At 65.6% G+C, this 57,671-nt stretch carries 44 protein-coding genes and 6 pseudogenes (1 of these 50 running past the window's edge); 21 read left to right on the top strand and 29 right to left on the bottom strand.

The features are described from left to right. The 3 genes from MKL11_RS21020 to MKL11_RS21010 form a co-directional block, all read right to left on the bottom strand. Positions 1-840 carry the 5' portion of a DMT family transporter gene (locus MKL11_RS21020; protein WP_243946995.1) on the bottom strand. It extends 111 nt beyond the left edge of the window, so the window shows 840 of its 951 coding nt (coding positions 1-840); its start codon is at positions 838-840; its stop codon lies off the left edge, out of view. 115 nt (positions 841-955) lie between these two features. Next, a complete protein-coding gene (locus MKL11_RS21015; RefSeq protein WP_243946992.1) occupies positions 956-1,300 on the bottom strand; it encodes a hypothetical protein in 345 nt (114 codons plus the stop codon). Positions 1,301-1,718: 418 nt separating this feature from the next. After that, a complete protein-coding gene (locus tag MKL11_RS21010) occupies positions 1,719-2,561 on the bottom strand; it encodes an NAD(P)-dependent oxidoreductase (protein ID WP_243946990.1) in 843 nt (280 codons plus the stop codon). A gap of 85 nt (positions 2,562-2,646) precedes the next feature. Here MKL11_RS21010 and MKL11_RS21005 point away from each other — a divergent pair, with 85 nt between their 5' ends. Together MKL11_RS21005 and MKL11_RS21000 are read left to right on the top strand one after the other, a co-directional pair. Then, the gene (locus MKL11_RS21005; RefSeq protein ID WP_243946988.1) at positions 2,647-2,865 is read left to right on the top strand and encodes an antitoxin MazE-like protein; all 219 of its coding nucleotides are present in this window, start codon (positions 2,647-2,649) and stop codon (positions 2,863-2,865) included. Positions 2,866-2,890: 25 nt separating this feature from the next. Further along, complete coding sequence (locus MKL11_RS21000; RefSeq protein WP_409565889.1) at positions 2,891-3,178, top strand: type II toxin-antitoxin system prevent-host-death family antitoxin; 288 nt, start codon at positions 2,891-2,893, stop codon at positions 3,176-3,178. Positions 3,179-3,289: 111 nt separating this feature from the next. On the opposite strand, the gene MKL11_RS20995 is transcribed toward MKL11_RS21000, so the two are convergent. Continuing rightward, positions 3,290-4,492 carry a pyridoxal phosphate-dependent aminotransferase gene (locus MKL11_RS20995; protein ID WP_243946984.1) on the bottom strand — a complete coding sequence of 401 codons (1,203 nt, stop codon included), beginning with the start codon at positions 4,490-4,492 and terminating at the stop codon, positions 3,290-3,292. A 143-nt stretch (positions 4,493-4,635) separates the two neighbouring features. Here MKL11_RS20995 and MKL11_RS20990 point away from each other — a divergent pair, with 143 nt between their 5' ends. The 3 genes and pseudogenes from MKL11_RS20990 (at position 4,636) to MKL11_RS20980 (ending at position 6,358) form a co-directional block, all read left to right on the top strand. After that, entirely contained in the window at positions 4,636-4,926 is a 291-nt protein-coding gene (locus MKL11_RS20990; protein WP_243946982.1) for a type II toxin-antitoxin system ParD family antitoxin, read from the top strand. Continuing rightward, positions 4,913-5,173, top strand: a pseudogene (locus MKL11_RS20985) (type II toxin-antitoxin system RelE/ParE family toxin); the annotation flags it as partial. The gene MKL11_RS20990 and the pseudogene MKL11_RS20985, both read left to right, overlap by 14 nt. A 159-nt stretch (positions 5,174-5,332) precedes the next feature. Next, entirely contained in the window at positions 5,333-6,358 is a 1,026-nt protein-coding gene (locus MKL11_RS20980) for an LLM class flavin-dependent oxidoreductase (RefSeq protein ID WP_243947102.1), read from the top strand. Positions 6,359-6,496: 138 nt separating this feature from the next. Here the strand turns inward: MKL11_RS20980 and cysN are convergent, their stop codons facing one another. Genes cysN through MKL11_RS20965 form a run of 3 tightly spaced genes read right to left on the bottom strand, consistent with a single transcriptional unit; the run spans position 6,497 to position 9,659 of the window. Next, a complete protein-coding gene (gene cysN, locus MKL11_RS20975; protein WP_243946980.1) occupies positions 6,497-7,903 on the bottom strand; it encodes a sulfate adenylyltransferase subunit CysN in 1,407 nt (468 codons plus the stop codon). Further along, positions 7,903-8,850: a sulfate adenylyltransferase subunit CysD gene (gene cysD, locus MKL11_RS20970; RefSeq protein ID WP_243946978.1), complete on the bottom strand. Its 948-nt coding sequence runs from the start codon at positions 8,848-8,850 to the stop codon at positions 7,903-7,905. Before cysD ends, cysN begins: the two co-directional genes overlap by 1 nt. Continuing rightward, positions 8,847-9,659 (bottom strand): phosphoadenylyl-sulfate reductase, encoded by an 813-nt coding sequence (locus MKL11_RS20965; protein WP_243946976.1) that lies wholly within the window; start codon positions 9,657-9,659, stop codon positions 8,847-8,849. Before MKL11_RS20965 ends, cysD begins: the two co-directional genes overlap by 4 nt. Before the next feature lie 268 nt (positions 9,660-9,927). On the opposite strand from MKL11_RS20965, the gene MKL11_RS20960 reads away from it, so the two are divergent. From MKL11_RS20960 to MKL11_RS20935, 6 genes are all read left to right on the top strand, one after another. After that, entirely contained in the window at positions 9,928-10,443 is a 516-nt protein-coding gene (locus tag MKL11_RS20960; protein WP_147857649.1) for an Lrp/AsnC family transcriptional regulator, read from the top strand. Positions 10,444-10,553: 110 nt separating this feature from the next. Further along, entirely contained in the window at positions 10,554-12,323 is a 1,770-nt protein-coding gene (locus MKL11_RS20955; protein WP_243946975.1) for a sulfite reductase flavoprotein subunit alpha, read from the top strand. Positions 12,324-12,517: 194 nt separating this feature from the next. Beyond that, positions 12,518-14,353 (top strand): NADPH-dependent assimilatory sulfite reductase hemoprotein subunit, encoded by a 1,836-nt coding sequence (locus tag MKL11_RS20950; RefSeq protein WP_243946974.1) that lies wholly within the window; start codon positions 12,518-12,520, stop codon positions 14,351-14,353. 423 nt (positions 14,354-14,776) lie between these two features. Continuing rightward, positions 14,777-15,076: a hypothetical protein gene (locus tag MKL11_RS20945; RefSeq protein ID WP_243946972.1), complete on the top strand. Its 300-nt coding sequence runs from the start codon at positions 14,777-14,779 to the stop codon at positions 15,074-15,076. Further along, positions 15,073-15,711 (top strand): TetR/AcrR family transcriptional regulator, encoded by a 639-nt coding sequence (locus MKL11_RS20940; protein ID WP_243946970.1) that lies wholly within the window; start codon positions 15,073-15,075, stop codon positions 15,709-15,711. The genes MKL11_RS20945 and MKL11_RS20940 overlap by 4 nt, the downstream gene beginning before the upstream one ends. Before the next feature lie 77 nt (positions 15,712-15,788). Then, positions 15,789-16,166: a DUF2147 domain-containing protein gene (locus MKL11_RS20935; RefSeq protein ID WP_243946968.1), complete on the top strand. Its 378-nt coding sequence runs from the start codon at positions 15,789-15,791 to the stop codon at positions 16,164-16,166. Between the two features lie 621 nt (positions 16,167-16,787). Here the strand turns inward: MKL11_RS20935 and MKL11_RS20930 are convergent. Beyond that, a complete protein-coding gene (locus MKL11_RS20930; protein ID WP_243946967.1) occupies positions 16,788-17,699 on the bottom strand; it encodes a LysR family transcriptional regulator in 912 nt (303 codons plus the stop codon). 133 nt (positions 17,700-17,832) lie between these two features. Here MKL11_RS20930 and MKL11_RS20925 point away from each other — a divergent pair, with 133 nt between their 5' ends. From MKL11_RS20925 to MKL11_RS20910, 3 genes and pseudogenes are all read left to right on the top strand, one after another. Beyond that, positions 17,833-18,942 (top strand): pectinacetylesterase family protein, encoded by a 1,110-nt coding sequence (locus MKL11_RS20925; RefSeq protein ID WP_243946966.1) that lies wholly within the window; start codon positions 17,833-17,835, stop codon positions 18,940-18,942. A 9-nt stretch (positions 18,943-18,951) separates the two neighbouring features. Next, positions 18,952-19,376 (top strand): annotated as a pseudogene (locus tag MKL11_RS20920) (transposase); the annotation flags it as partial. A 126-nt stretch (positions 19,377-19,502) separates the two neighbouring features. After that, positions 19,503-20,351 (top strand): annotated as a pseudogene (locus MKL11_RS20910) (IS630 family transposase); the annotation flags it as partial. A 1-nt stretch (position 20,352) separates the two neighbouring features. Here MKL11_RS20910 and MKL11_RS20905 read toward each other — a convergent pair. From MKL11_RS20905 to MKL11_RS20890, 4 genes and pseudogenes are all read right to left on the bottom strand, one after another. Beyond that, the gene (locus MKL11_RS20905) at positions 20,353-20,964 is read right to left on the bottom strand and encodes a hypothetical protein (protein ID WP_243946965.1); all 612 of its coding nucleotides are present in this window, start codon (positions 20,962-20,964) and stop codon (positions 20,353-20,355) included. Between the two features lie 131 nt (positions 20,965-21,095). Beyond that, positions 21,096-21,461 (bottom strand): thiamine pyrophosphate-binding protein, encoded by a 366-nt coding sequence (locus MKL11_RS20900; protein ID WP_243946964.1) that lies wholly within the window; start codon positions 21,459-21,461, stop codon positions 21,096-21,098. 550 nt (positions 21,462-22,011) lie between these two features. Then, positions 22,012-22,806 carry an SDR family NAD(P)-dependent oxidoreductase gene (locus tag MKL11_RS20895; RefSeq protein ID WP_243946963.1) on the bottom strand — a complete coding sequence of 265 codons (795 nt, stop codon included), beginning with the start codon at positions 22,804-22,806 and terminating at the stop codon, positions 22,012-22,014. 194 nt (positions 22,807-23,000) lie between these two features. Next, a pseudogene (locus MKL11_RS20890) lies at positions 23,001-23,528 on the bottom strand (fumarylacetoacetate hydrolase family protein); the annotation flags it as partial. 274 nt (positions 23,529-23,802) lie between these two features. Here MKL11_RS20890 and MKL11_RS20885 point away from each other — a divergent pair. Then, a complete protein-coding gene (locus MKL11_RS20885) occupies positions 23,803-24,234 on the top strand; it encodes an HD-GYP domain-containing protein (RefSeq protein WP_409565888.1) in 432 nt (143 codons plus the stop codon). 889 nt (positions 24,235-25,123) lie between these two features. Here the strand turns inward: MKL11_RS20885 and MKL11_RS20880 are convergent. Together MKL11_RS20880 and MKL11_RS20875 are read right to left on the bottom strand one after the other, a co-directional pair. Further along, the gene (locus MKL11_RS20880; RefSeq protein ID WP_243946961.1) at positions 25,124-25,852 is read right to left on the bottom strand and encodes an SDR family NAD(P)-dependent oxidoreductase; all 729 of its coding nucleotides are present in this window, start codon (positions 25,850-25,852) and stop codon (positions 25,124-25,126) included. Between the two features lie 359 nt (positions 25,853-26,211). Next, positions 26,212-27,238 (bottom strand): annotated as a pseudogene (locus MKL11_RS20875) (IS110 family transposase). A 769-nt stretch (positions 27,239-28,007) separates the two neighbouring features. Here MKL11_RS20875 and MKL11_RS20870 point away from each other — a divergent pair. After that, positions 28,008-28,253 carry a winged helix-turn-helix transcriptional regulator gene (locus tag MKL11_RS20870; RefSeq protein WP_243946959.1) on the top strand — a complete coding sequence of 82 codons (246 nt, stop codon included), beginning with the start codon at positions 28,008-28,010 and terminating at the stop codon, positions 28,251-28,253. A gap of 295 nt (positions 28,254-28,548) precedes the next feature. Here the strand turns inward: MKL11_RS20870 and cls are convergent, their stop codons facing one another. The 4 genes from cls to MKL11_RS20850 form a co-directional block, all read right to left on the bottom strand. After that, entirely contained in the window at positions 28,549-29,982 is a 1,434-nt protein-coding gene (cls, locus tag MKL11_RS20865) for a cardiolipin synthase (protein WP_243946957.1), read from the bottom strand. 752 nt (positions 29,983-30,734) lie between these two features. Then, positions 30,735-32,222, bottom strand: a complete 1,488-nt coding sequence (locus tag MKL11_RS20860; RefSeq protein WP_243946956.1) for a chloride channel protein — start codon at positions 32,220-32,222, stop codon at positions 30,735-30,737. 115 nt (positions 32,223-32,337) lie between these two features. Continuing rightward, positions 32,338-33,624 (bottom strand): NAD(P)/FAD-dependent oxidoreductase, encoded by a 1,287-nt coding sequence (locus tag MKL11_RS20855; RefSeq protein WP_243946954.1) that lies wholly within the window; start codon positions 33,622-33,624, stop codon positions 32,338-32,340. Positions 33,625-33,795: 171 nt separating this feature from the next. Next, positions 33,796-35,439, bottom strand: a complete 1,644-nt coding sequence (locus MKL11_RS20850) for a GMC oxidoreductase (protein WP_243946953.1) — start codon at positions 35,437-35,439, stop codon at positions 33,796-33,798. Positions 35,440-35,624: 185 nt separating this feature from the next. Between MKL11_RS20850 and MKL11_RS20845 the strand changes: the two genes are divergently transcribed. Further along, positions 35,625-36,095 (top strand): DoxX family protein, encoded by a 471-nt coding sequence (locus tag MKL11_RS20845; RefSeq protein ID WP_243947098.1) that lies wholly within the window; start codon positions 35,625-35,627, stop codon positions 36,093-36,095. Positions 36,096-36,297: 202 nt separating this feature from the next. Here the strand turns inward: MKL11_RS20845 and zwf are convergent, their stop codons facing one another. The 9 genes from zwf to MKL11_RS20800 all read right to left on the bottom strand — a co-directional run bounded on the left by zwf (position 36,298) and on the right by MKL11_RS20800 (position 47,654). Continuing rightward, positions 36,298-37,845, bottom strand: a complete 1,548-nt coding sequence (gene zwf, locus MKL11_RS20840) for a glucose-6-phosphate dehydrogenase (RefSeq protein WP_243947096.1) — start codon at positions 37,843-37,845, stop codon at positions 36,298-36,300. 52 nt (positions 37,846-37,897) lie between these two features. Further along, positions 37,898-39,778 (bottom strand): glycoside hydrolase family 15 protein, encoded by a 1,881-nt coding sequence (locus MKL11_RS20835; protein ID WP_243946952.1) that lies wholly within the window; start codon positions 39,776-39,778, stop codon positions 37,898-37,900. A gap of 297 nt (positions 39,779-40,075) precedes the next feature. After that, positions 40,076-40,549 carry a cytochrome o ubiquinol oxidase subunit IV gene (cyoD, locus tag MKL11_RS20830; RefSeq protein ID WP_409565886.1) on the bottom strand — a complete coding sequence of 158 codons (474 nt, stop codon included), beginning with the start codon at positions 40,547-40,549 and terminating at the stop codon, positions 40,076-40,078. A gap of 95 nt (positions 40,550-40,644) precedes the next feature. Then, positions 40,645-41,337 carry a cytochrome (ubi)quinol oxidase subunit III gene (locus MKL11_RS20825; protein ID WP_243946951.1) on the bottom strand — a complete coding sequence of 231 codons (693 nt, stop codon included), beginning with the start codon at positions 41,335-41,337 and terminating at the stop codon, positions 40,645-40,647. Next, positions 41,334-43,337: a cbb3-type cytochrome c oxidase subunit I gene (locus MKL11_RS20820; protein WP_243946950.1), complete on the bottom strand. Its 2,004-nt coding sequence runs from the start codon at positions 43,335-43,337 to the stop codon at positions 41,334-41,336. Before MKL11_RS20820 ends, MKL11_RS20825 begins: the two co-directional genes overlap by 4 nt. Before the next feature lie 2 nt (positions 43,338-43,339). Continuing rightward, complete coding sequence (cyoA, locus tag MKL11_RS20815) at positions 43,340-44,212, bottom strand: ubiquinol oxidase subunit II (protein WP_243946949.1); 873 nt, start codon at positions 44,210-44,212, stop codon at positions 43,340-43,342. A 113-nt stretch (positions 44,213-44,325) separates the two neighbouring features. Next, positions 44,326-45,372, bottom strand: a complete 1,047-nt coding sequence (locus tag MKL11_RS20810; RefSeq protein ID WP_243946947.1) for an HlyD family secretion protein — start codon at positions 45,370-45,372, stop codon at positions 44,326-44,328. Positions 45,373-45,531: 159 nt separating this feature from the next. Continuing rightward, entirely contained in the window at positions 45,532-45,735 is a 204-nt protein-coding gene (locus MKL11_RS20805) for a DUF1656 domain-containing protein (protein ID WP_243946945.1), read from the bottom strand. Next, positions 45,732-47,654 carry an FUSC family protein gene (locus MKL11_RS20800; protein ID WP_243946943.1) on the bottom strand — a complete coding sequence of 641 codons (1,923 nt, stop codon included), beginning with the start codon at positions 47,652-47,654 and terminating at the stop codon, positions 45,732-45,734. The genes MKL11_RS20805 and MKL11_RS20800 overlap by 4 nt, the downstream gene beginning before the upstream one ends. Before the next feature lie 176 nt (positions 47,655-47,830). Here MKL11_RS20800 and MKL11_RS20795 point away from each other — a divergent pair, with 176 nt between their 5' ends. The 4 genes from MKL11_RS20795 (at position 47,831) to MKL11_RS20780 (ending at position 53,212) form a co-directional block, all read left to right on the top strand. Next, positions 47,831-48,751: a LysR family transcriptional regulator gene (locus tag MKL11_RS20795; protein WP_243946941.1), complete on the top strand. Its 921-nt coding sequence runs from the start codon at positions 47,831-47,833 to the stop codon at positions 48,749-48,751. A 660-nt stretch (positions 48,752-49,411) separates the two neighbouring features. Next, complete coding sequence (locus MKL11_RS20790; protein ID WP_409565885.1) at positions 49,412-49,810, top strand: hypothetical protein; 399 nt, start codon at positions 49,412-49,414, stop codon at positions 49,808-49,810. 558 nt (positions 49,811-50,368) lie between these two features. After that, on the top strand, positions 50,369-51,085 hold the full coding sequence (locus MKL11_RS20785) for a histidine phosphatase family protein (RefSeq protein ID WP_243946939.1): 717 nt from the start codon (positions 50,369-50,371) through the stop codon (positions 51,083-51,085). Between the two features lie 1,326 nt (positions 51,086-52,411). Continuing rightward, positions 52,412-53,212, top strand: a complete 801-nt coding sequence (locus MKL11_RS20780) for a class I SAM-dependent methyltransferase (RefSeq protein WP_243946938.1) — start codon at positions 52,412-52,414, stop codon at positions 53,210-53,212. Positions 53,213-53,775: 563 nt separating this feature from the next. Here the strand turns inward: MKL11_RS20780 and MKL11_RS20775 are convergent. Beyond that, a pseudogene (locus tag MKL11_RS20775) lies at positions 53,776-55,248 on the bottom strand (NAD-dependent succinate-semialdehyde dehydrogenase). 138 nt (positions 55,249-55,386) lie between these two features. Continuing rightward, positions 55,387-57,045: an acetolactate synthase large subunit gene (locus MKL11_RS20770; RefSeq protein ID WP_243946937.1), complete on the bottom strand. Its 1,659-nt coding sequence runs from the start codon at positions 57,043-57,045 to the stop codon at positions 55,387-55,389. Positions 57,046-57,671 lie beyond the last annotated feature (626 nt).

Below are 57,671 nucleotides of genomic sequence, written 5' to 3'. Positions count from 1 at the left end.
CAGCAGGAAGCCGAGCGTCACCGACCACAACAGCTGGGTATAGATGAACGGCGCCAGGATGTTGGCCGGCGCGCGGGCATGGGCCAGCACCAGTAGCCAGTGCCCGATCGTCCCGAACAGCGCCACCGCGATCAGCAGCGCCCAATGGGTGAGGTTGGCCGGGCTGGTCCAGATCCAGGGCAGGAGCGGGGCCATCAGCGCCAGGCCCGCGAGCCCAGTGTAGAACATCGTCGTGGCGGTGGAATCGCAGGCCGCGAGCTTGCGCGTGATGATCGCGTAGAAGGCGTAGACCACAACGTTGGCGACGCAGAGCAGGGCGGCCGGATGCATTCCGCCGAGCCCCGGGCGCACGATCACCAGCACGCCCAGGAACCCGACCCCGATCGCCATCATCCTGGCCCGCGACGACCATTCGCCGAGCAACGGCCCGGCCAGCAGCGCCACCGTGAGCGGCGCTGCGAACTGGATCGAGATCGTCTCGGCGAGTTGCAGGTAGCGCAACGCGAGAAAATTCAGGGCCGTGGAGGCGAACAGCAGCAGCGAGCGGACGATCTGCAGGGGCAACCGCCGGCTCTTCACCACCCCAGGGGTGCGCACCGGATTGATGAACAGCGAGATCATCGCGACGCTGGCGGCGTAGCGCATGAAGGTGGTGACCAGCGGGTCAACCCCGGCCCGTGACAGGGTCTTGGCGCTGGCATCGAGGCCCGCGAAGAAGGCGACGGCACCGCACATCAGGGCGATGCCGATGATCCGCCGCCGGCGCGCGAGGTCGGGTGACGGGGCCGCGCAGACGGGAGCCCTGTCGTTGGCGACGGTTGTCGCGACCTGCGTGCTCATGCCTGCCAAATCTCGGTGGAGGCCTGTATTCCTGCCACGCCCTGCGCCATGGCGGCACCCGTCGCGGCGCAGGGGAAGTATGCAGCCGGCACGGTTCGCCAGCGCAGCATCCAGTTCAGCGCTTGGCCGCGACCTTCTCGGCGGCCGCGGTCTTGGTCGCCGCCTTCGCGACCTTCGCCTTCGCCGGGGTCGCGCCCGCGATCAGGGCGGCGAGGTGGCCCTGGTCGAGGCCCGCGGTCGGGGCGGGCACGACAGCGGCCGGTGCGACGGCAGCAACCGCGCTCACGGGCCGGCGCGGCTCGATCGAGCCGGTGGCCGCCGGATCGGGCAGGCCGGCAAAGGCCGCGATCGGACTGGCGGGGGCGGATTCGCGCTGCACGCGCAAGGTCCAATGGGCGGCGGTGGAGAGGGCGGCAATCCCGAGGATCGCCTTGATGCCGCCGGTGAGCAGGGCTCGCATGGTCGTCAGGCCCGAGAGAACGCGGTTACGCCGGACCGGATCCCCGGCCTCGTCGCATCATCGCGCCGGAGCGTGAACGAAGCGCCAAGCCGACCGCATCGGGCTGTCCCGGATCGGGGCAGGAGCGCCGGATCGGCCTCCGCTCTCGGATGAGAAATTCTATGTGGGCCTTGCGCCGAGCCCGCGGTTCCTGTTCCCCGCGCTCCCGACACGCCTGCAGCGACTCGGCCCACTGAGCCTCACAGGATTGGCCCAGAGAACTGGTCCGGACCACCCCGTCACTGCCGGCCCCGCTACCATGCAGGCCCGAGCGGGCTCGCGAAACCTTCAGGCGCATCGGCTGCGGGGACCGTCCGTGTAGAGGGTGGCAGCCGAGCCGGCAACAGAGCGGGCCCCGTTTCGGCGTCCCCCGCGGCGATCAGCGCTCCGCAGCGGCCGCGGCGAAGCGTATCAGCGCGCCGATCTCGTCTTGCCCCGCCTCAGCGGCGAGGCGCGCGTAGAGATCGGCGTAACCGGAAAAGACCTGACGCCCGGCCGCGTCCGGCCCGAGGAAATCGGCGATCTCGCCCATCTCGGGCGCCCAGCGATAGGCCTTCGGCGCCATGTCGGGCAGGGCCTTGGCGAACCGGGCGAGCAGCGCCGGCTCGTTCTCGGCGAGTTCATCCAGCAGCGCCGTACCGGCCCCGGCGCGCTCGGCGGCCAGGATCATGATCGCGGCGAGCGCCGTGAGCCCCTTGTTGAGGCCGGCATAGCTCATCTTGAGGCTGGAGGCCGCGCCGACGGCCCCAGGGCAGACGCGCAGGTCGAGGCCCAGATCGCGCAAGGCCAGCGCCGGGGTGGTGTCGGCCCCCGAGACGTAGACGCGGGGGCCCTTGCTGCCGGGCTTCGGTGGCAGACCCAGGATCGCTCCGTCGAGAAACGGCGTCCCGGTTTCCGCGACGATTTCGGCGATGCGGCCGATCGTGTCCGGGCTGACGGCGTTGGCGTCGACATAGACCGGCTTGCGCGCCGCCGCCGCCAGAGCGGGGGCGAGGCGGCGGGCCAGGGCCTCCGCGTCGGCGGGCGGCACGATCGACAGCAGGATGTCGGCGGCCAGGAGGTCGGCCGTATCGGCATCGACCATGCCGGCCGCCGCGGCCCGGGCCCGGCTCGCCGCCCCGCGCCCTTCGAGGGCGGTCAGCACCCGGGCGCCGTGCTCGACGAGCCGCGCCCCGATGGCGCTGCCCATGGCGCCGGGGGCGATTACCGTGATGGTGGGCATGGGAGGCTCCGAAACTACGCTGCCGGGTCTATGGTATCCAGCGCGCCAGCGGGGTCATAGTGTTTGGCGGGGTCGGATCACCGTCATGAAGCAGCTTCAGCCGAGCGACGCTCTGTCGAGGTCACGGCGTTGCCGCCGCTCGCGGCGACGCTGCGACCTGAAGGCCCCGCTCGTTTGGAGACCCGATCCAGCGAGGCCGGGTTTCAAGGAGGAAGTGGCCCGGCAGGCTTCGCTTCTGGAGGGCGCCAGCGAGGAAATCGAAGCGTTACGCTTCATCGCGGCGACATTCGATTGGCGCGATTGAGAAATCGATGGGTCGCTTGTTCAGCATGACCACCGGCGCAGTCCAACCCTCCAGCCAGTCCGGAGCGTGGTGCTTTCAGGACGCGAAGGCCCGTTTCGGCGAGGTGGTCCAACGCGCCTGCACCGCGGGTCCGCAGTGCGTGATCGGGCCCGGCCAGGAAGCCGTGGTGATCATTTCGGCCGTGGAGTTCCGTCGGCTGACCGGACCGTTGACGGGCCAGTCGCTGATCGATGCGCTACAGGCATCGCCCTTCCGCGATATCGATCTCGAATCCGAGCCCGTGGCGATCCCGGCCCGCGACGCCGGTTTCTGACGCGGCTGCGTGGCACCAACGTCCTACGCGAACCTTACAGGCCGGCAGATCGCTCCCCAACCCCAGGAGCGATCCGGTGGCTTGAGCCCGGCGCGGCCGGCGCTCTGAGCCTTACCGCAGCGAGCCGCAGAACCGCTGGATGCGCCGGCAGGCTTCCTCCAGCACGGCGTTCGAGGTCGCGTAGGAGATGCGCAGGTTCGGGCCCAGCCCGAAGGCCGAGCCGTGCACGGCGGCCACGCCCTCGGCCTGGAGCAGCTCCGTGACGAAATCCTCGTCGGTCTCGATCGTCTTGCCGGCTTCCGTCTTCTTGCCGATCAGCGCCGCGCAGGATGGGTAGACGTAGAAGGCGCCCTCCGGCGTCGGGCAGGTCAGGCCGTTGGTCTGGTTGAGCATCGACACGACCAGGTCTCGCCGGCCCTGGAACGCCGTCCGGAACGTCGCCAGATGGTCCTGCGGCCCGTCGAGGGCGGCCACCGCGGCCCATTGCGCGATGGTGCTCGCCCCGGAGGTCTGCTGGCCCTGGACGAAGTCCATCGCCTTGATCAGCTTCTCCGGCCCGGCCGCGTAGCCGATCCGCCAGCCGGTCATGGCGTAGCCCTTGGAGACGCCGTTCATGGTCAGCGTCCGCTCGGCCAGTCGGGGCTCGACCTGGGCCGGGGTGACGAAGGCGAAGTCGCCGTAGGTCAGGTGCTCGTAGATGTCGTCGGTGAGGATGTGCACGTCGGGATAGCGCAGCAGCACGTCGGTGAGCGCCTTCATCTCGTCGCGCGTGTAGGCGGCCCCGGACGGGTTCGAGGGCGAGTTCAGGACGATCCACTTGGTCTTGGGCGTCAGCACCCGGTCGAGTTCTTCCGGCTGGAGCTTGAAGCCGTGCGCCATGTCGGTGTCGGCGAAGACCGGCGTGCCGCCGCACAGCCCGACCATCTCGGGGTAGGACACCCAGTAGGGGCGGGGGATCACCACCTCGTCGCCGGGGTTCAGGGTCGCCAGGAAGGCGTTGTACAGCACCTGCTTGCCGCCGGTGCCCACGATGGTCTGCGCGACCTTGTAGTCGAGCCCGTTCTCGCGCTTGAACTTGCGCACGATCGCCTCGCGCAGGGGCGCGATGCCGGAGACCGGCGGGTAGCGCGTCTCGTTCCGGTGGATCGCCTCGATCGCGGCCTGCTTGATGTGGTCCGGCGTGTCGAAATCCGGCTCGCCCACCGACAGGCTGATGACGTCGACGCCGGACGCCTTCAAGTCCCGGGCCTTCTGGGTCATCACGATGGTCGCGGACGGCTTCACCCGCGAGAGGACGTCGGCGAGGAGAGCCATGATGTGTCGATCTCCGTGAGAGCGAGGCGACCTCGGGCGCCCGCGCTGCGGCCGGGACCCTAGGCCGACGGTGCGGTGCGGACAAGGCTGCGCGGCCAGCCCGATCTCATGCTAAGATCGTGCCGATCTGAAGAGGGCGATTCATGCCACCGGCCGAGACGATCAGCGTCACGCTGCCCCCCGAGACGGTCCGCGCCCTGCGCGAGCGCGTCGAGGCCGGCGAATACGCCTCGGTCGGAGACGCCCTGGAGGATGCGGTGCGGGCTTGGCAGAGCCGGCGCCGGGAGGATGCCGAGCGCCTCGACGCGATCCGCGCCCGCATCCGCCGGTCTCTGGACGACCCTAGCCCGCCGCTGAGTGTCGAGGGGGTCCGAGCCCACCTCAAAGCCCTTCATGCCGAGACCGTGAAGGCTCATCGGAATGCGACGCCTTGAGGTCGTCTTCCGTACGGAAGCCGAGTTCGATCTGCTGCAGATCTACCGTTGGGTCTACGAGGCCAGCCGCGATCCGGACGTCGCCGACCGGTTTCTGGATCGGCTCGTCAGCCGCTGTGAGCGCATCGGCGACGCGCCCCACGGCGGCCGCCCGCGCGATGATTTGGAGCCCGGGTTGCGGACGGTATCGTTCGAACGTTCGGCGGTGATCGCCTATCGGGTCGACGATGATCAGGTGCAGATCGTCAACGTCTTCTACGGGGGGGCGGAACTTCGAGGCTCTGTTCCCGGATCGGGATCAAGCGGGCGGCACGAACTGAGGTCGACCCGCGCTGTGTGCGGCAGGGTCTCTTCAACCCTACGCCCAGCCCTCGCACCGGCCGGCCCGCACCCCTATCTCCTATTGATGATACCGCTCTCCGTCCTCGACCTCTCCTTCGTCAGCGCCGATTCGACCCCGGCGCAGGCGCTGCACGACACGCTGGCGCTGGCGCGCCACGTCGACGGCCTCGGCTACCGGCGCTACTGGCTGGCCGAGCACCACGCCCTGCCCAACGTGGCGAGCCCGGCCCCCGAGATCATGATCGGCCAGATCGCCGCCGCGACCCGAACGATCCGCGTCGGCTCGGGCGGGATCATGCTGCCGAACCACGCGCCGCTGGCGGTGGCCGAGCGCTTCCGGGTGCTGGAGGCCCTGTTCCCGGGCCGCATCGATCTCGGCCTCGGGCGCGCGCCCGGCACCGACGGGCTCACCGCCCGGGCCCTGCGTCGGCGGGAGGCCCCCGGCGAGGGCGGTAACGACGACTTTTTGGACCGCCTGCAGGAGTTGCTGTTCTGGGACGGCGGCTTCCCGGAGGGGCATCCGTTCGGCAGGATCCAGGCGAGCCCCGCCGGGGTGCCGCTGCCGCCGATCTTCCTCCTCGGCTCGTCCGATTACAGCGCCCAGCTCGCGGGCGAGATCGGCTGCGGCTTCGGCTTCGCGCAGCACTTCTCCGGGATGCCGGCCGAGGCGCCGATGCTGGCCTATCGCCGTCTGTTCCGGCCAACGCGGCTCGGCGAGCGGCCCCACGCCATCCTGGCCGTGGCGGCGATCTGTGCCGCCACCGATGCTGAGGCCGAGCGGCTGGCCGCGAGTGCGCGGCTCTCGACCCTGCGTCGGGAGCGCGGCGAGTACCGGCCGCTGCCGAGCTTGGAGGAAGCGCTGGCCTACCCGTACTCGGATTCCGAGCGCGCCCAGATCGAGCGCGGCCGCGACAAGCTGCATGTGGGTGGGCCGGAGACCCTGCGGGCGACGCTCACGGATCTCGTCGCGCGGACGCAGGCCGACGAGCTGATGATCGTCACGGCGATCCCCGACCAGGCGGCGCGGCAGGAATCCTACACGCAGCTGGCGCAGGCCTGGGGCCTCGGCGCCGTTTCGGAAGCGGCCTAAGGGGATTCCTAAAGGGCTCAGCCCTTTGGCGGGGTATCGGGGCGGAGCCCCAATGCAGCTGGGCTTCGCCCGCCCCCAGGGCTCCGCCCTGGACCCGCACAAGGTCTTGGACCTTGTGGATCCAAGACTTTAAGCCCTTCAGCGCCCGAGCAGGCGGCCGAGGCGACCGAGCAGGCCGGGGGCCTTCTCGTCGGGCGGTGTGGCGGAGGCCGCCGGGGCGGCTTCGCCCTTCGGGGCCAGGACCAGGCCGAGGGCCGCCGTGTCGGTGGTCTCGCGGTCGATCAGGATCAGGCTGCCGGTCTCCCGGTTATCCGCGTAGGCATCCACCGCCACCGGACGGTCGAGGCGCAGGGCCACGTCCGCGATGTCGTTGGCGGCGAGGCGCTCGGCCGGGCCGGGCCTGCCAGTCTCGGGATCGATCCGCGAGACGATCCGCTCCACGGTGGCGTTGACCGTGGCGGTGCCGATCTTGGCGAGCAGGCTCGCCCCCGGCGCCAGCTCGGTCTCGGCGGCCCAGAACAGGCGGGCCTCGAAGGCCTCGGCAATGCGCAGCGGAGCGCCGGAGGCCGCGATCACCTGCCCGCGGGAGGCGTCGATCTGATCGGCCAGCACCAGCGTCACCGATTCGTCCTCGCCGGCCTCATCGAGGTCGCCGTCGGCGGTGTAGATCCGCGCCACCGTCGATGTCCGGCCGGAGGGCTGGATGGTGATCGCGTCGCCGGGGCGGACCCGGCCGCTGGCGATCCGCCCGCTATAGCCGCGGAACTCGGAATTCGGCCGGTTGACCCACTGAATCGCCATGCGGAACGGGGCGTTGAGCGCCTCCGCGTGCACCGGCATGGTCTCCAGATGGTCGAGCAGGGTGCCGCCCGTGTACCAGGGGGCGGCGATGCCGGGCTCCACGACGTTGTCGCCGTTCTTGGCCGAGAGCGGGATCGCCTTGACCTCGGCGAAGTTCAGATCGCGGGCGAACTCGGTGAATCCCGCGCGGATCGCGTCGAACGTGTCCTGCGACCAGCCGACCAGGTCCATCTTGTTCACCGCCAGCACCACCCGGCGGATGCCCAACATCGAGACCAGCAAGGCGTGGCGCCGGGTCTGGCGGATCAGGCCCTGGCGGGCATCCACCAGGATCACCGCCACGTCGGCCGTCGAGGCGCCGGTGGCCATGTTGCGGGTGTACTGCTCGTGGCCGGGTGTGTCGGCGACGATGAACGAGCGCTTGTCGGTGGAGAAGAACCGGTAGGCGACGTCGATGGTGATGCCCTGCTCGCGCTCGGCCTGGAGGCCGTCCACCAGCAGCGCGAGGTCCATCTCCGCGCCCTGCGTGCCGTGCTTGCGCGAGTCGCGCTGGAGCGCCGAGATCTGGTCGTCGAAGATCTGCTTGGTGTCGTGCAGGAGCCGTCCGATCAGGGTCGACTTGCCGTCATCCACGGAGCCGCAGGCGATGAAGCGCAGCACGGCCTTGTTCTGGTGCGCGGCCAGGAACGCCTGGTAGGTGGCGGCACGGTCACCGAACGCGGTGGGAGCCTGGTGCACCGTCATCAGAAATACCCCTCCTGCTTCTTGCGCTCCATGGCGCCCGCGCCGTCCTTGTCGATCACCCGGCCCTGGCGCTCCGAGGTGCGCGCCGCCAGCGTCTCGCCGACGATCTCGGGCAGCGTCGCCGCGTCGCTCTCCACGGCGCCGGTGAGCGGGTAGCAGCCGAGCGTCCGGAACCGGACGAGGCGCTGCTGCGGAACCTCGCCGGGCTCCAGGGGCAGCCGGTCGTCGTCGACCATGATCAGCTGGCCGTCCCGCTCGACCACCGGGCGCTCGGCCGCGAAGTAGAGCGGCACGATCGGGATCTTTTCCTGCTCGATGTAGAGCCAGATATCGAGCTCGGTCCAATTCGAAAGCGGGAACACCCGCAGGGATTCGCCGCGCTTCTTCTTGAGGTTGTAGAGGTGCCAGGGCTCCGCGCGCTGGCGCTTGGGATCCCAGCGGTGCTGCGCGGTGCGGAGCGAGATGATCCGCTCCTTGGCGCGGCTCGCCTCTTCGTCCCGGCGGGCACCGCCGAAGGCCGCGTCGAACTTGTACTTGTCCAGCGCCTGGCGCAGGGCCTGGGTCTTCATCACGTCGGTATGGACTTCCGAGCCGTGGCTCACCGGCCCGATGCCGCGGGCGAGCCCGTCCGGGTTGGTGTGGACCAAGAGGTCGAGGCCGAGTTCCTTCACCCGAGCGTCGCGGAAGGCGATCATCTCCCGGAACTTCCACGTGGTGTCGACGTGGAGCAGCGGGAACGGCAGGGTGCCGGGCGCGAAGGCCTTCAGGGCCAGGTGCAGCAGCACCGAGGAATCCTTGCCGATCGAGTAGAGCATCACCGGGTTCTCGGCCTCGGCGACCGTCTCCCGGAAGATGTGGATGCTCTCCGCCTCCAGCCGCTTGAGGTGGCTGAGGCGGTCGGCGGCGGGAGCGTGCGGCGACACGGCGGCGGCGAGGGCGGCGCTCATCGGGCGAATTCCGGCTGGCGGGTCTTCACGTCTGGATTGCTTTCGAAGATTGCGGGCTCCTGGCCCGGCTGGACCGACGCGGAGGGCTGGCCGACATGCAGGCCGCACTCCTTCTTGTCTTCCTGCTCCCACCACCAGCGGCCGGCGCGCTCCGGCTCGCCGAGCTTCACGGCGCGGGTGCAGGGGGCGCAGCCGATCGACGGAAAGCCGCGATCGTGCAGCACGTTGTAGGGGATGAAATTCTCGCGCACGAAGCTGTCGACCTGCGCCCGGGTCCAGTCGGCCAGGGGGTTGAGCTTGATCAGGCCGCGCTCGGCGTCGAACGCGGCGAGCGGCGTCTCGGCGCGGTTGGCCGATTGGCCGGCGCGCAGACCGGTGAGCCAGCCGCTCGCCCCGTCGAGGGCCCGGCCGAGCGGCTCGACCTTGCGGAACCCGCAGCAGGCCTGCCGGGCCGCCACCGAGCGCCGGAAGCCGTTGATGCCCTCCGCGCGTACGAACGCCTCGACGGCCACGCGCTCGGGCGCGTAGGCGCCGATCCGGATTCCGTAGGCGGATTCGGTCTCGGACCAGGTATCGTAGGCCTCCGGGAACAGCCGGCCGGTATCGAGGGTGACGATCTCGACGCGGCCCTTGGCCAGCCCGGCCATCGCCAGCCCATGGGTCAGCGCCTGATCCTCGACGCCGAGGCTCGTGGTGAACACGAGGCGGCCGGGGATCTCGGCGGCGATCAGGTGGAGCCGGCCTGGCAGGTCGAGCCCGGACAGCCGGTCCGCGAGGGAGTCGGCCATCGTTCGGTCCGGACGGGTCATCGCGACATGTCCTGCGGTTGGATCGTGGGAAAGGATGCGGACGGTGCCGCACCCTGTTGTCGAAGGGCCGAAATGTTCGCTATACCGAACGAAGTCAAGGCGCCCGGGGTTGCTTGTCGGGCATATCCGGGGGGCCTAACGTGCGGTGGCGCACCCGATCCCGCCGTACCCGATACCCCTCACGATAAAAGATTCTTCTCGGCGGCCCTGTGAAACGCCTAAACTCCCCGCGCGCGGCCCAGCGTGGAAGGATCCCACGGAGACGACTTTGGACGCCATCGATCTGAAGATTCTGGCCCTGCTGCAGGCGGACGCGACCCTCTCCATCGCGGCGATCGGTGAGCGCGTCGGCCTGTCTCAGACCCCATGCTGGAAGCGCATCCAGAAGCTGGAGGCGGACGGGGTGATCGACCGGCGGGTGGCGGTGCTCGACCCGGTCAAGCTCGGCCTCGGGCTCACTGTGTTTGTCTCCATCGAGACTGCCGACCACTCCCAGGAATGGCTGCAGCGCTTCGCCGCGACCATTTCGGCCATGCCGGAGGTACTGGAATTCTACCGGATGGCGGGGGATGTGGATTACATGCTGCGCGTCGTCGTGGCCGACATGCAAGCCTATGACAGTTTCTATAAGCAGCTTATCGCGGTGCTGCCGTTGAAGAACGTCACCTCGCGATTCGCCATGGAGAAGGTGAAGTCGACCACTGCCCTGCCGCTGCCGGCACCGCCGAAAACCGGGCGCCATCTGCCCGGGACCGGCCCGGTTCTGGCCGTTGTCGGAGAATGATCTTCTATTTTTCTGCGGCGCAGCGAAAGCAATATCCTAGTTGAGGCGCGTTCTGCAAAAAGAACGTTTTCGATTGACACAGGCCCCGTAGGCCACGACATGGTCCCCTGATGGCACGCCAGAATCTCCTTCCGCGCACCGCCCCGTTCGGCGACGGCGAGCGCGCCAGCCTCGATGCCGTTCTCGGCAGCGCGACCCCCGTGCAGCGCGCGTGGCTGGCCGGCTTTCTGGCGGGCCTCGATGCCGCCGGCGGCCAGCCGGCGGCGGCCCCTGCCGCGCTGCCCAAGGCGGCTGAGCCGCTGACGATCGTCTACGCCAGCGAGTCGGGGAATTCCGAGGCGCTGGCCGGCAACGTCGCCAAGCTGGCGCGCAAGCAGGGGTTCAAGCCGAAGGTCGTGGATTTCTCCGATCTCGACGTGGCGAGCCTGCCCAAGGCCGGCAAGCTCATCGCCATCGCGGCGACCTGGGGCGAGGGCGAGCCGCCGGCCCGGGCCGTGCGGGCCTATGGCGAGTTGATGGGGGAGGGCGCCCCGCGCATCGACGGCGTGGACTTCGCCGTCCTGGCGCTGGGCGACACGTCCTACGTCGAGTTCTGCGCCATCGGTAAGGCGCTCGACGCGCGCTTCGAGGCCCTGGGCGGCAAGCGCGCCGCCGAGCGCGCCGACCTCGACCTCGATTTCGAGAAGCCGGCCGCAGACTGGATCAAGAACACCCTCAAGGCCCTCGCCCCGGCCGAGACGCCCGACAACGTCGTGGCGGTTGATTTCGCCCGCGCCGCCCCGGGCGAGGACGACGATGCCGAGCCGAGCCGCGAGCCGCTGGTGGTCGAGGTCGTCGAGCACGTGAATCTCAACTCCTCGCGCTCGGACAAGGAGACGATCCACCTGGCGCTGGCCTTCGAGGACGGGGCGCCCGCCTACGAGCCCGGCGACTCGCTGGAGATCTTCCCCGAGAACGACCCGCAGCTCGTGGACGAGATCCTGACCGCCGCGGGCCTGTCGGGCGACGAGGCCCTGCGCAAGGCGCTGCTCGCCGAGCGCGACATCACCACCCTGTCGACCGCCACGATCGAGCGCTTCGTCAAGGCGACCGGCCACGCCGACGCGCAGAAGCTGATCGACGGCGGCGAGGCCCGGGCCTGGATCGAGGGGCGGCACCTGATCGATCTGCTCGCGACCTTCCCGGCCACGCTGACCGCCGACCACCTCACCACCATCACCCGGCCGCTGCCGCCCCGGGCCTACTCGATCGCGTCCTCGCGCAAGGAAGTGGGCGACGAGGTCCACCTCGCCATCGTGGCGGTGCGCTACGAGACCCATGGGCGCGCCCGCTCGGGCGTCGCCTCGGTCCACGTCGCAGACCGGATCCGCGACGGCGCCAAGCTGCGGGTGCGGCTGAAGCCGAACCGGCATTTCCGCCTGCCGCAGGATCCGGCCACCGACATCATCATGGTCGGCCCCGGCACCGGCGTCGCGCCGTTCCGCGCCTTCGTGCAGGAGCGCCGCGCCATCGAGGCGCCCGGACGCTCCTGGCTGTTCTTCGGCGATCGGCACTTCCTGCACGACTTCCTGTACCAGCTCGAATGGCAGGAGGCCCTGGAGGACGGGTCGCTGACCAAGATCGACGTGGCCTTCTCCCGCGACCAGCCGGAGAAGATCTACGTGCAGAACCGCATCACCCACAACGCGCAGGAGCTGGTCTCCTGGCTGGAGGGCGGCGCCCATTTCTATGTCTGCGGCGATGCCAAGAACATGGCCAAGGACGTGCGCGCCGCGGTGGTACGGGCCTACGAGATCGCCAGATCCCTGAGCCCGGCCGACGCCGAGGCGCAGGTTGCGGCCCTGGAGCGCAGCCACCGCTACCAGCAGGACGTCTACTAGAGCGCAATGGCTGAACACGGGCCAATCCGGGTTTCCAAAGGGCGTGTCGCCCTTTGGCGGGCCGTCAGGGCGGAGCCCGACAACAGGGCTCCGCCCTGCACCCGCAAAAGGTCCCGGACCTTTTGAATCCAGGATTTGTGACGATCCCGCTCGGATAGGGGCGGGGACGCATTCAAGACTTTGGAAGTGATCCCATGGACGACCACAGCCCCCGCGACGACGCCCCGGCCCTGGCTCCGACCCCGGCTCCCCGCGTCTACGAGACGCCGCCCAAGGACCGGCCGATCACCGATGCCGAGGCGGCCCGCGCCGCCCAGCTCGCCGCGAACGAGCACATCAAGATCGCCAGCGGCTATCTTCGCGGCGGCCTCGCCGACGGCCTGCTGAAGCACGCCACCGGGGCGATCTCCGAGGATGACGGGCAGCTCGTGAAGTTCCACGGGATGTACATGCAGGACGACCGCGACCTGCGCCCGGAGCGGACCAAGAAGAAGCTCGACAAGGCCTACAGCTTCATGATCCGCCTGCGCATCGCCGGCGGCGTGATCAGCCCGCAGCAGTGGCTGGCGCTGGACGACATCGCGGTCACCTATGCGGGCAGCGCCCTGCGGGCGACCACGCGCCAGACCTTCCAGTACCACGGCGTGATCAAGTCGAACCTCAAGCGCACGATGTCGGCCATCGACGCGGCCCTGCTCGACACGATCGCGGCCTGCGGCGACGTGAACCGCAACGTCATGGCGGCGACCAACCCCGCCCAAGTCGGCGCTCACAAGGCCGCCCACACCCTCGCCAAGGACATCTCGGACAGCCTGCTGCCGAAGACCAGCGCCTGGCGCGAGATCTGGCTCGACGGCGAACGCGTGGTCGGCGGCGAGGAGGAGGAGGTCGAACCGGTCTACGGCCGCACCTACCTGCCGCGGAAGTTCAAGATCGTCGTGGCGGTGCCGCCCTCGAACGAGGTCGACATCTTCGCCCACGATCTCGGCTTCATCGCCATCCTGGACAAGACGAACCAGGTCACCGGCTGGAACGTCACGGTGGGCGGCGGCATGGGCATGACCCATGGCGAGCCCGAGACCTTCCCGCGCACGGCCGACGTGATGGGCTTCGTGGCCCCCGAGGACGCCATCAAGGTCGCCGAGGCGGTGATGACCGTCCAGCGCGACTGGGGCAACCGCAAGAACCGCAAGAACGCCCGGCTCAAGTACACGATCGAGCGCTACGGCCTGGCAGCGTTCCGGGCCGAGGTGGAGGCGCGGATCGGCAAGACGCTCGGCGAGCCGAAGCCCTTCACCTTCACCAACAACGGCGACCGCTTCGGCTGGACCGAGGGCGATGACGGCCGCCACCACCTGACGCTCTACGTCCCGTCCGGCCGGATCAAGGATTACGAGGACGGCCCGCAATTCCTCACGGGCCTGCGCAAGATCGCGCAGGTCCACGAGGGCGATTTCCGCCTCACCGCCAACCAGAACGTGATCGTCGCCAACGTGCCGGCGGAGAAGCGCGCCGCGATCGAGGCCCTGGTCGACCAGTACGGCATCACCAAGGGCGCGGGCGCGCTGCGGCGCAACTCCATCGCCTGCGTGGCGCTACCGACCTGCGGCCTGGCGCTCGCCGAGAGCGAGCGCTACCTGCCGGACTTGATGACCGAGCTGGAGGAGAGCCTGGCCACCCACGGGCTCGCCGAGGAGGAGATCACGATCCGCTCCACCGGCTGCCCGAACGGCTGCGCCCGCCCGTTCATCGCCGAGATCGGCCTCGTCGGCCGCGGACCCGAGCGCTACCACCTCTATCTCGGTGCGGCCTTCGATGGTTCGCGCCTGAGCAAGCTCTACAAGGAGGATGTCGCGGCGTCCGACATCCGCGACACCCTGGACCCGCTCTTCGCCGATTTCGCCAAGGGCCGGAACCCGGGCGAGCATTTCGGCGACTACTTGATCCGGGCCGGCCATGTCGCCCGCACGGTGAACGGCCCGGATTTCCACGACCGGACCGGCGCCCTCAAGCCGGCCGGGCACGCCTGAGCCGACGCGATTTCGGGGTCGAGGCAGAGCCCTCGGCCCCGGCGGAACGATTTCTTTTCGGTTCGGCCGAATGGTCCCGCGCCTGCGGGTGGCGGCAGGCCGCCCTTCGACACAAAGTCGGCATCGTCCGCGCAGCAATCTCGCATCGCGCGAGCCCTCACATGGGTTCTGATTGGTCGCTTCGGCCAGCTTCACCCCGCCGTCATCACAAGCGAAGCGACGTGACTCAGGGTGGCGCGACACGATCAAGCGTGGCGCCACGCCGGCTTGCTTCGCTACGCTCGCAATGACGGGACGGCGGCGATGCAATCATCCGGAAACCATACCGGCTCTCGGCCTGTGCTTCCTTCATCCACGAGAACGAACGTTCATTGACACGTGAATGAACGTTCATTATGACGGGAAGGCAAGCAGGAGTGAGCCATGGCTCTGTCGCTCGAAGGCAGCTGGTCCGATCTCGATCGGGATAGTTTCGATCCGTCCGGAACGGGTCCGACGCGGATCCTCACGACGATCCGGGCTTTCTGCACCCCTGCGAACCTCACCTTCGCCGCCGTTCTGGTCCTCGCCTGGATGGCGCTGATCAGCTGGACCGGGGCGGGCCCGAAGGGCTGGCAGGCGCGTCTCTGTGCGGATCTGAGCCAGACCGTCCAGTCTTGCGCGGTCGCCGGTCCCGCGAAGGACCAGAGCCGCGTCGCCGCGATCGCGCAGCGCGCCCCGTGAGCGTGCCGGCGAGCACCGAGGCGCGCGGCGGTCAAGCCGCGCGGCGCGAGCATATCCTCGACGCCGCCGAGGCTTGCTTCGTGCGCAACGGCTTCCACCGCGCCACCATGCAGGACCTCGCCCGCGAGGCCGCGATGAGCCCGGGCAATTTCTACCGCTATTTCGAGTCCAAGGAGGCCCTGGTCGTCGGGCTGGTGGAGCGCGAGCGGGAGCGCGGAGCGCAGCTCGTCGAGGAGATGGAGCGCAGCGGCGATCGCCGCGGAGCGCTCCTGGACATCATCGCGCGCTACTTCGTGTCGATCACCCGCGAAGCCGCGGTGCTGCGCCTGGAGATCTGGTCGGAGGCGACCCGCAACCCGGCCATCGCCGCGCTGACCGCGCGGACGGAAGCCGAAACGCGAGACTGGTTCGTCGCGACCTTCTCGGCGCTGGCCATCAGCCCGGATTGCGATCCGGACCGGCTCTACGCCCTCGTCGCCCCACTGATGAAGGGGATCGTGGTCGGCCGCGCGATCCTGCCCGATTACGACCCGGGCCCCGCGGTGACCCAGCTCCACGCCCTGCTGGAAACCGGGCTCGACGGCCTCCTGCCGCGCGCTGCCCGCGCCGGGCCGCGGATCACCACGCTCGCGTGAGCGCCGCCGCCGAGCCGTTGGCCTCGGCACAGCCTCAACCCCCGCCTCATGCGCACCCACGCGGAGAAGGACCTCGCATGCCCCAGATCCTCGCCCGCCTCGTCACGGTCGCCGTCATCGGCGCAGCCGCGCTGGAGTCCGGGCCGGCCGCCGCGGCCGATCCCACGGGCACCTGGCTCACCGAGGACGGGCGCGCCCGGGTGCGGACCGAGCTCTGCGGATCGGACCACGCGCATCTGTGCGGCTACGTCGTCTGGCGCAATCCGAAGGACGACAAGGCCCAAGGACCGCTCGATAAGGCCAACCCGGATCCGCGCCGGCAGGCCCGTCCGCTGCTCGGCCACCAGATGATCCTCGGCCTGGCGTCGGATTCGGACGGCCGCTACATCGGCAGGATCTACAACGGCGACAATGGCAAGTCTGTAGATAATCGCCGAACCGGGACCGCATTCTAAAGGACGGTAACGTCCTCAACAAACAAACGTTTTTTATCTAGAGGTGGGGTCCCGATCAGCGCCGACCGGGACCCCGAGCCCCCTTCGATTTCGCTAGTAATAACAACGATCTGCATTCACTTTGGTCGAGGGTCCCGCTTCACCGCCGATCCACACCTTCCGGCTACCCATGGGTGCGACCATGCAGTAGCCTCGCAACTGGTCCGGTCCAAAATACCGGTCAGTTCAGAACGCAGCGTCCCTCGGCGACACGCATCGTCAGCCCCTGCGCCTTAAAATATTATAAGATCGGCATCGTGATGTTCCGTGACATACTGGTGCATTCGCGGCACCGTCCTCGCCGCGCTCAACAAAACTAACCTGACCGAACCCGCCAATCCGGGTCTGGCCCGGGAGGAAGTTACCAACCGGATTGGGTGGATTTCCGTCGTGTCGCTTCGGACCGCAGCCTCGACGAAGGGGACATTGCCCTTTCGCCTGCTCCCAACTCAGAGCTGAAATTCAGCACATTTGCTCCAGGACGGTCCTCTTGTAGAAGATGAATGCCCCGACGATGGGGTTTACGTTCGCGGCGACTGTCTCGCCGATAGCGGACACACCTGCACTCATCGTTCCCGGGTTCTACGTTGGCTGCGCCCGCCGACACGCGGCGATGACCGTCTCACGCAGCCAGCGGTGCGCCGGGTCGTTGTCGAGGCGCGGATGCCACATGGCCGCGACCTCAAGCCCGGGCGACGCAACCGGAAGCTCGAAAGGGGTGAGCCCCTCTGTCAGCGGGTCCGCGCTGGCGAAGCAGGAACGCGGGACGAGGGCGATCAGGTCGGAGCGTCGGGCGATAGCGAGGGCATCGGGAAAGCCGGGCACCGTGACGACGATGCGCCGCTTGAGGTCCAGCCGCCGCAGCGCATCGTCAACGGGGCCGACAGACGCCCCTTTCCGCGAACTGACGACATGCAGACAGGCGGCGTAGCGCACCGGCGTCACCGGTCCCGTCAGCAACGGGTGGCCCGTGCGTACCGCGCCTACGAACCGGTCCCGGAAGATCAGTCGGCTGCGGACCTCGGGCGCTGAGGCACCGACTACGCCGATGTCGAGATCGATCCGCCCGTCCCTCAAAGGACCGGCGTCTTTGTCGGGCTTAGGCAGGAACCGCAGGTGCACCTTCGAAGCGGCCGCCGTTACGGCCGCGACGAGGGTTGCCGCGAACAGCGTTGCAAAGCCCTCATTGGTGCGGATCGTGAACGTCCTGTCCAAGCTGGCCGGGTCCATCGCGGCAAGGTTTGGGCTGAGGACCGCCCGGGCTTCCCGGGCGACCTCGCGGACACGGTCGTGCAGCCCTTCTGCATGGGGCGTCGCCACCAGAGAGCGGCCAGCCTGAACGAGCAACGGGTCGCCGGTAGCCGCGCGCAGGCGCGTCAGCGTGCGGCTCATCGCCGATGGGCTGAGGCCCATGCGCTGAGCGGCGCCCGTCACGCTGCCTTCCGCGAGCAAGGCCTCTAGAGCGACCAGAAGGTTGAGATCAATCGACGGCACGCCATGACCCTACCCGGCCGAGCCGCCAACGTCGAGCGTTCGGTGCAATCATACATTGCCATATGTGCGCTTGGCGCATGCCCACCATCTGCGCCAATCTACCCGTCGATAAGAAGCATCCAAGGTCAATTACATGACAGACATTGATGAACGACGCTGGCGGAACGTCTTGCCGGCGGCAGCGCCGGGGTGCTCCCAGGGCACACCGTATTCGTTCTGGGTGAAAGCCGGCGACCCAAACAAGCTCGCCGTCATCCTCTCCGGTGGTGGGGCGTGCTGGAACGGCGAGAACTGTGCCCTGCACGGCCGCCCGTACTACCGCCCATTCGCAGACCTTGAACTTGATCCCACCGGCTTGGGAGGGATCTTCGATACGGATCACCCAGAGAACCCGCTCGCCGACTACACCCTCGTCTATCTCCCCACGGCGAACGGCGACGTCTTCCTGGGCGATGCAGCGACCAGCTATGACGTGCCGTCGATGAGCGGCCACCCTGAGGGGACACTGACGATCCTGCACAAAGGCTTCGACAACGCCATGCTCGCACTGCGCTGGATGTTCGGGGCCTACCCGCGGCCGGACGCCGTTGTGGTCTCGGGCTGGAGCGCCGGCGCTCTTGCCTCCCCCCTCTACACACATATCGTCGCGCGGCAGTATCCGGATGCGAGGGTCACACACTTCGCTGATGGCGGAGGGGCTTACCACCTGTGCGAAAAGCTCGCGCCCCTGTTCAAGGCGTGGGGCACGGAAAACGTCCTGAGGCGCGTCGAAGGCTTCCAGGGCCTCCCGATCGATGGCCTGACGATCGAAGACCTATATATTCGTGCCGCCGAGATGCACCCCACCATCACTTTCCACCAATACAACGAGCGTCACGACGCAGTGCAAGCGATGTTCTTGCGCTTGATGGGTGAGAAGAACCCTGATATCCCGTCGCTGCTCGATCAGGCCCATACTTACATCCGCACGCGCGTTAGCAATTTCCGCACTTATACGAGTTGGGGGTGCGACGAGGGAGTCATCGGCGGGTATTATGATGCGATCCCGGCCTTGAACGCCTTAGATAACCGTGGGCGTCCATATGCGCTGGATCGTCTCTATACCCGGAAAACCAACGGCATCCGGTTCCTCGATTGGTTCAGGGCGGCCGTCACCGGAAACGCGGTCGAGGATGTCGCTTGCAGAGACTGCCAAACGCCCGAGCATCATTGGGTGCGACCGGACTTTCAGGGGCGGGCGTAAGACCGGATCGACGACAAGATCGTGTCGATGTACGCCCGCGGCATGAGCACCCGGGAGATCGTCGGGCACCTGCGCGAACTCTACGGCATCGAGGTCTCGCCCGACCTGGTCAGCACAGTGACCGACGCGGTTCTGGAGGAGGTCGCCGCCTGGCAGGCCCGGCCGCTGGAGCCGGTCTACCCGATCGTGTTTTTCGACGCCCTGCGGATCAAGGTGCGCGACGAGGGGGGCCCCGGAACAAGGCCGTCCACACCGCGCTCGGCGTGCGCGCCGATGGATCGAAGGAGATCCTCGGCCTGTGGCTGGAGCAGAACGAGGGCGCCAAGTGCTGGTTGCGGGTCATGAACGAGCTGAGGAACCGCGGCGTCGAGGACGTGCTCCTGGCCGTGGTCGATGGGCTGAAGGCCTTCCCCGACGCGATCCGGGCGGTGTACAGACCGGTCGAGCCGATCTGGCAACAGACGGCCTCGATGGCCGCTGAGTTGGCGACGAGCGCGTGCAGCCTCTGGGGGTCACGCATCGGCACGAGGGTCTTCACGCGCGAGGTGACGGCGTTGTGTCTGCTGCGCGACAAGACGCGTCCGCCCGGCACGCCGCCCCATTCGACCGAGACGGTGGCCGAAGTGCTGGCGCTGACCTGCTCGGAGCCGCAGGGCAAGGTCACCCATTGGACCGGCCGTGCCGTGGCCCGTGCGGTCGGGATCTCGTTACGCGCCGTGCAGCGGATCTGGGACGCTCACCGCCTCCAACCGCACCGCCTGCGCACGTTCAAGCGCTCGCGCGACCTCGCTTTCGCCGCCAAGGTCGAGGATGTCGTCGACCTCTACATGACCCCACCCGCCCACGCGGTGGTGCTGTCCATCGACGAGAAGAGCCAGATCCAGGGCCTGGAGCGGACCCGCCCCGACCGGCCGCTCGCCCCCGGCCATCCCGCCACCCAGACCCACGACTATACCCGTCACGGCACGACGAACCTGTTTGCCGCCCTCGACGTCCTGGCGGGCACCGTGCTCGGCCGCTGCATGCAGCGCCACCGTAACAGCGAGTTCGTCCGGTTCCTCAACGCTGTCGAAGCCGCTGTCCCGCCCGGCAAGGCGATCCACGCGATCCTCGACAATGTCGCCACTCACAAGCATCCAAAGGTGCGCGCCTGGCTGGCTCGCCACCCACGCTGGACCTTCCACTTCACCCCGACCTCGGCCTCGTGGCTCAACGCGGTCGAGAACTTCTTCTCAGCGCTGACCCGTCGTCGGTTGCGACGCGGTTCCTTCACCGGCGTCGTCGACCTGCAGGCGGCGATCAAACGCTACATCGCCGAGCACAACCGCTGCGCCAGGCCTTTCGTCTGGACCAAGCCCGCCACCGACATCCTCGCCGCCGTCAGCCGATCTCCTGAACTATCCGTCTGAGTCAGTGCACTAGTGAAAGGGTATGTACGAGCGCCTCGTTGGTTATGACCGATGCCGGCTCTGGCGCGGGAGGATGAACTCGGGGCGGCGGTGGCGAGCGATCCGTGGGCGGCACGAGCGCAGCGAGGACACGCATCGCCTCGGCGGAATCGGCAAGGATGCCAGATCCAATGGGCGCTCGCGAGATCTCCGTCACATCGTCAACGACCTGGAAGACGCTCATATGCTTCGGCACGCATTCGCCGTCTGAGTAGGGGCAGTAGCGGAACACCGGCGCGCCAACGACGAGCATTGCATCATACTGCGAGAGCGTCTCGCGGACGGCCGCAATCGATGGCCGCAGGGTGCCTTGATAGAGCGTGTGGTCTTCGGGGAACCCACCTCTGTCAAAGGGCGCGCTGTAGACAGCGCAGCGTAATCTCTCTGCCAGTGCGATCGCGTCGGACCATCCGCCGAACGGCTGACGCCGCCGCCGACCACCATGACGGGCGCTCGCGCCCGTCATGACATCGGCGACGGGCTGCATGACTTTGGACGAGGCGGCGAGCTGGGTCTGTATGGATCTCGCGAGCACCGGCCGGCCCTGCGGCTTGTCCCAGTCGTCAAACGGCACGGAAAGGAAGACTGGCCCGCTGGGGGGCTACATGGCTGCGGCATAGGCATGTGCGAGACCGACCGGCACGCATTCGACCCGAAAGGGTTCAAGCGCGAACTTGACGTATGGTCGCGGCAGAAGCGTCGTGTCTATGTCTGTGAGCATCGTTCCAGCGCGGCCATCGCGCGTACTTGCTGCTCGGCAAGCAGGATCAGAGGAGCCTTATCGTACCAGGCATTGAGGAGATTACCCATGGGATTCCCGACGCCGGCACCGGAGTGCAGGCTCACCAACGCGGGGCGGCGCATGATGCGCGACCAGCCATTAGCCATCCCCAGGACGCTCGCTTCCTGCAGGCCAAGGACATACGTGAAGTCGGAGGGCCAATCCTCGAGAAAGTTCTGTTCGGTCGAGCCAGGATTGCCGAATACCGTCGCAAGGCCAAGGCGGCGCATCAGATCGTGCGTCGCCCGCAGCACCGTGCGCTCGTTTTCAGGGGGCATTCGATGCAGCAAGTTTGCGGATCGGCGTTCCTTCTTCGGTTGATTCGCTCATTTATTCCGAACCTGCCCATTCGACGCACATTTGGCATCCGGTGATACGATTAATGCAGTATCGAAAATCTATTTATTTTATAATAATTGTTCCATGCGATTGCAGGAATGAATACTGATTTAACGATCGCTCAAGGCGGATTCATGAAATTATGAGTCCAAACAAGTACCTAATTGAAGTACAAAGCGACTTATGCTTTCTGCGATGCATTGATATGGCAACATTTGAGTCGGGTTTTACTTAAGAATTGTAGTACTATTTGCGTTGGTCTCACGGCCCATCGATCATGCGGCGGACAAGATCATGGGGCCCGAGCGTTGGGCGTAAGTGGCCGCAAGCAGTGGGCACGTGGCTACAACGGCCATAACCGGAAGCACCCGGTTGTAGGGACGCGAACCGGTCAGGCCCCTGTGGAGATAATCGGCATGCGCACGGGCACATTGCGCACGCGACCCTCGTATCGAGGCAACTGAGCTTGGCTGTGCAGCGGAACGCGATTGAGTGGGGGGGTCATAGGATGGTATCGATCACGCCTCCATCGGCGCGGAACGTCGCTCCCGTCGTTGCCGAGGAGAGCGGGCAGCACAGGTATGCGACGAGATTTGCGACTTCGCCCACGGTATGGATGCGTTTGTCGATGGATGTCGGGTAGCGCTGCACAATAGCGTCCCGCGTCAGATCATCGACCGACCTGCCCGCCTTACCGGCCATACCCTGTAACATCGCAGCTACCCATTCTGTTTTGGTCACCGCTGGGAGTACGGCGTTCACCGTCACGCCGGATGTGCCCGCGAACTTAGCCAGCCCATGGGATAGCGCGAGAACTGCCGCCTTGGTCACCCCGTAGTGCAGGCTGTCGATGGACGCGAGGACTCCATCCACTGAGCTGAGGAAGATTACGCGTCCCCAACCGCTCGACATCATAGCGGGAAGGTAGGCGCGCGAGAGCCTCACACCGCACATCACGTTGATGTCGAATAGGCGCTGCCAGTCCTGGTCCGGGGTCTCCAAAAACGACTTCGGATCGTACACTCCAAGATTATTTACGAGAATATCGCACCGAGGCTGCTCGTTAGTCAGTCGCCCGCATCCCTCCTCCGTCGAGAGGTCGGCCTCGACGGTCCTAACCTCGCCGGATCCGCCGAGCGCCCTGACTTGTATCTCGGCGGCGTGTAGGGCGTCACGACTTCGTGCGACCAAGACCACATCCGCGCCCGCCTTTGCCAAAGCCATGGCGCAGCCAAGTCCTATACCTGCGGACGACCCCGAAACGATGGCAAGCTTTCCGGTCACATCAATCTTCATAGTGCTGCCCCTTATATTAGCGTCCGATACGATTCACGATTTTCAGAAAAATCTAGAGCTTCTATCATGATGTTGCAAAATGATTATTTTTTATGAGGTCTGACTTGAGGATTGATAAAATCAAGAAATTTGTTTTGGCGCCAAGGCCAAATCCGACATTATCCATCAATGATTGAATTGGAAAGCATGCCCAATCACTCGATTTTGACCTCGACCAAGTCACCCGATCTCATGAAGAGACGGGGGTTCCGTTTGTAGCCGATGCCCGACGGCGTGCCCATCATGATGGCATCGCCGGGCTCGAGCGTGATCCCTTGGCTGACGAAAGAGACGCACGTTGCCACGTTGTAGATCATTTCGCTGGTCGACGCTCGCTGGACGACCTCACTGTTGAGGCGGGTCTCGAGGAGTAGGCCCTTATCTCCCGCCGCAACCTCGTCGGCCGTCACCAGAAAGGGGCCGAGGGCGCCGGTACCGTCGAAGTTCTTGCCCATCGTCCATTGCGAGGTATCGAACTGGAAATTCCTCACCGTGCCATCGTTCGCGATGGTGTAGCCCGCGACGTGATCGAGTGCGTTCTCCGCCGGGATGTAGCGCCAACCCTTGCCGATGATGACGGTCAACTCTCCCTCGTAGTCGAGTTCGTGCGAAACCTTGGGGCGCAGCATCGACGCATCGTGCCCGATCAGACTGATCGCGAAGCATGCGAAGAAGGTCGGGTGTGCTGGTACCTCAGCGTTCTTTTTTTAACGTGATCGATAAAATTGGTGCCGATACAGATTACTTTACCTGTTCCCGCAACGGGACAACGACACCGGCGACCATACCTGGCGTGTCGCGCGCTACAGTCAGATCATCGCCGAGGCGATGGGGCTGTCGGAGGATTACTGCTAGCGCCTGTACCTCGCGGCCCCCCCTGCACGACGTGGGTAAGGTCGCCGTGCCCGATGGGATCCTGCTAAAGAAGGGGAGGCTCGATGAGCCGAGTTCGACGATATCCGCACACACCAGATCATCGGTAGGCGGATCCTGGGCGGCATCGGTTCGGAGCTGATCTGCCTGGCCGCTGAGATTGCCGAGGCCTATCATGAGAAATGGGACGGCAGCGGCTACCCGCACGGCTTGGCCGGTGAGGCCATCCCTTTGTCGGCCCGGATCGTCGCCGTGGCGGATGTGTTCGACGCCCTGACCATGGTGCGACCGTACAAGACGGCCATGGCGGTCGAGGAGGCGCTAGGCTGTATCCAAGGCGACAGTGGCTGCTATTTTGACCCAACCTGTGTCAAGGCCTTCGCGTCAGCCTGGGATGCGGTCCTGGCAGTGCGTGAGACGGCGGTCGGGTCGCGCCTCAAAGTGATGGCCCGGACCACTGAGCCTTGGGCGCGCATACCGGAATTGCGCCGCGAGGTGACCAAGAGCGTCGGCTAGCCCACCGTCGGTCCGTTTACCGATTCCTTGAATATTGAGAGGGTGCGCAGGTGACCCATCTCTGGATTGTCGGGACCGTGGATCGGCTCATAGCACCTGCCGAGCCGGAAGCAGGACGTCCGCCGCGTATGATTACCACCCGCTCGAGCGAAACAAAGTTCTCGATGCATTTATTGGCAGTCCGCGCTCGGCCTCTGTCCTCGCTTCATCCCCAACTCCTCTGCACCAGGCTGATCCTCTCAATCAGCCCGGTCCGAAGCCAGCCGGTCAGGTCAATGCTTTACCGCAAGCGTAAAAGCCGATTCCTGGCCAGCAGTGAAACTCACGAGGGAGAGGGACTAGTGCGCAGAAACGCCCGCCGTCACCCTGTTCGCTACCAACCGACTTATGCTGTGAGGCGCATATGAGATGTAACCTATGGCAGTCCGTCGTCGGCAGGCACGAGTGCAGGAGGTACGATCTACCCCGTGGACCTCCTTTCTTGCTCGTGCTTTGGACCGGAACCGCTTTGCGTTGTCACTACGACTAGACATGTTTCCGAATTGCGGAAAGTGATGGACTTGGTTCTTCCAAGGCTGTGCGCTTTGCTACCACGCAGGGATTTCCTGCGAACCAATCCCTACGCCGCCCTTATCGCGACCCCTCTCAACATCTGGGCTCCCGATGCTTCGGCAGGTCACCGGGACCAAACACTTTCGCCCACGGCGATCGGGAACGGCCGACGTAAGAGGCTGGCCGACTTGGTTTAGACATTCTGGCGACCTTCCGCAGGAGCATAGTCTCACGAACGTCAGGACGGCACATCAATCCGGGGATTCGTCCGATGACGGAATTGGCCTCCGGCGTCGGCGAGGCCGTTGAACCTCAACGTAGTTACGATGCCTTGTCGTCAGATTTGAGCCGCGCCGCCATCGACGCAGAGTTCGGAGCCGGTGGTGAAGCTGCTCTCGTCGCTTGCCAGGAAGAGAGCCGCGGCGGCCACCTCGTCCGGTCTCGCGATCCGGCCGAGCGGGATCGTTCTTGTCAGCGCGTCGCGCACGGCCTGAGGCGTGGCCCGGAAAGTCGCGGTGTCGGTTGGGCCAGGGCTGACGACGTTGACACGGATGCCTCTCGGGGCAAGCTCGTTCGCCCACGTGCGCGCGAACGAGCGTACCGCCGCCTTCGAGGCGCTGTAGACGCCGTGGCCCCTGGCACCCGACGTATCAGCGGTGGAACCGACGAGCACGATCGCACCGCCTTCGCGCATGAGTTCGATCGCTCCTTGCACCGCGAAGACCATTGCGCGCACATTCAGTCCGAAGACCTGATCGAAGTAAGCCTGGTTGATCTCGCCGAGGGAGGCCACCCCGCCCGTACCGGCGTTGATCACGAGGCTGTCGAGCCGACCCTCATCGGTACGGACCCTCGCGAAGACCTGTCCAAGATCAGCAAGGTTCCCAGCATCGGCCCGCACGCCGCGTATGCTGCCCCCGTCGTAGTCCGCGGTCGAATTTTCGTAGATGGTTTCACGGCTGGTGGCATAGACGCACGCACCTTCGGCGGCAAATCGGCGAACGATGGCATGGCCGATGCCGCGGCCGCCGACCACGACCGCGATCTTGTTGCTCATCCGGCTCATTGGTGTCCATCCAGGTTTGAGGAGACCGGGTGCCGCATGTATTTCCATGCGCATTGGGCGGACATGGCTACGGCGAAATGGTGCCGCCCGGACCGTACGTCTTGTGTGGACGGCTCCCGCATTGCAAGTGGCGAATTGAGTTTCTGGCGCGTTGGTTGGGTGCAGTCTTGTGTCCGGCCTGTTGATGCAGTCGTGCATGTTGAGTGCTGGCCCTGATGGTATCCGCGAACCGGGTTCCAAGCTGCGTCGCGGGCTATGACGCCCTGGACTGGCGGCGGGGTGTCCCGGCTCCCGGTCTGACTGGTTCGCCATCAACTCTCATCGTACTCGCAGACACAATAAACCTCCTCTCCGTGCTGTCAGGTTACCACGGTCGCCGGTGCGCGGTAGGTGCCGCCGCGAGTCATGATCGCCCAGGCGACCCGCGCCGGCGATTGGCCGCCGCCACGGTTACCGCGCGCCGGCTTGCGCTGGAGCAGTGCCGGCAACCGTGGGTCGACCGAGGTCGGCGTCACCTTCGCGCGGCGGATCAGGGAGGTCATGCCGACCACGAGCAGGCGGCGCAGGTAGCGGTCGCCCATGCGTGAGATCCGGCCCAGGCGCTCCTTTCCGCCACTGCAGTTCTGCAGCGGTGTCAGTCCCAACGAAGCCGCAAACTGCCGACCGGAGCGGAAGCGCTCGGGCTCGCTTACCGAGGCGGCCAGCGCGGTCGCCGAGACGATGCCGACACCAGGGATCGTCGCCAGACGCTGCGACAGGTCGCTGTCACGATGCCAGGCCAGCAACTCCCTCTCCAGCCGGGTGAGCTGTATCTGCAAGGCTCCACAATCTGATCGGCCAGCCCGGTCACCACGCGCTGGGCCGGGGGTGGCACCTCGGCCGCGACTCCGGCCGAGAGGCGCGCCGCCAGTTCGAGCGCGTGGCGCAGCGCCGCGCCATCTCGATCCCAAACTCGACGAGCAGGCCCCGGATCATGTTCACCAGCTGCGTGCGTTGCTGGACCAGTAGGTCGCGCGTCCGGTGCAGCGTCAGCGCCGCCTGCTGCTCGGTCGACTTCACCGGCACGAAGCGCATGCTCGGGCGCATCACCGCCTCGCAGATAGCGGCGGCATCGTTCGCATCGATCTTGCCGCGCTTGACATACGGCTTCACGTAAGCCGGCGGCATTAGCCGGACCTCATGGCCGAGCTTCGTCAGTTCCCGGGCCCAGTGGTGGGACGTGCCGCACGCCTCCTTGTCGATCAGGCATCGCGACAGCATGGGGAAGAACGGCACGACCTGCGCCAGCTTCATCGCCTTGCGAACGACGACGTGCCCAGCTGCATCGACGGCTTGAACATAATAGATGCTCTTGGCCAGATTGATGCCTACGGCGGTGATCTCCATGCGGATGGCTCCTGCATCTGCGTGGCTGCTTCATCAATAGCAACCACATCTTGGCACCTAGATGCCGTCAGTCGGAACGGGAGCCATCCACTCCGTCTGTTCTATTGCGAACGAGGGCAACGTCGAGGGCTTCCATGACCCACCACCCCTGCAGTTCAGCCCGGACTACCGATCCCCGTTTGTCGATCGGATGCGGCACTGTCTAATCGAAGCCGCAAATGCATAGCCTGCCAAACCTTCAGTACATCTATTCGGATTGGGCAAACCCAAACTCAACGAACGGTTTGCCGTAGCCGCTCGGATGGACGGCCGTAGGTTCGCGATCCGCTCGTCTCCCAGATGGCCCTGGTGGCTCATCTCGGTCTCCTCACAGAGTTCGGAAACTGACCGCTCGCCCATCGATCGAAGCTGAACCCAGAATACAAGCTTACCAGCAACGTCGATGGTGGTCGCGGTTATCTAGGGGACCTCGTTCGACGCAATGAACGCTACCACCTCAGCGATGGCCTCGGGGCGACCAATCCGCCCGAGCGGGGTCCGACCGATGAGATGTTTGATCCCAGAATCTGATGGTGCCCTCTTTACGTTGGAGTGGAGCAACGCGCTATAGGCCAAGTTCTTCACGGCAGCACCACAACGACAGAGGTAGTCCGTCGAGCGATCCAACATAGCCAAGCGAGCCTGAGGGCAGGACGCAGATGCGCGCTTCCGCCCCTGCGTCCCGAATAACATCCTAGCACAGCTGGGCAACAAGTGAACGATCCTGGTTATGTCCCACCTCGCGGTCGCCGAAGGCCATCGTCTCCGCTTCTCGGCCGTGACGAAGAGCATCGAAGGGATCACGCAGTGCACTTTGACCTTGACGCTGCGCCACCTCGAACGCGACGGGTTGCTCAACCGCCACTATCTCCCGGAGGTGCCTCCCGCGTGGAGTACGAGTTGCCCGCCATGGGAGCGAGCAGGCTACCCGCCCTGGAAGGCTTCACCTCGTGGATCAAGGATCATTTGCCAATGATCGAGCGATGCCGGGACGTCTACGACCAGGAGCATTCGGGCTGAACTTCGTCAGGGACGTGCCACTGCTAATCCGGGCGCCCCTGGGCAGTGCGCACACCGGTCCTCGAACGGGACCGAACAGTCGGTGGCCGGCGTCGATGGAAGGGGATCGAGTGCGGCGGCAAGGCCATCAAGGGACACGGCGGTCTCCTTATGGCGTGCGGCAACCGCCCGCCGCCACTCAATTGCGGGCGCGACATACCGCCAGGGCTACCGGCGTGGTGCAGGCGCAGGATCGAGGCAACGAGGTCGGATCAGAAGAGCGGCGATACCATCGTCAGTAGATTGTCGACGAACCGTCGCGGCAACGTACGCTCCGTGATCGCCTCGCCATCAAGCTCGATCGCGTCCAACAGCCATCGTTGTTGATGTTCGTGTACCGCCTGGGTGAGCTCGACGGACTCGAACAAGATATTGTTCTCGAAGTTCAGGTCCAAGCTGCGGCGGTCCATGTTCGCCGACCCGACCAACGCGAATCGGTCATCCACGACCACGGTCTTGGCGTGTAGAAGGCCGGCTTGATATTCGTGGATATGGACGCCGGCTCGCACGAGAACGGGATAGTAGGCACGGCTTATAGCGCGCACGATGCGGCTGTCGTTGCGGCGGGGCAAGACGATCGTTACGTCGACGCCGCGCCGTGACGCCGCGACGATCGCGTCGAGCAGCGGCAGGTCGGGTGCAAAGTACGGAGTGGTGATCGTCGCCCACCCGCGCGCACTCGCCAGGAGCGACACGAAGATGTCGGTCATCGTCGCGTGCGGCGACATGGGGCCGGTTCCGACCGCGATCGCGGGGAAGCCCTTTGGGCGGGATGTTGGTGGATCGACTGCGAGTTCCCCTCGCAAGTCCTCGCCAGTCTCCGTCGTCCAGGCCGAGGCGAAGATGATCTCGGCCTGTCGTGCAACGGGACCTTCGTAGCGGATAAGGATATCGACCCACGGCGCGAAGCGATGCTTCGGAAGGAATGCTGGATCGGCGCAGTTCTGACTGCCGCACCAAGTCACGTGGCCGTCGACGACGATGACCTTGCGGTGGTTGCGCAAGTCGGCGCGGTGGCCGGTGAGAAAACCGAGTCCCAGCGCCGGAGGCAGCGACGGGCACAGCCGCGCGCCGGCGTCCCGCATCGACGTCCATAATTCGGAGCGGATGAGCCATCGCGAGCCGACCGCATCGGCCACGATGCGGCAAGTAACTCCGCGGCGCGCGGCGCGGCATACCGCCTCCGCCACCTTGGTACCGTTGCGATCGCTCAACCAGATGTAGAACGACAGATGGACCGAATGGCGGGCGGCGTCGAGGTCTGCCACGATCATGTCGATGGCCATGTCGGAGCTCGGTGCGACCTCGGCCGTGTTGCCTGCGGACACGGGCCAACGAGCCGCGGCCTCGCAGGTGCGGAACGGGATTTCGGCTTTTTGATCCCTCACCTGCGAAACGGCTTGCTGCGCGAAGGGCAGCAGCGCTTCGTAGGCCTCCCCGGAGCGTTTCCGGAAGCCGGTCGAGATCCAAGGCTCACCGAACAGGACGTAGAGAAGGATGCCGACGCCGGGCAGGGCGACCAGCAGGATGAGCCATGCGGCCCGAGCGTAGGGGTCCCGTCCGTCTAGGAGCATGGCGCGGGCAATAACGGCTAGGTGGATCGCCCCCACCGTAAGCCAGACGGCCGTCGTTACTTCGATCGTCACCGGCCCGACATCTCCCTCAGGTCAGAAGGTAGGGGGATCTGTGTTCTTTAGAGACGATTTTGACAATGGGTGGTCTAGGGCCGGGCCGCCGTTGGGATTCCAGACGCGGCGAGGCGACACTCGACGAGGTCGGCAGAGAGCCGGATGCGCGACCGGTGGAATGGGACGCGAAGGGTCCCGCGCCGCGCCGTCGGCTTCAGGCGACCGAAAGTCCAGCCCAGCGGCCATCACCTGGACCCTGTTGTGCACGCTTCGAGGTTTGGCGCCACCACCCCGTTCAATATCGGTTCCACCCGCGCCCTGCCATTCGGGGCTTCCCGGTCGACGCTTCGCGCATAGTTATCGACACGGTCGAATTGTGTACGAACGCTGTAGTTATCGGAAGTATACATCATAATAATATTTGAGTCAAATCTGATTTATAGACTTAAAAGACATGATATTTGGCACAAATTGTGGGCCATGGCCTGACCGGTCTTTTAGACCAAGCCTATTGAGCGACTGTCTTGCCGGTCAAGCGGTTTGCCATGACGTTCCAGTTTGCTTCAGCCCATCTCCCGAGAGAATCAGGCAAATCCGACCCGCGCAGGAGCTTGGGTAATTTCCTCTGTCCTCGTTTTGTCCCCAACTCCTCTGGTCCAAGCAGATCCTCTCAATCCGCCCGGCCCAAAGCCAGCCGGTCAGGTCGCTGTTCCTGAACTCCGCAGAATGTCCCAAGTCATCTGACGACGGACAATCGAACAGGATCGTCATCACTGCGCGCCCTGGGGAAACCTTACGGTGAAATCGCCCGCGGTCGCCGTCGCTAACGGCTCGTCGCCCGGACAGGGATTCCTAACGCGTTCTGGCAAGACTTGTCCGACCACGCGGCAGGCCTCGTCGAGGACGAGAAGCGGCTCACCGTCCGGACGCAGGCCGCGCAAGAGGTCAAGGTAGTGTGCGGCCACCGAGATCGTCCGGCCCGGCGCGGCCACGGCGGCGAACCGACCGACCGCGATGCGGTAGGCGTAGATCGAGCGCGGCTCCAGGGCGCGCGCGGCGAGCATCGCCCCCCCCACCGCGATGAGGACCGGCACCATCATCGCGTCGAGGGTGCGCGTAAGCTCCACCATCAGCACCACCGCGGAGATGGGACCTTGCGTCGTGGCAGCGAGTACCGCCGCAGCGACGATCACGGCGCAGGCTCCGCAAGGGACCCCCGGCCATAGGACCGCCCATCCGACCCCCGCCAGTCCTCCGAGCATCGCGCCGAAAGCGATGGTCGGGGTGAACAGGCCACCCGGCGCGCCGCAGCCGAGACAGGCCGCGGTGGCCAGCGGCTTCGCCAGCGCCATCGCCGCGAGGATAGGCCACGTCAGCGCACCCGTGAAGGCCAGTTGAACCACGTCCTTGCCGTTGCCAAGAACCTGCGGCAGCGGGATCGCGAGCAGGCCGAGACCAACGAAAACGACGAGCGGCGCCACCACCGCGTACATCCCACCCTTGGGTCGTCGCGCATCGGCGAAGGCGACGACGCGCACGTAGAGCGCAGAGATCGCCCCCGCAGGCACGCCCGCCACCACGGCGAAGGCGACGAGGGCAGGCGAGGTCGCGTAAGTTGGTACCACGTAGACCTGACGGTCCGGAAGCAGCAGCCATGCCGTAGCGGTGGCGATCGCCGTCGTCGCGATGGCGGGAGCGACGAGGGGCAGCGCGAGTGTCCCGAGCAACACCTCCAACGCGAACAGGGCTCCCCCGAGGGGAACGTCGTACACGGCGGCGATCCCAGCCCCTGCCCCGAAGGCGGTGAGCACGCGCCGTCGGCTTCCCGCGAGGCCTGCCCGGGTGGCGAACAGGCTGGCGAAGGCGGCCCCCACTTGCTTGGGCGCCTGCTCGCGCCCCAACGAGCAGCCGAGGCCGACGACCACGATCGAGAGCGCGCCTTGGACGAGGTTGCGCGGAAAATCGAGTGCGCCGCTCCCGAACCACAGCGCCGCCGATAGGTCACCCCCGTGCCGTCCGACGTGCCGGAGTACGTGGACGCCGGCGGCCACAAGGGCGCCGCAGAAGGACAGCACCAAAACGCGGCGTGCCAATCCGGTCGCCTGCACCGCCTCCAGGAAGGTATCCCCACGCTCGCCGAAGGCCAACCCTTGCACGAGGGTAAGCAGCCACATCAGCAATCCCGCTCCCAGGCCGGCGGCGAGCCCCGTTACGGGTACGAGTAGCCAGAAGCGCCGGCCGAGCGGGCCACCGGCCACGACGTTCGGCTGCGGCGAGGCGGTCGCCGTCGGTTCTGACGGGCCTCCGACGAGCCCGGAGTCCCCGGCCCCGTCATCAACAATCATCGCACCCGACGGCTTTTCCCCAGCCATATCAATCCAGCCGTACGGGCGGACTGATCAGCCGGTCGAGTCCGTCTACCAGCCAAGTCAGAGCCCCACGCATCGGTCCGAATAACCCGAATTGGTGCTGCCGATAGAGGAGTGCGTGCGCGGCGCGCGCGGACAGTCCCTTGAGATGTCCGCCTCCGAATGTGACGCGCCCGAGCGTACCCCAGCCGTTGTAGTCGGCGAGCGAGACGATCATCCCTCGCTCGCGAAATCGGAACGGCGGCGCCTCGTCGCCACCCTGCCACGCTTCGAAATGCCGGGCGAGGTGCTGTGACTCCTGCGCCGCTGCCTGGGCGGTCGCCGGCACCGACCTGCCGGTCCCCGGATCCATCAAGCTCGCGCAATCGCCGATCGCCAGGATCGTGGGATCCTTCGTGGTGCGCAGGGATGGGGTCACCATGAGTTGGCCCGTTCGCGAGCGCTCCAAGCCTTCAACACGGTCGAGTACGTCCGGTCCCCTTACGCCGGCAGCCCAGATTTTGATGCTCGCCTCGATCCGGCTGCCGCCGTCGAGGGTGAAGCCCCCGGCATCAGCGCTGGTCACCTTCGCCCCCAGGCGGACGTCGACATCCAGCTTCCGCAGGGTGTCGGCCGCCGCTTTCGAGACGTGGTCGGGAAACGCCGGCAGCAGGCGGGGACCGCTCTCGATCAGCGCTAGACGGAAGCGGCGGGGTAGGCTCGGTGATCCGTACGCCGCCAGACGATCGACCGCATGCTTCAACTCGGCGGCGAGTTCGACGCCCGTCGCCCCGCCGCCGACGATGGCGAGGTTCAGTTCCTCTTCCCGTCGGAAGGCTGCCAACGCGAGTTGGCGCAATCGCTCATGCAGTGCCTGGGCACCTTCGAGGCCGTCGATGGTGAGGCAATTCTCGGTCACGCCCGGCGTGCCGAAATCGTTGGTGCGACTGCCCACCGCCAGGACGAGTCGATCGTAATTGAGATGTAACGGCGGCGGGGGAGGCGATGCGTCGCGATGGCCCAGAGGCGTGATGGAAACCGTCCGGGTCGCACGGTCGATGCCGTCGAGGTACCCTGGAATGAACGTGAATTGGTTCCGCTTGGCCTGCGCCAGGAAGTCCACCTGTTCGCGATCTGGCCTGGCCGTACCGGCGGCGAAGGTGTGCAGCATCGGTTTCCAGACGTGCGCCAGGTTTCGGTCGATCAGCGTGACCGCCGCACGACCGCGTCGACCGTGGCTGCGCCCGATCCGGGTCGCGAGATCGATCCCGGAGATGCCTCCGCCAACGATGACGATGCGTGTCGGACTCATGACGGCACCTCCGCAGGCTGGCGGGGACACTCGGCTGCGGCATGCGCACCGCTACCATACGGAGATCGCCCTTGGCCGCACGGAGACGCGACCTGCCCAGGGTACGGCCCCGGGAAAGCGGGAGGTCCCATCCGCCGCGGCGGTGGCCGAGCCGGCGCGAACGTCAGCCCGTCAAGCATGGAGGGTTTCCCGTGGCTCGGTGTGGTCGAACAGGCGCGGTGCAGGGATCTGATCCGTCGCGCCCATCCGCGCGATGAGATGATCCGCGACCCGCAGGGCGTTGGCGATAATCGTCAGGGTCGGGTTCACGGCGCCGATCGACGGGAAGAAGCTCGCGTCCGTTACGTAAAGGTTGTCGAGCTGATGGGCCTTGCAGTTTCGATCGAGGACCGAGGTCGCCGGGTCGTCGCCGAACCGGAGCGTCCCAGCCTGATGGGCCGTCCCGCCGATCGGTACGTTCTTGCCGAGATACAGCGAGCGGTCGAACAGGTGCGGGTGGATATCGGTGAAGCCGCAGATCTGCTGCAGCTTATGCCGCAGCCGTTTGTGCGCCTCGCTGTTCGTCTCGGTGAGGTCGAGATGGACCTTCCCGTCCTTGTAGAAGATCCGGTTCTGCGCCAGCGGAATATCCTCGGAGGTCAGCCAGAAATCGACCGAATGCTTGGCGATCCAGTCGAACGGCTTGTCAGGAAACCATTGCAGGAAGCCTGGCAGGCCCTCGCCGTGGATCTGGACCCCGTCCGACTTGCCGACCATCTGGATGTGACCGAGCGGGAAGTTCCAGTTGTCCTTCGGGTCCGGGTCGCCGAAGTAGAAGTCGTTGAGGCCGAGCGTCTTCTGGAATCGCGTCGGGTTCGGCGTCTTCGAGATTGCCAAGACCGTCGAGTTGTTGTGGCGCATGTAGTTGCGCCCGACCTGATCGGAGCCATTGGCGAGGCCGTTCGGATGCCGGTGGCTGGTGGAGCGCAGCATCAGCAGGGCCGAGGAGAGGGCGCCGCAGGCCACCACCACGAGGTCTGCGGAGGCCTCGAGGGGCAGACCGTCCCGCCTCCCAACCACGCCCGTGACGGTGCGGCCGGCCGCGTCCGTGACCAAGCGCTCGATATAGGTCCGGGTGAGCAGCGTCAGGTTGGGACAGTCCCGCAAGGTCGGATCCACCACCATGGTCTGCGCGTCGGACTTGCCGTTGGTGGGGCAGGGAAAGCCGTCGAAGGATTCGCATTTGATGCAAGGCGAGGTCGGCACCGCGCGGCCGTCCTTCTCGACGAGGCGCACGCCGACCGGCAGGTGGAACGGGTGGTGGCCGGCCCGCTTCAGGTCGTCGAACAGCTTCTGGATCCGCGGCTCGTTCGACACCGGCGGATGCGCGTAGGGCTTCCTCGACCAGGGCTCGGTCGGATCCTCACCGCGAAGGCCGTGGACATGGAACAGTTCCTCGGCGGCCTGGTAGTAGGGCTCGAACTCGTCGTAGCCGACGGGCCAGGCCGGGGCGATGCCGTCCTGGTGGCAGATCTCGCCGAAGTCCCGCTCGCGAAGTCGGAACAGGATCGAGCCGTAGAACTTCGAGTTCCCGCCGACGTAATAGTGTAGGCCAGGGTGGAAGCTTTTGCCGTCCGAGGAGTACCACGTCTCCTTCGCCTGATAATAGCCATCGACGATCACCGCCTGACTGTCCCAGTTGCGCGGCTCGCGCAACAGGTAGTCGCCGCGCTCGATCAGCAGAACGCGCTTGCCGGTCTGGGCCAAGCGCCAGGCCATCGTCCCGCCTCCGGGTCCCGATCCGACGATGATGACGTCGTAATGTTCCCCCGCCATGACTGAGCGCTCCTAATGGACAGCTAGATTCTCTGAACTTGATATAAGTTCAATATAAGATTGAAACGGGTATAATATACCGTTATTCTAACGATAAATTATATTTGACTTATTGTATGACGGCACGTTACATTTTCGCGAGGCGTCGCCGGCCGACGCCCGCGGTGCGGAGCCCATTGATTGCGATGATGATACTGAGCCTATTCGTCGCCTTCGGCGTACGCTGCCTTCTCGTGATCCTGTTTTTGCCGTTCTCCGCAGCCGACAAGATCTTAAATTTCTCTGGGGCCGTCAGGCAGGCGAGCGAGATCGCCCCGTCCCGCGGGTTAGCACGCGGATTGATCATCGCCGGTCTCTTCGTCGAGATCGTGATGTCGCTCGGCATCGTGACGGGGATCGCCGACCGCCTGGCGGCCTTCGTACTGGCCGGATACTGCATGACCACGGCGCTCCTCTGGAAACAGTTTTGGAAGCCAGGCGATTTCTGGGCCGGCGGCAAGGGTCGCGAGCTGTTCTGGGATTTCCTGAAGAACTTCTCGCTCGGCGCCGGCTTCCTGCTCGTCACCTTCGGTACGAGTTCCACGACGGCGCTCGACATCCTTACCGATCCGACCGTTTCGTCCCACCCGTACAGCCTAGAGTCGACCGCGCGGTAACTTGCGCCATAGGCGCGCACCGCTCCCCCGGTGGCATCCAAGCCCACCAGCGCGATGCGTCGGTCCGCCAGACGCCGACACGAGGGTCGCGTACATGGCGACCCACCGGCTCGCCGGTCAGGGACGCACGCGGTGCGAACGGTCGTGGGTGCCGGGCCGGATGCGTCCCGGCAGGCGGTCGGCCTTGTCCGCCAGATCCTGGTCAAGACGCGGCATCACAAACGCCAAGGGGGAGCCAGAGCCGTCCATCCCGGGCGAGAAGCCGGTCGGCGGCGTCTGGGCCGTCGGTACCGGATGCGTACGGTTGGGTAGCGGTTGAAACTTCGCCCGCTCCGTCATCCCAGGCTTTCTGTACCGCCTCGACCGCAGCCCACGCGGACTCGATCGCATCCGCCCGTTGGAACAGTGTAGCATCGCCGATCATGCAGTCGTACAGCAAGGTCTCGTAGCCCACGTTCGGACGCTCCGGGAAGCAGTCCGCGTAGCGGAAGCTCGTCTCCGCCTTTCCAAGCCGCATCGCAGGTCCGGGCACCTTGGCGTTGAACTGGGTCTGCGTACCCTGGACCGGGTCGATCTGCAGCCTCATGATGTTGGGTGCGATGCTGCCGGTCTCGGTCCCCTTGAACAGCAAGTATGGCGCCGGCTTGAAGGCGACGACGATCTCGGTCCGGCGGCCGGCCAGATGCTTCCCGGTGCGCAGGTAGAACGGCACGCCGGCCCAGCGCCAGTTCTCGATCTCCAACCTCAACGCGACGTATGTCTCGGTCGAGGAATCCTTCGCGACCTCGGGCTCGTCGCGATAGTCCCGTTTCGCCACGCCGTCGACCTTGCCGGCGGTGTACTGGCCCCGCACCGCGTCCTGCGCGGGGATCGGGCGGATCGCGGCCATGAGCTTCGCCTTCTCGTCCCGGACCGCCTCCGCGTCGAACGAGTTCGGGGGCTCCATCGCCACCATCGCGAGCAGGGTGAAGAGGTGGTTCGGCACCATGTCGCGCAATGCGCCCGTCGCCTCGTAGAAGGCTCCGCGACCCTCGACCCCTACCGTTTCCGCGGCGGTGATCTCGACGTGGTCGACGTATTCGCGCCGCCACAGTGGCTCGAAGAGGCCGTTTGCGAAGCGGATCGCCATGAGGCTCTGAACCGTCTCCTTCCCCAGGAAGTGGTCGATCCGATAGAATTGAGATTCGTCGGCCGCCTTCAGAATGCGTGCGTTGAGGGCCTGCGCGGAAGGCAGGTCGGCACCGAAGGGCTTCTCGATCACCACGCGACGGAAGGAGCCCTCGGGTTGCCGTAGGAGTTGGGCCGCCCCGAGACCGTCGACGATCGGACCGAAGAAGCGGGCCGGCACCGCGAGGTAGAAGATCACGTTGCCCGTCAATCGCCCGACGAGGCTTTGAAATGTCTCCGGCTTGAGAAAATCCCCTTTGGCATAATGTAGCCGATCGCGGATGAAGCCCCACGTCGAGGGATCGATCCTATCGACGTGAAATTCCGCGTTGGGATCCTTCGTGAAGGACTGCATCGTCTCGGTGAGTGCCTCACGCCACCCCTCGTCGTCGAGATCGATATGGTCGATCCCGAGGATCGAGAACCCGTCGTCGAGCAGCCCGTCGTCCTTCAGGTTGTACAGCGAGGGCATCAGCAGCCGCTTGGTCAAATCGCCGCCGGCGCCGAAGATGACGAGTGTACACGGCGGGGCCGGCTCCGTACCGGCCGGGGCCGGATCCTGGGGAAGGATGTCTGTCGGCATGCGAAGGCTCCTACGAGTGGGGACGATCGAGTGCGTATGACCCTTACGGCATTCACAGGGCCCGCCGCCCGGCGACCGCCGTTGGATCGCCGATTGATGCGCCTTCAGTCGGGACTTGCCCCGGCGGCGTCTTGCGACCGTGACGCGCCGCCGGCCCCTCGCTGCGGGCATGGTTCAGCAGGGTGTTCACGAGGGCGACGTGCGTGAACGCCTGCGGGTAATTGCCCACCAAGCGCTTGCGCTTCACGTCGTATTCCTCGCTGACAAGCCCAAGGTCGTTGAAGACGCCGATCAGCCGATCGATGACCGTTTCCGCCTCGGCGTGCCGCCCGAGGCCGATGAGGTTGTCGACGTACCAGAACGTGCAGGGCAGGAACGCACCCTCGTTACCCGACAGTCCGTCCGTAGCCTGTCCCTCGGTCTCGTAGCGGAGGATGAAGCCGTCCCGCATCAGGCCCTTGCCGACGGCATCGACCGTACCGACCACCCTGGGATCGTCCTGCGGCAGAAAGCCGGTATGGGCGATGAGCAGCAGGCTCGCGTCCAGCGCCTCGGAGCCGAAGGATTGGACGAAGCTACCAAGCTCGGCGTCGAACCCCTTCTCACAGACCTCCGCGTGGATCTCATCGCGGGTTTGACGCCAGCGCACCGCCTGCTCTGCGGTCGTGGCGAGCCCGGTCAGCTCATGCATGCGCAGGGCCCGGTCGAAGGCTACCCAGGCCATCACCTTCGAATGGGTGAAATGGCGCCGGCCACCACGCACCTCCCAGATGCCGTCGTCGGGCTCCCTCCAAGCCGTCTCCAGATGGTGGAGGATCGCGAGCCCGACCTTCAGGCCGTCCTCGCTGATCGGCAAGCCGCGGACATGTGCTTGGTAAAGTGCGTCGAATAGCTCGCCGTAGACGTCGAGCTGGAACTGCCCGGCGGCGGCGTTGCCGATCCGCACGGGCTTCGAGTCCTCGTAGCCTGGCAGCCAATCGAGCTCGACCTCGGGAAGCTGGCGTTCGCCGGCGATGCCGTAGAGGATCTGCGCCTGCTCGGGGTTTCCGGCGATCGATCGAAGCAGCCAGGCGAGCCAGTCGCGCGCCTCGTCGATGTAGCCCCCGTCCATCAGCGCGATCAACGTCAACGTCGAATCGCGGATCCAGCAGAAGCGGTAGTCCCAGTTGCGCTCGCCGCCGAGCCCTTCGGGCAGGGAGGCGGTCGGCGCCGCGACAATACCGCCGGTAGGCTGGTAGATCAGCGCTTTGAGCGTCAGCAGCGAGCGCTGGAGCATACGGTCCGCCGCCGTACCGGTCGCACAACGCTGCGACCAGCCTCGCCAGACCTGATCCGTCGCGTCGAGCGACGCACGCGGCTCGACCGGGGCCGGATCGGGAAGATACGAGGCGCAGTAGCTGAGGACGAAGCGGCGGCTCTCGCCGGCGTGGACCGCGAAATCGGCCACCGTCGTCAGCGATTGCGAGCCGTGCACCGGGACATCCGTGCGCAGCACGACCTTATGTGGACCGACGACGGCGCGCAGGTCCCCGAGCTCCGAACGCGTCACCCATGGAACGGCCGAGCCGTAGTCGAAACGGACCGACAGCTCCATCTGCATGTCGACCTGTCCGTGTACGCCCTCGACGAGCCGAACGAGGTGCGAGCCTTCTCCCACCGGCATGAAATCAGTGACGAGAACCTCGCCGCAAGAAGTCTTGTGCCGGGTCTCAAGGACGAGGCTGCCCTCGCGATAAGTCCAGGTCGTTTCCACCTCTCCCGCCGCCGGGCAGATCTTCCAGAAGCCGTGCTCCCGCGTCCCGAGAAGCCGCGCGAACAGCGCGGCGGCGTCGAAGCGCGGCCAACACAACCAGTCGACGCTGCCGTCGCGGCTGATCAGCGCGGCCGAACGGCAGTCGCCGACCAGTGCGTAATCCTCGATGCGCGTGCTCATCCCTCAAGCCTCCCCAGGATGGAATTCGAAGCCACGTGTCGACCCCGACACCGGTATGCCTTCCGAGCGAACGGCCCCGAGCGATCCAGCCTTCCCGGGATGGGAGGCGCGATCCGGGAGATCGAGCGCCACTGGACGACGGGCTGGTTCGGCCCGCGGTTCGTCGGGCAGAGGCGTGCCTCGACCGAGGGACGGATACCCCCCGGAGGCGCCGGCGGGGCCGTGCCCGTCCCGGATCGAGTTTCCCGGGCCACGGAGGGTTGGTCGTCGGGCCCGTGCGATCGAGTGACCGGACAACTAGGGATGTCCGCCATGCATATGGGGACCGTGGGCCGCGCCCATCGGCATCATATTCGCGTTCATGTGCATCATGATCCACAGCGTCCCGCCGATCAGGAGGACTACGACGAGCACGCCGAAGGCGAGCGCCATGGCGTTATTGACGTTGTCCGGCGCAGTCGTGAGGTGAAGGAAGAAAACCAGGTGGACCCCGATCTGCGCGAGTGCGAACACGATCAGCGCCACCGGCACCCCGGGGCCGTAGATCACGCCCGTGGACGAGATCCAGAACGATCCGGCCGTCAGCATCGCGGCCAGGGCCAAGCCGATGAGGTAAGTGCGAACGCTCGACCAAACGTCCGCTCCCTCCATCCTCGGCTCGCCCGGTGCCGAGTCGCCGCCATGACGCCGCCGCTGTGTTGCCAAGCCCCCGTTCGACCCCTCAGGGCGCAGGGCGGACGTCACGCGATCGTCCGGCGTGGTCGGGCTCATTGCGTGGCGGCCTTTCCGGGCGAGTCGTTCGAGGATCGCGAGGGCCGCCGCGGCGACCAGGGTACGCCATCGATGGGGCGCTGCCGAAGCCGGTCTCACGCGCTCAGCCCCATGAGGTAGACGACGGTGAAGACGCCGACCCAGACGATGTCGAGCGCGTGCCAGAACAGGCTCCAGCAGGTCGTGCGTCGCACGATGTCGGCCCGGAACCCCTTGGCAGCGACCTGCGCCATCATGGTCAGCAGCCAGAGCAGGCCGATCGTCACGTGCACGCCGTGACATCCGACCAGCGTGAAGAAGGCCGACAGGAAGGCCGAACGGCCCGGGCCAGCCCCCTGGGACACGAGCCCGGCGAACTCCCGCGCCTCTAGCGATAGGAAGGAAGCTCCGAGCACGGCCGTGGCGAGCATCGCGAACTGGAACCAAAAGCGGCTGCGCATCCGCAGGGCCACCATGGCTAGGCCGCAGGCGACGCTCGATAGCAGCAGGCAGGTCGTCTCCAGCGCCGCGCTGCCCCGGTCGAACAGTTCCGCCCCGGTCGGACCGCCCGCCGTGGCGTCCTTCAGCACGCCGTAGGCCGCGAACAACGTCGAGAAGGTGATGATGTCGGCGAGGATAAAAATCCAGAAGCCGAAGCCGACCACGATCGATTTCGGCGAGGGCCCTCCCGCGCCGTGACCGGTCGATTCGTCCTCACTGCCCGAGCCCCGCCCGAGGCGATAGGGGTCGTGGGCCTGCGATGGCGTCCCCGGACCCGGCGGGGCGAAGGCGACGGTGCTCGCGCTCAAGATGCGTACTCCATCTCGCGAAGGGCCTCGTTCCGGGCCCGACGGTTGGCGGCGTCGATCTCGGCGACCCGTGCGGCGGGGATCTCGTCCTCGGTCCGGTCACGCCAGGCGAACACCACGAACGTCGCATAGGCCCCGACCAACCCAGTGATGGCCATCCACCAGATGTGCCAGATCATCGCGAAGCCGATCAGGGTGGCGAAGAAGGCGCAGACGAAGCCGGTGGGGCTGTTGTGCGGAACCTCGATCGCCTCGTAGTGCGGGGCCGCGGGCAGCGTGTGCTGGCCACGGGCTCGCTCCTTGACGGACCAGTAGGGCTCCTCGCCATGTACGTCGGGTAGGACCGCAAAGTTGAAGGTGGGCGGTGGGGAAGCGGTCGACCATTCGAGCGAGCGCCCGTCCCAGGGGTCCCCGGTCATGTCGCGCAACGCGTCTCGATGTCGGATCGAGACCACGAGCTGAACGACCTGGCAAGCGATCCCGGCCAGGATGGTGATCGCGCCGAGGAGCGCTACGAGGAGCCATGGGCGCCATTCGGCCACGTCGTAGTGCTGCAGCCGGCGCGTCATGCCGTCGAGGCCGGTGACGTAGAGCGGACCGAAGGCCAGCCAGAACCCGATCTGCCAGCACCAGAACGCGGCCTTGCCCCACCCTTCGTGCAGACGGAAGCCGAAGGCCTTTGGGAACCAGTAGGTGTAGCCGGCGAACGCGCCGAACAGCACGCCGCCGATGATGACGTTGTGGAAGTGTGCCACCAGGAAAGTCGAGTTGTGCATGACGAAGTCGACGGGCGGGATGGCGAGCAATACCCCGGTCATGCCGCCGATCACGAAGGTGAGCATGAAGCCGATCGACCACAGCATGGCCGCGCTCATCCGCACGCTGCCGCCGTACATCGTGAAGAGCCAGTTGAAGATCTTCACCCCGGTCGGGACGGCGATGACCATCGACATGATGCCGAAGACGCCGTTGACGTCGGCCCCGGCGCCCATGGTGAAGAAATGGTGGAGCCAGACCATGAAGGCGAGCATGCAGATCGCCATCGTCGCCAGCACCATCGAACGGTAGCCGAACAACGGCTTGCCCGAGAAGGTGGACACCACCTCGGAGAAGATGCCGAAGGCCGGCAGGATCAGGATATAGACCTCCGGGTGTCCCCAGGCCCAGATCAGCGACATGAACAGCATCGAATTGCCGCCGGCCGTGTCCGTGAAGAACTGGAAGCCGAGATACCTGTCGAGGATCAACATGGCCGAGACGGCGGTGAGGATCGGGAAGGCGGCGACGATGAGCAGGTTGGTGGCGAGCGCCGTCCAGCAGAACATCGGCATGCGCAGGTAGCTCATGCCGGGCGCGCGCATCTTCAGGATCGTGGTGACGAAGTTGACGCCCGTCATCAGGGTGCCGACGCCGGAGATCGACAGGGCCCAGAGCCAGTAGTCGACCCCGACGCCGGGCGAGTAGGTGATCTCGGAGAGCGGCGGATAGGGGAGCCAGCCCGTGCGTTGGAACTCGCCGATGACCAGCGACATGTTGACGAGCAGCGCCCCCGTGCAGGTGAGCCAGAACGACACGGAGTTCAGGGTCGGGAACGCAACGTCACGCACGCCGAGCTGGAGCGGCAGCACGAAGTTCATCAATCCGATCATGAACGGCATGGCCACGAAGAAGATCATGATCGTGCCGTGGGCCGAGAAGATCTGGTTGTAGTGCTCGGGGGGGAGGTAGCCCGGCGCGTCGAAGGCGAGTGCTTGCTGCGATCGCATCATCATCGCGTCGGTGAAGCCCCGCAGCAGCATCACGAGCGCGAAGATCACGTACATGATGCCGATGCGCTTATGGTCGACGCTGGTGATCCACTCCCGCCACACGTACGGCAGGTGTCCCGCCAGCACGATCCAACCGAGGATGCAAAGGAGTACGACGCCGACGAGGGCACCGGCCGCGAGCGGGATCGGCTGGTCGAGCGGAATCGCCGCCAGGGAGAGCTTGCCGAGCACGATCAGGTTCCCTGCTTCGAGATGGTCGACGTGGGCTTCACGCTCGGATCGGGCTGTCCCGTCGCGGGGCCGGGACCGGGCGGGATCGCTTGGCCGACGATCTTGGCGAACAGATCGTCGTCCGCCAGTCGGAAGGTCCTCGCGGGATTGTCGAGGGTCTGATGGGAGAGTGTCTCGTAGGCCGCGGTGTCGATCGCCTGCTTCGAAGCCTGCGCACCTTTGAGCCACTCGGCGAACGCGGCCTCGGATACGGCTCTGGTCTCGAAATGCATCTCGGCGAAGCCGTCGCCACTCAGGTGTGCGGACAGGCCGAGGAAGCTGCCCTCCCGGTCGGCCCGGAGGTTCAGTTGCGTGGCCATGCCGTTCATCGCGTAGATCATCGAGCCGAGCTGGGGGACGAAGAACGCGTTCCAGACGCTCGCCGAGGTCAGCCGGAAGTGTACCGGCGTCCCTACCGGGAGGACGAGTTGGTTGAGGCTGGCGACCTTCTGCTCGGGGTATAAGAACAGCCACTTCCAATCGAGGGAGACGACCTGGATTTCGAGCGTCTTCTTCTCGCCTGGCAATGGATTGGCCGGATCGAGCTCGTGAGAGCCGATCCAGGCGATGCCGCCCAGGAAAGCGATCGTCATCAGGGGTACGGACCACGTGACGATCTCGATGCGGCCGGAGAAGCTCCAGTCTGGCCGCCGCTCGGCACGCGCGTTACCGGGCCGGAACCACCAGACAAATGCGAGGGTCGCCAGCATGGTGGGCACGACGATGCACAGCATGATCGCGAGTGCGTTCAGGAGGATCGTGCGCTGCGCCATCCCCACCGGTCCCGCCGGGTCGAGGACCCGCAACGAGCATCCCGACAGGATCGCGACGAGCACCGACGAAACCGCGATCCGTCGACCGTATCTCAGGAAGTCACCCACTCGATCCCCCACGTCTCCGTTGATACGCAGCGATGCCTCCCCGGTCTGGTCCCCGGTCCATACTCCGCTCATGGTTTCGTCGGCTTCGCCGTCAAACCGGGCGTCAAGCCGGGATCGATCTGCTCTGGGGTTTGAGCCGGGGATCCCGTCGGCTCGGGAAGGCTGGCGCCGGGACCGGTGCCCCCACGCGTGGCCGGGATGCAGTCGGGGGTGGGCGGCCGAGGTGCGAACACGTCCCGCATGCCGGAGACCACGCCATCGAACGGGTCACGCCGCGTTTTGTCGGACGAATCCTTCCGCAGCGTCACTGTCGCGGTGAGGCCGGATACGAGTGGGACCCCGGGCGGAACCTCGGTGATGCGGATGCGCACCGGTACACGCTGCGCGAGCCTCACCCAGGTATAGACCGCGTTCACGCTCGGCAGTCCCTGCGTGCTCGAGGCCGCGTTCGAGACGGCTATGCCACGGGTGACGGTATCGACTTGGCCTAAGATCGGAGCCGAGAAACCCATCAGCTGGGCCTCGGCCCGATCGCCGATGCAGATGCGGCCGAGCTTCGTTTCCTCGAAGTAGCCGTCGATCCAGTACGAATCTGTATCGATCACCGAGACGTTTGGCGTGCCGGCGGGAGCGTAGTTGCCGACCCGCATCAGCAGGTTAGTCACGAAGCCGTTCACCGGGCTCTTCACCTGGGTGCGCTGCAGATTGACCTCGGCCTGATCCTGGTCCTGCTGGGCCCGCTGGAAGGTCGCCTCGGCCATGTCGGCCGCCCCCACCGCTTGCTGCTGCGACTGTGCCGTCGTGGCGACGTCGCCGAGTTTCAGCAATCGCTGCGCCTGCTCGCGTTTGACTTGATAATCGGCGGCGGCCTGCCTCAAGCTGGCCTTCGCGCTGGCCAGCTTCACCCGATAATCGAACGGGTCGATGACGTAGAGCACCTCACCTTTCTTTACGTACTGATTGTCGACGACCCAGATCTCTGTGATCTGGCCCGAGACCTGCGGCGCCACGTTGGCGACCTGGACGCGGACGCTGCCGTCGCGGGTCCAAGGCGAGGTGACGTAGTAGTTCCAGATCAGGAGCGCACCCAGCGTTGCGGCGCCCAGGATCAACATGGTCGCCGCGCTCCTAAGCGCCCATCGGGTCTTGCCCACGCGCTTCGGATGCGCGTTCTCCGCCCATTGGAGCGGCGCACCGGGCGTGGATGAAGGCCTCGGCTCGGCTGGAGGCGCGGTCCGATCGTTCGGCGCTGAGGTTCGGTCGGTCGTCATGGCTCAGAGCAGCACGATCAGGAAGGCGAGGATCACGACATAGAGAGAAAGCAGCGCGAGGGGCGGCGCGCTGAACAGTCTCTCGAACCCGATCCAGGCGAGGACGGGACGCAGCATCAGGAAAAGCACGAGCGCGGCGGCCGCATACGTCACGAACGGTGAGATCAGCACGCCACCCACGACGAGTTCCGTAAAGGTCTGGCTCATCGCGTCCCCCCCGAGACGTGGGCGTCGGCGGGCGCGTCGATGAGGTCTGCGGCCCAGGCCATGTCGGCGGCCAGCGTCAGCCGGGCCGGCTCGCTCGCATCTGCCAACGTGCCCGCGAGTTGCCGCATGCGTCGCGCGTCGGCATCCCCCAGTGCGGCCCGTACCGCGTCGGCGAAACCGTTCATCCGAGACTCCGCCCCACTGTCCTCGCGCTCCATGCGTTCCAGCGCACGTCGGATACGGCGCGCCGCCCGGGCCAAGTCGCCCATCCGCAACGCCAGGCGAAGGTCCGTTTCCCGAACCGAGGCATCATCGGTCTTGAGCGAGGCGAGCGTCGCGATACGGCTGGCGTCCAGGAGCTGGTCCTCGTCCGCCGACCTCGGCCGCGTCGCGCCGCCCAGGGCCGCATCCATATCGCGGCGTATCGCGGCCAGCACCCATCGCCGCCTCTGCGCATCGCACGTCGGTAGGAGGACGCGGACGAGCACGAAGGAGAACAGCGCTACGAGGATGAGGAGGATGGAGAGCAGGAGGTAGCTTTGCGCATCGTAGCTCTGGGGATTGCTCGGCTGCATCACGACGATCGTGTAGACGGCGGTCAGCAGGCCGGCGCCGGTCAGCGCCGGGTTGGGGCTCGACGTCACCAGCAGGGCCCCGAGGAGCGCAGGGGCGGTGCCGAGCATTAGCAACGGGAAGGCGTCGACGCCGCCGAGCAGGACGAACTGCGTGACCCCGCCGAGCACGACGGCGGCCGGCAGGCCGATGAGGGCGCCCTTGGTCATCGCGCCCGGATCGGGGGCGTTCGAGGACAGGCAGACGATGACGCCCACCATCGCCCAGGCGAAGGCGGTCATCGACCATCCGGTCAGGGTAAAGAGGTAGCCCGTCAGCGTGCTCGCCAGGAAGGCGCGCAACGCGTTGCGCAGGGCATTCTCCCGGGAGCGATAGATCGGCATCCGCGGCGCGTGTGCGACCGGCCGGCCAACGCGCGCCGCCGCGAAGGCTGAGGCGGCCGCCTCCCGCCGGGCCTCGACCTCGCCGGCGAGCCGCCGCCGGATCAGTCCATCGAGCGCAGACCCGTCCGATCGGTTAGTCCAGGCCCCGGCAAGGGCGAAGGCCCGCGCCGCGCGGATCTCGCCGACGAGGGCAGCGAGGACGGCGCGCACGGCCCCGGCCTGGGCCGAACCCGACACCGCCTCGGTCGGCAAGGCGTTGAGGAAGAGGTGCTGATTGGATGCGGCACCCATGAGCCTCACGGTTTGCGCGTCGGTGCCCCCGTCCGGCCCGGCGCGCAGCAGGTTTTCCGTGAAGGTTCGGGCCGTCGCGAGGCCGCCCTCGATGCGCGCGAGCATCGCCGGTCCAAGATCGGGACCGGCGAGGACGTCGATGACGAGGACGATGCTGGCGATGCCGATGGCGATCGCCGCGCAGCGATTGATGACCTCGGAGAACAGGCTGGACGGGTCGTCGATGTGGATCACCGCGACGATCGACACGGTGTAGCCGCAGACCACCGCGCCATAGGCACGGTTCCCGTCGAGGAAGCCGGCGGCGAACACGCAGACGGCCAGCCAGGCAGAATAGGCGAGCACGTAGAGATCGCGCGTCTGCGCGAACAGCCCGACGATCACGATCGACATCACGCCGCCGACGACCGTTCCGAGGAAGCAGCAGATCGACTTCTCGACGACCTGTCCGCGCGTCTGCAAGGCGAGCATGGCGGCGATGACGCCGGCACTCTCGGCGCCGTCGAGCTGGATCCAGAACGCCACGCCCAGGGCGAGGTGGATGGCGAGCCAGACCCGCACCGCAAACAGCCAGCGGCTCACGGGCAGGCCGATGAAGCGCCCTTCCATGAACTGCGGGACCGCCAGCCAGCTCAATACGCCGCGCATCCGTGCCTCGACGTTCGCGATCATCGGGAGGCGCCCCCCCAATAGGCGGTCATTGAAAAGTAATCCTGGGGATTTTGCCAGCAGTTGATTGGAACGTAGCCCATCCTTACGCCATCTACCCTTGCCCGACGTTGGAGCGGTCGCAGACGACTGGCTTCGGCAGTCGGCCCGATCCCATGGGAAGCGTGAGGACAGTCTCGGTGAACGACCCCTTCGACGGCATCCTCAGCCGGGACCAGATCCGAACTTTGGTCGGCGTGGTCGAGCAGGGCAGCTTCCAGCGCGCCGCGGCGGTGCTCGGCGTGCAGCAGCCGGCCGTCACGCAGCAAGTGCGGCGGCTGGAGGAGCGGCTCGGGCGCCAACTGTTTGACCGGACGGCGGCCGGCGTGACGCTGACGCCCGATGGCGAGGCCGTGCTGATTTACGCCCGTGCGATGGCCGGTCTTGGGGCCGAGATGATGCGTCACTTCGGCGAGCCGGCGCAGGACACGGTGATCCGGATCGGGATCGGTGAGGAGATTGGCCGGACCGCCCTGCCCAACGTCCTCGCCGTGTTCGCGCGCCTCCATTCCAACTTCCGATTCGAAGCGGTGTGCGCGCTTCCGAGCCGGGACTTGTGCAAGGCCCTCGACGATGGCCAGCTCGACGCCGTCGTCGCCCGCCGCGACCCGGCCCGGCCATCCGGGCACGTCATATCCACCGAGCCCACGATCTGGGTCGGTCGGCCCGATATGAAGCTACCGGTGGCCGACCCCGTGCCCCTCATCCTGCCGACGGCTGGCGTCCTGCGCGACACGGTGCTGGCGACCCTGGCCGGAGCGTCGAGGACATGGCGCATCGTGTTCGCAGGTGCTTCCCTGGCCATCCTCGAGGCCGCGATCCGGGCGGGCCTCGGCGTCTCGGCCTGCACGCCACGGACCGAGCTCACGGAGGCCGTGCCCCTGGGTGGCGATGCGGGATTGCCGCAGCTTCCGGACTCGGTCTTCATCCTGGAGGAGGCACAGACCCGCCGATCTGACACCGTCGTGGCGTTCGGTGAGGTCTTGCGTACGGCCGCCAGGCTGTCGTTCGCCGGTGGGGGGGCGGTTTCTGAGCCCAACCTCGATACGTCGCGACTGTGATCGTTCCGAAAGGCCCGGCGCGTTGTCGTGATTTTCTCCATCACACGAGGTCAACATCCGCTTCGGTCCGGCCGTGACGCTCCGAGCTGGAGCGCGGATACGTTCCGCTTCGGCGTGGACAGCGACACCCGGGAAAGCGATGGCGTCCCCAGTCGACGAAGCGTCGTTGGTCCCGGCACGGCGTCTGAGATCGGCACCGCGTCACGCGGACATGTGGTAGCTCGCACGAGACCTCTCGTTGGCCGACCTGTCGGGATCGGGGGGCATATTCCGACAGGCCGGCCTTGACCTAAGCGGAGCCTGAGCCCGCTCAGGTTGGGAGACAGGACGAGGTCCTGCAATCGGCGCCGAACCGTGGCTGCTTATTTCTAAGCGCACTCAAGTTCAGTTCGCAAGAGCAAACGACGGCTATATGTTCGTCGCGTGTCGATCTTATACCATCATATAACGATGATGTTATACCCTCATCATAGCCATGTGCCGCTCAAATCACGATCTTATTACCGAGTTCAGGTTCTACCTGGGAACAAAGTCGGGGTGCTGCTATTCTATGATGTTCGAAAGGCGATAGTAGTGCAGAAGATTCGATCCGGCGTCCAACGTCAGCAGTCGCCTTGCTAAGGATCACGCAAACCAGTTTAACGGGAGCCAGTCGCAACGATGCTCAAAGTCGCACTTCTCGTGGTAGCCGCCTTCGGCATGGTCAGTTCTGCCCGTGCGGGCGACGGCTCCTTGGGCGAGCCCAAAATGCTGATCTACGGCAACTATTGCGGCCCCGGGAACAATGCGCCAAAGCCGCCGATCGACGCGCTCGATGCGGCCTGCGCCCGCCATGATTCCTGCACGCCGACGGGAGCGATGCCCACGCCGACTTGCAATGCACGCCTGGAGCAAGAGGCTGCCGCCATCGCGCGCGATCCGCGGCAACCGCCGGACCTGCGCATGATGGCGGACTTCGTCGCCGCGGGCGCGAAATTGCTGCAGGCCACGAACGAGCTCGGCATTTCGCCGGCCGCAATGCCGTCGACACCCATGAGGCGCGTCGCGATCCGTCCGTGACACCACTATGGCGTTTGTGGCGGGAGAGGTGGCCTATGCCGCTCGCGTCAGCTATCACCGCTTAGATCGGCTTGGCGCGCTATCCGCAAAGAGTGCGCGCCTCCGGCGCGGGCGGTCATCTTGGACGGCGGGCGTCGGGCTTGCGCATGCTCACCGGCGGGCCGGCAGCTTTGACCCTTGGCAAGCTTCGAATGCCGATGGCGAACACGGCCTCGACCCTTAGTTCGCATCAGTCGCATAACTCGCCTCGCCGCACGATGCGGCCGTGTTCGACGTCATTCACGCCGTATATGGCATCACCGCGCCCCCACAGGATTCGCCTCCGCCGGGGACGCTCTGAGCGTTCCGCCATAAGGCAAATATCAGAGAAGGCTGCTTGCTAAACTTTGGCCATCGGCAGACCGGGATTGGGGGTGATGCTTTGGCTCACTAGTCGGCACGAGCTGGCAGCGTGGTTTACAATCAAAACTGAGAATTCATGGCCTGTGCCGGTTCATGATGGACATACATGTGGCGTTATCGGAATGGATGGTATGTCGGTGGCCCGACGGAGGTGGCATGCAGCATCGACGATGGCCTTCAAGAGTCTGGACCGTCCGGCATGGCGAGAGTTCGGCCAACATCGCGCTTCGGGACGCGATCGCATCGGGCCTCGACCAGGTGCGCGTGATCGGAAGAGATGCCGATGTCCCACTCAGCGCGGTGGGCGAGGAGCAGGCCCGTGCAGCAGGACGTTGGTTTCGGACGCTGTCGCTAACGTCGCGTCCCGAACGCGTATTGTGTTCGCCTTTCCGCCGGACGCGACGCACGGCGGAACTGATCGTTGCAGAGGCGAACCTCGACGTCCACATCCAATCCGATGAAAGACTACGAGAGAAGGACCTCGGAAGTTTGGAAAAACTCACCCGGCAGGGTCTTCAGCATCGTGATCCGATGCAGTCGGATCTCCACCGAGAACTCGGCAAATTCTACTATCGCCCTCCCGGCGGCGAGAGCTGGTGCGACGTTATTGGGCGCCTGCGCAACCTGCTCTACCAGTTCGTCCTGCACGAGGACGATCGCCCTGTTTTGTTCGTGTGCCACCAAGCGGTGATTACGTGCATGCGACTCATCTTCGAGCATCTCGACGAGGAGAGGGTGCTTCAGATTGATCGGGAAGACGCCGCCAGCAATTGTGCGATCTCCGAGTACGCCGTCGCCGACGATGGCGGGCGGCCACGAATGCGCCTTGTGCATTGGAACCTCGATCCGACCAGCGATGTCGGCAAAGCATAGCGTAACGCTCGCGGCACGCTTCACTCAGGTATTGGGTCCACTGAGTACACGTCGGCTGACCTCCCTTTAGGCTTCTGGGACGCCGCGCTGCCATATATCGCCTGTCACCCTGTGTGTAGATGGCAGTGATGAAGATCGAGATTTGAACCGCCTTTTGCTTACCTAACGCCGAAGGATCTGATCTACGCGTCCTGCCAGTCGGGAAAAAGACGAATGGCCGGAGGAAAATCGATGATAAATCGCGAGTTATTATTAAAATAAAATGTGCATGTAAATTTCTTAGTAATGAAGCTCGCTTTTTATATCTACATTTAGAGACAACGTCAGATTTGTTTTGATTGAAAATAATTTCTGGAGGCACAGGTTCTTGAGCCTGCAATAATTCAAAGCGATTCGATCCATGCTCCGCCTCGCGGTTCTATTTGTTTACATAACCGACGTGGGGGCACCCGCCCTCGCGTCTCCGTGGTTTCGCCTCGCACGCCTGCCGTGCTTATCAACGGCAACTCATGCCGCCCCGGCAACAACGCTCCCTCGTCGGTGATTAATGCTTCCGACCGCACCTACGCCTGCCATGACGCCCACACGCAGGATAGAGGTCTGCCGGCGCGGGCTTGTAATACGCAACTGGAGCGTGATGCACGTGCGATCAAGCTGGATCCGCGTCAGCTCGAAACGCTTCGGTCGATGGCTTGCATCGTCACGTGGGCAGCGAGCATGATGGCCTCCTATCCCGTAGGCATGGTGGCACGCCAACTGGCTGCTCTACCCTCAAGCGGCACGATGCCTTCCGGATATCGTCCTCGCGTCGTACCGTCTGTTTCTCATGACGGGTGAGGCGGCTGGTATTTCTTAAATCAAGCGCGTGACGCGTTGATTTTTAGACGGCACAGCAGCAAAGAGAACGGTGAAGCCCGGGGCAACAGCTCATCAACTCGCGCAGAGACCAGGCCCTTCATTATGGCATTTAAGCTTTCGTGTGATTTCATGGCGTTACACACAAATTCGAGCGGCAAGTCGCTGGCCGCTCGTGCTCTACAGCGATGACGTCCTCACATGTAATGTTGCCCATGCGGAATTTGATGAACATGACGTGCGCAATGAGCTTGGGATCGAGCCAGGGCGGGCCAGTCCGTGCCGTATAGTCAGCGCGTATGCCTGATGTGACGATGAGCAAAAGTTCGGCGCCTTTGGAAACATTTTCTACGTGCGCGGGAGGCGCCGCTCTGATAGCCAGCAATCAGAAGGTAACTATTCCAAGACCAATAATCGCCTAGCAACAGTACGAATGCACTTCTATAGCAGAACTGATACAGGAAGCGAAGCATGGCAGAATATGCGCTCGGCCAATCGGAGGAGGCGCTTAAACGTTTGATCGATCAGGCCGCATTCGTCGGTCCGATCACGGAGCGCATGCTGCGCGCCGCGGGCGTGGGGCCGGGTATGCGAGTGCTCGACATCGGTTGCGGCGCCGGCGACGTGACTTTTCAGACCGCCGAATTGGTCAAAGCGAACGGACACGTCCTTGGGGTGGACATGGCCGGCGAGCCGATCCGAATGGCATGGCAGCGTGCCAAGGCGGCAGGGCTGGCGAATGTCACGTTCAGGGAGGGGACGGAGGCCGACCTCGACGCGGAGGCGCCGTTCGATTGCATCATCGGACGCTATGTACTGATCTACCAACCCAATCCGGTGGATTTCGTCCGCCGTCTCGCGGCGCAGTTGCGACCCGGCGGCACGCTCGCATTACAGGAAGTCGATTTCACCCATCCCATTGCGGCGATCCCGCCTATGGCGAAGCTCGACCGGATGCTCAACGAAATCGTCGCGATCATGGCCCGGACGGCCGCCGATGTGGGGTCTGCGACCCGGATGGCCGGCATCTTCGCCGAAGCGGGCTTGCCGGCGCCCTCGGGGTTCTGTGAGCGGACCATCGGCATGGAGGGCGCGCGAACCTTCTTCCGCTGGGCTGCCTCGAGCTACGCAGTGCTTCAGTCGAGAATCTCTCCCGAGAGCGATCCGGTCGATGTCGATCGACTCGTCGGGGAATTTCTCGCCGACGTGGCCGCCGTACACGGCTGCGCACATGGTCCCGATCAGTGGTGCGCCTGGACCATACGCGCTTAGGCTGAGCAAGACGATCGCTCGTATTGGGCCGCGACAAGGCCACCCACTGGAACTTCGGCGCAGTGCTGATGCGGGAGATGTAAAAGCCGGCCAGTGGAAAGTCTTCTCTTTCGAGAAGGGGCGAGGATGTTCGTCAGTTCGTGTTTATCGACGGCAACTCTCGGCGTGTGGCGACCCGGGTATCGGCCGCCCGCGCCTGTCAGCTACCCAGATCTGGCCTTCCGGCGCCCATGGCCGCAACCATGCAGTAGTCTAACGTCAGGCCCGGCCCAAAATACCGGTCAGGTCAGGCGAGCAAGGAAAGACTCGAAAAAGTGGTCGCGCTCCGAAGAGCGCGGCCAAGTCGGGGAGGAAATGCCCCACCAAGGGGCTCATTGAGGGGTCAGAGTGCGCCGTGTCCGACCGCGGCGCACGGTATTAACCCCAAACTTTCGGATCATCGAGCGGTCAAGAATTGTAAGAAAGACTTCAACCGCTTTAAGCCCTGAAGAGATATAGCATGATACATCAATGTGTGTCTTGCATGCCAGGAGGACGTCGCTGCCTCACAGCCATGACAAACCTCAGGCCCCAAGCCCACCCACGCACAGGTACTTGGTGTCCAGGTAATCCTCGATACCCTGATACGAGCCCTCGCGGCCCAGGCCGGATTCCTTCACGCCGCCGAAGGGCGCCACCTCCGTGGTGATGATCCCCTCGTTGATCCCGACCATGCCGTATTCCAGCGCCTCCGCCACCCGGAAGGTCCGGCCGAGATCGCGGGTATAGAAGTAGCAGGCGAGCCCATACTCGGTGTCGTTGGCCAGGCGGATCGCCTCCGTTTCGTCGCGGAAGCGGAACAGCGGCGCCAGCGGCCCGAACGTCTCCTCGCGGGCGACCGCCATGGCGGGGGTCGCGCCGGTGATCACGGTGGGCTCGAAGAACTGGCCGCCCAGCGGGTGGCGGTGGCCGCCCGCCGCCACCCGGCCGCCCTTCTCGAAGGCATCGCGAATATGCACCTCGGTCTTCTCCACTGCCGCCATGTCAATCAGCGGCCCCTGCGCGACGCCGTCCTCGACGCCGTTGCCGACCTTCAGGCGGTTGGCCACCTCGGCCATCTTCTCCGCGAAGGCGTCGTAGATCCCGTCCTGCACCAGGAAGCGATTGGTGCAGATGCAGGTCTGGCCGGAATTGCGGAACTTGGCGAGCATCGCGCCGGCCACGGCCCGGTCGAGGTCGGCGTCGTCGAACACGATGAACGGGGCGTTGCCGCCGAGCTCCATCGAGACCTTCTTCACCGTGCCTGCTGCCTGCTCCAGCAGCACCTTGCCGACCTCGGTGGAGCCGGTGAACGTGATCTTCTTCACCAGCGGGTTGCCGGTCATCTCGGCGCCGATGGCGCGGGCTGAGCCGGTGAGGATCGACACCACACCGGCCGGGAAGCCGGCGCGCTCGCACAGCACGCCCCAGGCGAGGCCCGAGAGCGGGGTCTGTGCGGCGGGCTTGATCACGATCGGGCAGCCGGCGGCCAGAGCTGGAGCGATCTTGCGGGCGATCATCGAGGACGGAAAGTTCTACGGCGTGATCGCCGCCACCACGCCCACCGGCTCCTTGGTGACGAGGATCTTCCGGTCGCCCCAGGGGGAGGGGACCACGTCGCCGTAGACGCGCCGCGCTTCTGCCTCGATCCACAGCACGTAGGCCGCCGACATGGCGACCTCGCCGCGGGATTCGGTCAGCGACTTGCCCTGCTCGGCGGTGAGGATCTGCGCAAGATCCTCCTGATGCTCGGTCACCAGGGCGGCGAGCTTGCGCAGCACCACGGCGCGCTCGTTGGCGGTCTTGGCGCGCCAGGCCGGGTAGGCCTCGTGAGGGGCCTTGATTGCCCGGCGGGTCTCCTCGGCGCCGGCATTCGGCACCTTGGCGATCAGCACGCCGGTCGCCGGATTGATGACGTCGATGCTGCCGGAATCGGCCTTCGACCATTCGCCGCCGATCAGGCAGGCATCGACCAGAAGGCTCGGATCCATGAGCGAGCGGGTCTCGGTGTTTGGCATCAGCAGCTCCTTGAATCTGAGAGCCTGCAGGCTGCAGCTCTCGTGGACAGGAGAGAATACGGTGCGCTCCATCACGGCTCTCCCGAGAGGCCAATGCGGTTCACACGCACTCCCTACCGCTCGGCATGAGCGCGGCGTCTATGCGGCGGGCCCAAAGGCAGGTCCGGTCACCTTCGCGCGCAGCTCGTCGACCAGCACGCGGGTGTTCTCCGAGTAGTCGATCGGCACCACTACGAGGTGGACGCCTCCTGCCGCGAAGGCCCGGTCCAGCGTCGGCTCGAGGTCGTTGACCGCCTCGACCCGGTGGCCAGTGGCGCCGTACGATTGGGCGTAGAGCACGAAGTCCGGGTTGCCGAAGGTCATGCCGTAATCGGCGAACTTGTCGACCGCCTGCTTCCAGCGGATCATCCCGTAGGCCGAGTCGTCGAGCACCAGCACGACGAGGTTGAGCTTGAGACGGACCGCGGTCTCCATCTCCTGACTGTTCATCATGAAGCCGCCGTCGCCGCACACCGCCATCACGCGGCGGTTCGGATAGAGCATCGCCGCCATCATGGCCGAGGGCAGGCCCGCGCCCATCGTGGCGAGCGCGTTGTCGAGGAGCAGCGTGTTGGCGACGTAGGTGCGGTAGTTCCGGGCGAACCAGATCTTGTACATGCCGTTGTCGAGGCAGACGATTCCGTCCTTCGGGATCACCCGCCGGACATCGCGCACGAGGCGCTGCGGCGTCACCGGGAAGCGGTCCTCACCGGCCCGGTCGCCGACCCGGTTGAGGATGTGCTCGCGCAGGTGCAGTAGCGCGCCGGCGTTCGGCAGCTTGCCGTCGAGCTTGTCGGCCAGCAGCTTCAGCGTCGGCCCGAGATCGCCGACCACCTCGGCATCGGGATAATAGACCTGCTCGACATTGGCCGGCATGTAGCCGATGTGCAGGACCTTCTGGTCGGCCTGGCCCATGAAGAAGGGCGGCTTCTCGATCGTGTCGTGGCCGATGGCGATGATCAGGTCCGCCCGGTCGATCGCCTCGTGGACGTAGTCGCGCTCGGAGAGCGCCGCGGTGCCCATGTAGAGGTTGGTGCCGCTCGCCACCGTCCCCTTGCCCATCTGGGTGGTGAAGAACGGGATCTGCGTGCGCTGCACGAAGCCGCCGAGCTCGCCCGTGGCCCGGGGCCGGCTCGCGGCGGCGCCCAGCATGATCAGCGGGCGCTTGGCCCGCAGGATCATGGCGGCGGCGCGCTCGATCGCGGCCGGATGGGCGACCGGGATGTCGATCGGGTGCGAGGGCACAAGTTCGGCCTCGGCTTCCTCGGCCGCGATATCCTCCGGCAGTTCCAGCAGGACCGGGCCGGGCCGCTCCTCGGTGGCGACCCGGAAGGCGTCGCGCACGATCGTGGGAATCGAGGAGGCCGAGACGATCTGCCGGGCCATCTTGGTGATCGGCTTCATCGACGAGATCACGTCGACGATCTGGAATTTCGCCTGCCGGGCCGACAGGATGCCCTTCTGGCCGGTGATGATGATCATCGGCATCGCGCCGAGATGGGCATAGGCGGCGCCGGTGGAGAAGTTCAGGGCGCCGGGGCCGAGCGTCGAGAGGCAGACGCCGGGCTTGCCGGTGAGCCGGCCGTGGGTGGCGGCCATGAAGCTCGCCGCCTGCTCGTGGCGGGTGAGCACCAGCTCGATCTTCGAGTTGCGCAGGGATTCGACGACGTCGAGATTCTCCTCGCCGGGGATGCCGAAGATGCGATCGACGCCGTCGTTCTCGAGGGCCGCGACGAGGAGATCTGAACCCTTGGGCATAACGCTAATCAACTCCGATGATATGCGCGAGCACGCAGCGAAGACAACTGAACTTCCCGCTCCATTCGGCATAGACCCACGACCAACGACTATGCGCGTAGCTTCAGCCCCGCGACGCAATCAGCAGCTTCATTTTCGCCCGCCGCCAAGACGCAGGATGGTTCCTACGCAACCGCTATCCGCAGCCCAGGGTGAGACCGCACTCGAAAGTCATAGGTAGATCCCGGTGAACTCGGCAATATCGCCACTCAGGAGGTCCATCGACATACCAACCGGCGCCTTTCGATCAAGCTCAACAGTGCACTGATCGCCTCGAAAGCAAGTTCGAAATACAAGCTGCTCATATCTAGAGCACTCGCATACCTCGATAAAACATATACAGGTCACACTTCCAAGATTTCTATTGGGAGGGGGGGGGGGGGGGAATCCCCTTTGGTGCCGTGGGCCGGGGAAAAAACCAAGTGAGGCTTACCCAAGATCGAGCAGTTTTTAAATTTCGCCCCTTACCATATTTGCCGGCCTAATTTCTAAAAATGCCCCCCCGGGTAGCGATATCCACCCACCCACGTTTACAAACAGCCCCACACGTCCCGCTTTTCGCCAATCCTGTGAGGCACTTACATCCC

The sequence above is a fragment of the Methylobacterium sp. J-077 genome (genome assembly GCF_022829365.1).
Taxonomy (GTDB): domain Bacteria; phylum Pseudomonadota; class Alphaproteobacteria; order Rhizobiales; family Beijerinckiaceae; genus Methylobacterium.
This window is presented reverse-complemented; position numbering and strand designations above follow the sequence as displayed.

Excerpts from the sequence above, each read along its gene's own strand:
- MKL11_RS21015 (WP_243946992.1), bottom strand. The coding sequence starts at position 1,300 with ATGCGAGCCCTGCTCACCGGCGGCATCAAGGCGATCCTCGGGATTGCC.
- MKL11_RS21010 (WP_243946990.1), bottom strand. The coding sequence starts at position 2,561 with ATGCCCACCATCACGGTAATCGCCCCCGGCGCCATGGGCAGCGCCATC.
- MKL11_RS21005 (WP_243946988.1), top strand. The coding sequence starts at position 2,647 with ATGAAGCAGCTTCAGCCGAGCGACGCTCTGTCGAGGTCACGGCGTTGC.
- MKL11_RS21000 (WP_409565889.1), top strand. The coding sequence starts at position 2,891 with ATGACCACCGGCGCAGTCCAACCCTCCAGCCAGTCCGGAGCGTGGTGC.
- MKL11_RS20995 (WP_243946984.1), bottom strand. The coding sequence starts at position 4,492 with ATGGCTCTCCTCGCCGACGTCCTCTCGCGGGTGAAGCCGTCCGCGACC.
- MKL11_RS20990 (WP_243946982.1), top strand. The coding sequence starts at position 4,636 with ATGCCACCGGCCGAGACGATCAGCGTCACGCTGCCCCCCGAGACGGTC.
- MKL11_RS20980 (WP_243947102.1), top strand. The coding sequence starts at position 5,333 with ATGATACCGCTCTCCGTCCTCGACCTCTCCTTCGTCAGCGCCGATTCG.
- cysN (WP_243946980.1), bottom strand. The coding sequence starts at position 7,903 with ATGACGGTGCACCAGGCTCCCACCGCGTTCGGTGACCGTGCCGCCACC.
- cysD (WP_243946978.1), bottom strand. The coding sequence starts at position 8,850 with ATGAGCGCCGCCCTCGCCGCCGCCGTGTCGCCGCACGCTCCCGCCGCC.
- MKL11_RS20965 (WP_243946976.1), bottom strand. The coding sequence starts at position 9,659 with ATGACCCGTCCGGACCGAACGATGGCCGACTCCCTCGCGGACCGGCTG.
- MKL11_RS20955 (WP_243946975.1), top strand. The coding sequence starts at position 10,554 with ATGGCACGCCAGAATCTCCTTCCGCGCACCGCCCCGTTCGGCGACGGC.
- MKL11_RS20950 (WP_243946974.1), top strand. The coding sequence starts at position 12,518 with ATGGACGACCACAGCCCCCGCGACGACGCCCCGGCCCTGGCTCCGACC.
- MKL11_RS20945 (WP_243946972.1), top strand. The coding sequence starts at position 14,777 with ATGGCTCTGTCGCTCGAAGGCAGCTGGTCCGATCTCGATCGGGATAGT.
- MKL11_RS20935 (WP_243946968.1), top strand. The coding sequence starts at position 15,789 with ATGCCCCAGATCCTCGCCCGCCTCGTCACGGTCGCCGTCATCGGCGCA.
- MKL11_RS20925 (WP_243946966.1), top strand. The coding sequence starts at position 17,833 with ATGACAGACATTGATGAACGACGCTGGCGGAACGTCTTGCCGGCGGCA.
- MKL11_RS20895 (WP_243946963.1), bottom strand. The coding sequence starts at position 22,806 with ATGAAGATTGATGTGACCGGAAAGCTTGCCATCGTTTCGGGGTCGTCC.
- MKL11_RS20880 (WP_243946961.1), bottom strand. The coding sequence starts at position 25,852 with ATGAGCCGGATGAGCAACAAGATCGCGGTCGTGGTCGGCGGCCGCGGC.
- MKL11_RS20870 (WP_243946959.1), top strand. The coding sequence starts at position 28,008 with ATGTCCCACCTCGCGGTCGCCGAAGGCCATCGTCTCCGCTTCTCGGCC.
- MKL11_RS20855 (WP_243946954.1), bottom strand. The coding sequence starts at position 33,624 with ATGAGTCCGACACGCATCGTCATCGTTGGCGGAGGCATCTCCGGGATC.
- MKL11_RS20850 (WP_243946953.1), bottom strand. The coding sequence starts at position 35,439 with ATGGCGGGGGAACATTACGACGTCATCATCGTCGGATCGGGACCCGGA.
- MKL11_RS20845 (WP_243947098.1), top strand. The coding sequence starts at position 35,625 with ATGATGATACTGAGCCTATTCGTCGCCTTCGGCGTACGCTGCCTTCTC.
- zwf (WP_243947096.1), bottom strand. The coding sequence starts at position 37,845 with ATGCCGACAGACATCCTTCCCCAGGATCCGGCCCCGGCCGGTACGGAG.
- MKL11_RS20835 (WP_243946952.1), bottom strand. The coding sequence starts at position 39,778 with ATGAGCACGCGCATCGAGGATTACGCACTGGTCGGCGACTGCCGTTCG.
- cyoD (WP_409565886.1), bottom strand. The coding sequence starts at position 40,549 with ATGAGCCCGACCACGCCGGACGATCGCGTGACGTCCGCCCTGCGCCCT.
- MKL11_RS20810 (WP_243946947.1), bottom strand. The coding sequence starts at position 45,372 with ATGTTGATCCTGGGCGCCGCAACGCTGGGTGCGCTCCTGATCTGGAAC.
- MKL11_RS20805 (WP_243946945.1), bottom strand. The coding sequence starts at position 45,735 with ATGAGCCAGACCTTTACGGAACTCGTCGTGGGTGGCGTGCTGATCTCA.
- MKL11_RS20800 (WP_243946943.1), bottom strand. The coding sequence starts at position 47,654 with ATGATCGCGAACGTCGAGGCACGGATGCGCGGCGTATTGAGCTGGCTG.
- MKL11_RS20790 (WP_409565885.1), top strand. The coding sequence starts at position 49,412 with ATGCTCAAAGTCGCACTTCTCGTGGTAGCCGCCTTCGGCATGGTCAGT.
- MKL11_RS20785 (WP_243946939.1), top strand. The coding sequence starts at position 50,369 with ATGCAGCATCGACGATGGCCTTCAAGAGTCTGGACCGTCCGGCATGGC.
- MKL11_RS20780 (WP_243946938.1), top strand. The coding sequence starts at position 52,412 with ATGGCAGAATATGCGCTCGGCCAATCGGAGGAGGCGCTTAAACGTTTG.
- MKL11_RS20770 (WP_243946937.1), bottom strand. The coding sequence starts at position 57,045 with ATGCCCAAGGGTTCAGATCTCCTCGTCGCGGCCCTCGAGAACGACGGC.